At 70.1% G+C, this 43,460-nt stretch carries 47 protein-coding genes, 2 tRNA genes and 2 pseudogenes; 22 read left to right on the forward strand and 29 right to left on the reverse strand.

All coding sequences use genetic code 11. From position 1 onward, the window contains the following. From ACS5PV_RS30340 to ACS5PV_RS30375, 8 genes and pseudogenes are all read right to left on the reverse strand, one after another. Positions 1-978 (reverse strand): annotated as a pseudogene (locus tag ACS5PV_RS30340) (hypothetical protein); the annotation flags it as partial. Next, on the reverse strand, positions 978-1,451 hold the full coding sequence (locus tag ACS5PV_RS30345; protein WP_455399053.1) for a hypothetical protein: 474 nt from the start codon (positions 1,449-1,451) through the stop codon (positions 978-980). The gene ACS5PV_RS30345 and the pseudogene ACS5PV_RS30340, both read right to left, overlap by 1 nt. Beyond that, positions 1,448-2,161: a hypothetical protein gene (locus ACS5PV_RS30350; protein WP_455399054.1), complete on the reverse strand. Its 714-nt coding sequence runs from the start codon at positions 2,159-2,161 to the stop codon at positions 1,448-1,450. The genes ACS5PV_RS30345 and ACS5PV_RS30350 overlap by 4 nt, the downstream gene beginning before the upstream one ends. A 7-nt stretch (positions 2,162-2,168) precedes the next feature. Further along, the gene (locus ACS5PV_RS30355; protein WP_455399055.1) at positions 2,169-2,834 is read right to left on the reverse strand and encodes a hypothetical protein; all 666 of its coding nucleotides are present in this window, start codon (positions 2,832-2,834) and stop codon (positions 2,169-2,171) included. A gap of 3 nt (positions 2,835-2,837) precedes the next feature. Continuing rightward, positions 2,838-3,257 (reverse strand): hypothetical protein, encoded by a 420-nt coding sequence (locus tag ACS5PV_RS30360; RefSeq protein ID WP_455399056.1) that lies wholly within the window; start codon positions 3,255-3,257, stop codon positions 2,838-2,840. Positions 3,258-3,269: 12 nt separating this feature from the next. Continuing rightward, positions 3,270-4,676, reverse strand: a complete 1,407-nt coding sequence (locus tag ACS5PV_RS30365; RefSeq protein ID WP_455399057.1) for a glycine-rich domain-containing protein — start codon at positions 4,674-4,676, stop codon at positions 3,270-3,272. Between the two features lie 4 nt (positions 4,677-4,680). After that, positions 4,681-5,688 (reverse strand): DUF2612 domain-containing protein, encoded by a 1,008-nt coding sequence (locus tag ACS5PV_RS30370; protein WP_455399058.1) that lies wholly within the window; start codon positions 5,686-5,688, stop codon positions 4,681-4,683. Further along, positions 5,685-5,996 carry a hypothetical protein gene (locus ACS5PV_RS30375; RefSeq protein ID WP_455399059.1) on the reverse strand — a complete coding sequence of 104 codons (312 nt, stop codon included), beginning with the start codon at positions 5,994-5,996 and terminating at the stop codon, positions 5,685-5,687. The genes ACS5PV_RS30370 and ACS5PV_RS30375 overlap by 4 nt, the downstream gene beginning before the upstream one ends. A 266-nt stretch (positions 5,997-6,262) precedes the next feature. On the opposite strand from ACS5PV_RS30375, the gene ACS5PV_RS30380 reads away from it, so the two are divergent. From ACS5PV_RS30380 to ACS5PV_RS30450, 15 genes are all read left to right on the forward strand, one after another. Continuing rightward, a complete protein-coding gene (locus tag ACS5PV_RS30380; RefSeq protein WP_455399060.1) occupies positions 6,263-6,448 on the forward strand; it encodes a hypothetical protein in 186 nt (61 codons plus the stop codon). Next, on the forward strand, positions 6,448-6,972 hold the full coding sequence (locus ACS5PV_RS30385) for an HNH endonuclease (protein ID WP_455399061.1): 525 nt from the start codon (positions 6,448-6,450) through the stop codon (positions 6,970-6,972). The genes ACS5PV_RS30380 and ACS5PV_RS30385 overlap by 1 nt, the downstream gene beginning before the upstream one ends. Continuing rightward, complete coding sequence (locus ACS5PV_RS30390; RefSeq protein WP_455399062.1) at positions 6,969-7,286, forward strand: hypothetical protein; 318 nt, start codon at positions 6,969-6,971, stop codon at positions 7,284-7,286. Before ACS5PV_RS30385 ends, ACS5PV_RS30390 begins: the two co-directional genes overlap by 4 nt. Further along, positions 7,283-8,248, forward strand: coding sequence for a PD-(D/E)XK nuclease-like domain-containing protein (locus ACS5PV_RS30395; protein WP_455399063.1), 966 nt, complete (start codon positions 7,283-7,285; stop codon positions 8,246-8,248). Before ACS5PV_RS30390 ends, ACS5PV_RS30395 begins: the two co-directional genes overlap by 4 nt. Further along, on the forward strand, positions 8,245-9,354 hold the full coding sequence (locus ACS5PV_RS30400) for an AAA family ATPase (protein WP_455399064.1): 1,110 nt from the start codon (positions 8,245-8,247) through the stop codon (positions 9,352-9,354). Before ACS5PV_RS30395 ends, ACS5PV_RS30400 begins: the two co-directional genes overlap by 4 nt. A 3-nt stretch (positions 9,355-9,357) precedes the next feature. Then, positions 9,358-9,606 (forward strand): hypothetical protein, encoded by a 249-nt coding sequence (locus ACS5PV_RS30405; RefSeq protein ID WP_455399065.1) that lies wholly within the window; start codon positions 9,358-9,360, stop codon positions 9,604-9,606. Positions 9,607-9,730: 124 nt separating this feature from the next. Next, positions 9,731-10,099, forward strand: coding sequence for a helix-turn-helix domain-containing protein (locus ACS5PV_RS30410; protein WP_455399066.1), 369 nt, complete (start codon positions 9,731-9,733; stop codon positions 10,097-10,099). Continuing rightward, positions 10,053-10,586, forward strand: a complete 534-nt coding sequence (locus ACS5PV_RS30415) for a hypothetical protein (RefSeq protein ID WP_455399067.1) — start codon at positions 10,053-10,055, stop codon at positions 10,584-10,586. The genes ACS5PV_RS30410 and ACS5PV_RS30415 overlap by 47 nt, the downstream gene beginning before the upstream one ends. A gap of 52 nt (positions 10,587-10,638) precedes the next feature. Next, on the forward strand, positions 10,639-10,842 hold the full coding sequence (locus tag ACS5PV_RS30420; RefSeq protein ID WP_455399068.1) for a hypothetical protein: 204 nt from the start codon (positions 10,639-10,641) through the stop codon (positions 10,840-10,842). Beyond that, complete coding sequence (locus ACS5PV_RS30425; RefSeq protein ID WP_455399069.1) at positions 10,839-11,426, forward strand: hypothetical protein; 588 nt, start codon at positions 10,839-10,841, stop codon at positions 11,424-11,426. Before ACS5PV_RS30420 ends, ACS5PV_RS30425 begins: the two co-directional genes overlap by 4 nt. After that, on the forward strand, positions 11,416-11,790 hold the full coding sequence (locus tag ACS5PV_RS30430; protein ID WP_455399070.1) for a hypothetical protein: 375 nt from the start codon (positions 11,416-11,418) through the stop codon (positions 11,788-11,790). Before ACS5PV_RS30425 ends, ACS5PV_RS30430 begins: the two co-directional genes overlap by 11 nt. Next, complete coding sequence (locus tag ACS5PV_RS30435) at positions 11,787-12,281, forward strand: hypothetical protein (protein ID WP_455399071.1); 495 nt, start codon at positions 11,787-11,789, stop codon at positions 12,279-12,281. Before ACS5PV_RS30430 ends, ACS5PV_RS30435 begins: the two co-directional genes overlap by 4 nt. Before the next feature lie 402 nt (positions 12,282-12,683). Continuing rightward, complete coding sequence (locus tag ACS5PV_RS30440) at positions 12,684-13,130, forward strand: excisionase (RefSeq protein ID WP_455399072.1); 447 nt, start codon at positions 12,684-12,686, stop codon at positions 13,128-13,130. Between the two features lie 179 nt (positions 13,131-13,309). After that, positions 13,310-14,080, forward strand: a complete 771-nt coding sequence (locus ACS5PV_RS30445) for a tyrosine-type recombinase/integrase (RefSeq protein WP_455399073.1) — start codon at positions 13,310-13,312, stop codon at positions 14,078-14,080. 120 nt (positions 14,081-14,200) lie between these two features. Then, positions 14,201-14,276: transfer RNA gene (locus tag ACS5PV_RS30450), tRNA-Ile, on the forward strand. Positions 14,277-14,706: 430 nt separating this feature from the next. Here the strand turns inward: ACS5PV_RS30450 and ACS5PV_RS30455 are convergent. The 9 genes from ACS5PV_RS30455 to ACS5PV_RS30495 form a co-directional block, all read right to left on the reverse strand. Beyond that, on the reverse strand, positions 14,707-15,168 hold the full coding sequence (locus ACS5PV_RS30455; RefSeq protein ID WP_455399074.1) for a response regulator: 462 nt from the start codon (positions 15,166-15,168) through the stop codon (positions 14,707-14,709). A gap of 3 nt (positions 15,169-15,171) precedes the next feature. Next, the gene (locus ACS5PV_RS30460; RefSeq protein WP_455399075.1) at positions 15,172-17,067 is read right to left on the reverse strand and encodes an ATP-binding protein; all 1,896 of its coding nucleotides are present in this window, start codon (positions 17,065-17,067) and stop codon (positions 15,172-15,174) included. A gap of 11 nt (positions 17,068-17,078) precedes the next feature. Next, positions 17,079-17,942 (reverse strand): alpha/beta fold hydrolase, encoded by an 864-nt coding sequence (locus ACS5PV_RS30465; RefSeq protein ID WP_455399076.1) that lies wholly within the window; start codon positions 17,940-17,942, stop codon positions 17,079-17,081. 176 nt (positions 17,943-18,118) lie between these two features. After that, on the reverse strand, positions 18,119-20,113 hold the full coding sequence (locus ACS5PV_RS30470) for an acyl CoA:acetate/3-ketoacid CoA transferase (protein ID WP_455399096.1): 1,995 nt from the start codon (positions 20,111-20,113) through the stop codon (positions 18,119-18,121). Between the two features lie 34 nt (positions 20,114-20,147). Next, on the reverse strand, positions 20,148-21,260 hold the full coding sequence (gene phaC / locus ACS5PV_RS30475) for a class III poly(R)-hydroxyalkanoic acid synthase subunit PhaC (RefSeq protein WP_455399097.1): 1,113 nt from the start codon (positions 21,258-21,260) through the stop codon (positions 20,148-20,150). Between the two features lie 19 nt (positions 21,261-21,279). After that, entirely contained in the window at positions 21,280-22,113 is an 834-nt protein-coding gene (locus tag ACS5PV_RS30480) for a poly(R)-hydroxyalkanoic acid synthase subunit PhaE (protein ID WP_455399077.1), read from the reverse strand. A 47-nt stretch (positions 22,114-22,160) separates the two neighbouring features. Next, complete coding sequence (locus ACS5PV_RS30485; protein WP_455399078.1) at positions 22,161-23,336, reverse strand: iron-containing alcohol dehydrogenase; 1,176 nt, start codon at positions 23,334-23,336, stop codon at positions 22,161-22,163. A 231-nt stretch (positions 23,337-23,567) separates the two neighbouring features. Beyond that, positions 23,568-25,220 carry an acetolactate synthase large subunit gene (locus ACS5PV_RS30490; protein WP_455399079.1) on the reverse strand — a complete coding sequence of 551 codons (1,653 nt, stop codon included), beginning with the start codon at positions 25,218-25,220 and terminating at the stop codon, positions 23,568-23,570. A gap of 263 nt (positions 25,221-25,483) precedes the next feature. Further along, positions 25,484-26,815, reverse strand: a complete 1,332-nt coding sequence (locus ACS5PV_RS30495) for an MFS family transporter (RefSeq protein ID WP_455399080.1) — start codon at positions 26,813-26,815, stop codon at positions 25,484-25,486. 196 nt (positions 26,816-27,011) lie between these two features. Here ACS5PV_RS30495 and ACS5PV_RS30500 point away from each other — a divergent pair, with 196 nt between their 5' ends. Further along, complete coding sequence (locus tag ACS5PV_RS30500) at positions 27,012-27,155, forward strand: transposase (protein ID WP_455399081.1); 144 nt, start codon at positions 27,012-27,014, stop codon at positions 27,153-27,155. A gap of 370 nt (positions 27,156-27,525) precedes the next feature. Here the strand turns inward: ACS5PV_RS30500 and ACS5PV_RS30505 are convergent, their stop codons facing one another. From ACS5PV_RS30505 to ACS5PV_RS30520, 4 genes are all read right to left on the reverse strand, one after another. Beyond that, positions 27,526-28,407, reverse strand: a complete 882-nt coding sequence (locus ACS5PV_RS30505; RefSeq protein WP_455399082.1) for a tetratricopeptide repeat protein — start codon at positions 28,405-28,407, stop codon at positions 27,526-27,528. A gap of 253 nt (positions 28,408-28,660) precedes the next feature. Further along, positions 28,661-29,764, reverse strand: a complete 1,104-nt coding sequence (locus ACS5PV_RS30510) for a 5-(carboxyamino)imidazole ribonucleotide synthase (RefSeq protein ID WP_455399083.1) — start codon at positions 29,762-29,764, stop codon at positions 28,661-28,663. Further along, positions 29,761-30,258 (reverse strand): 5-(carboxyamino)imidazole ribonucleotide mutase, encoded by a 498-nt coding sequence (gene purE / locus ACS5PV_RS30515; protein ID WP_093566919.1) that lies wholly within the window; start codon positions 30,256-30,258, stop codon positions 29,761-29,763. The genes ACS5PV_RS30510 and purE overlap by 4 nt, the downstream gene beginning before the upstream one ends. Before the next feature lie 144 nt (positions 30,259-30,402). Further along, entirely contained in the window at positions 30,403-30,621 is a 219-nt protein-coding gene (locus tag ACS5PV_RS30520; protein WP_455399084.1) for a YdcH family protein, read from the reverse strand. A gap of 199 nt (positions 30,622-30,820) precedes the next feature. On the opposite strand from ACS5PV_RS30520, the gene ACS5PV_RS30525 reads away from it, so the two are divergent. Further along, complete coding sequence (locus tag ACS5PV_RS30525; protein ID WP_093566921.1) at positions 30,821-31,006, forward strand: YdcH family protein; 186 nt, start codon at positions 30,821-30,823, stop codon at positions 31,004-31,006. 172 nt (positions 31,007-31,178) lie between these two features. Here ACS5PV_RS30525 and ACS5PV_RS30530 read toward each other — a convergent pair whose 3' ends face one another. Continuing rightward, positions 31,179-32,813 carry an acyl-CoA synthetase gene (locus tag ACS5PV_RS30530; protein ID WP_455399085.1) on the reverse strand — a complete coding sequence of 545 codons (1,635 nt, stop codon included), beginning with the start codon at positions 32,811-32,813 and terminating at the stop codon, positions 31,179-31,181. 132 nt (positions 32,814-32,945) lie between these two features. Further along, positions 32,946-33,959, reverse strand: a complete 1,014-nt coding sequence (locus ACS5PV_RS30535) for a substrate-binding domain-containing protein (RefSeq protein ID WP_455399086.1) — start codon at positions 33,957-33,959, stop codon at positions 32,946-32,948. A gap of 244 nt (positions 33,960-34,203) precedes the next feature. Between ACS5PV_RS30535 and ACS5PV_RS30540 the strand changes: the two genes are divergently transcribed. Then, complete coding sequence (locus ACS5PV_RS30540) at positions 34,204-34,917, forward strand: hypothetical protein (RefSeq protein WP_455399087.1); 714 nt, start codon at positions 34,204-34,206, stop codon at positions 34,915-34,917. Positions 34,918-34,986: 69 nt separating this feature from the next. Continuing rightward, positions 34,987-35,063 (forward strand) — tRNA-Arg (locus tag ACS5PV_RS30545). Positions 35,064-35,146: 83 nt separating this feature from the next. Here ACS5PV_RS30545 and ACS5PV_RS30550 read toward each other — a convergent pair. After that, complete coding sequence (locus ACS5PV_RS30550; protein WP_455399088.1) at positions 35,147-35,446, reverse strand: hypothetical protein; 300 nt, start codon at positions 35,444-35,446, stop codon at positions 35,147-35,149. A gap of 95 nt (positions 35,447-35,541) precedes the next feature. Beyond that, entirely contained in the window at positions 35,542-35,931 is a 390-nt protein-coding gene (locus tag ACS5PV_RS30555; protein WP_455399089.1) for a hypothetical protein, read from the reverse strand. Here ACS5PV_RS30555 and ACS5PV_RS30560 point away from each other — a divergent pair. Together ACS5PV_RS30560 and ACS5PV_RS30565 are read left to right on the forward strand one after the other, a co-directional pair. After that, positions 35,903-38,065, forward strand: a complete 2,163-nt coding sequence (locus ACS5PV_RS30560) for a hypothetical protein (RefSeq protein ID WP_455399090.1) — start codon at positions 35,903-35,905, stop codon at positions 38,063-38,065. The two genes, ACS5PV_RS30555 and ACS5PV_RS30560, sit on opposite strands and share 29 nt — an antisense overlap. A gap of 137 nt (positions 38,066-38,202) precedes the next feature. Continuing rightward, the gene (locus ACS5PV_RS30565) at positions 38,203-39,159 is read left to right on the forward strand and encodes a ketopantoate reductase family protein (protein WP_455399091.1); all 957 of its coding nucleotides are present in this window, start codon (positions 38,203-38,205) and stop codon (positions 39,157-39,159) included. Here ACS5PV_RS30565 and ACS5PV_RS30570 read toward each other — a convergent pair whose 3' ends face one another. Genes ACS5PV_RS30570 through ACS5PV_RS30585 form a run of 4 tightly spaced genes read right to left on the reverse strand, consistent with a single transcriptional unit; the run spans position 39,160 to position 43,160 of the window. Beyond that, the gene (locus ACS5PV_RS30570; protein WP_455399092.1) at positions 39,160-40,044 is read right to left on the reverse strand and encodes a ribokinase; all 885 of its coding nucleotides are present in this window, start codon (positions 40,042-40,044) and stop codon (positions 39,160-39,162) included. A gap of 12 nt (positions 40,045-40,056) precedes the next feature. Further along, positions 40,057-41,463 (reverse strand): FAD-binding oxidoreductase, encoded by a 1,407-nt coding sequence (locus ACS5PV_RS30575; protein WP_455399093.1) that lies wholly within the window; start codon positions 41,461-41,463, stop codon positions 40,057-40,059. A gap of 60 nt (positions 41,464-41,523) precedes the next feature. Beyond that, positions 41,524-42,408 carry a dihydrodipicolinate synthase family protein gene (locus tag ACS5PV_RS30580; protein WP_455399094.1) on the reverse strand — a complete coding sequence of 295 codons (885 nt, stop codon included), beginning with the start codon at positions 42,406-42,408 and terminating at the stop codon, positions 41,524-41,526. Further along, positions 42,405-43,160, reverse strand: coding sequence for a GntR family transcriptional regulator (locus ACS5PV_RS30585; protein WP_455399095.1), 756 nt, complete (start codon positions 43,158-43,160; stop codon positions 42,405-42,407). Before ACS5PV_RS30585 ends, ACS5PV_RS30580 begins: the two co-directional genes overlap by 4 nt. Before the next feature lie 216 nt (positions 43,161-43,376). Here ACS5PV_RS30585 and ACS5PV_RS30590 point away from each other — a divergent pair. Next, positions 43,377-43,460 (forward strand): annotated as a pseudogene (locus ACS5PV_RS30590) (IS5/IS1182 family transposase); the annotation flags it as partial.

The following is a 43,460-nucleotide window of genomic DNA, read 5'->3' on the forward strand; positions in this document are numbered from 1 at the left end:
CTTCGTCGCGTTGACGGTCATCACGCGGGTGATGCGGAGATCGTCCTGCGCGAGGTAGACGTCGAAGTCGTAAGACCCGGGCGACCACGACCCGCCTGCGGTGCCGTTGGCGGCGTTGGCCGGCGGGGTCGGCTGGTCGCGCCAGGTGCAGAAGTCCTCCAGCACCACCCCCTCCACTGGAAGTGGGTTCTGGCCGCCGATGACGATACCGCGGCCGGGGTGGTCGAAGAACAGGTAGCTGCCGGCACCGGGGCTGAAGCTGTTCCCGGTCGTGTACGGGGCGCAGTAGTCGCCCGTGAGCTTGGCGTGCCCGTCGATTGCTAGGGGGGACGCCGCACGGCGCATCTTGCCCGCGGCCGAAGCCGGCATGGTCACGGCCCGGCCGGTCGCGACGGACCAGTTGAGCGCGAACTGAAGACGCGGAGCGACATCGGTGCCGACCCCGGTCTTGCCGGGGCTGTCGGCGATGGCGCCCCACAGGAGGACCGAGACCGGCCCCTGGCTGTCGAGATCGGCCAGCCAGCAGCCGCCAACCGTGCGCGGAACCTGCGAGCCGCCGTCGCCCGCGCCGCTGTTGAGGGAGCACGGGCTGGACGAAAATGTGTAGCTGGCTTGCCCACCATCGCCGGGCGTGGCGTAGCCGTCGCGCAAGACCCGCTTGAACGGCAGGACGACGCCGCTCAGTTCCGTCGTGCTCGCTACGCGGAACTGAGCGGCCCCGAACAGGACACTACCGGTCGCACTGATGCCGCCGAACCCGTTCGGGGCGAAGGTGTTCGCAGACAGGTCGTCCGTCGGCCGCAGCACCTTGGTCCAGATCTGCCCCTGGAGCACGCACGGCACGCGGGGGCCGCTCGTGCCGGAGGCGTAACAGAGACCCTGTGAGAGCGGGCCGGCGGGCGAGAGGCCGTCGGCGTGGGCCGCTGCCACGCCGAAAAGCGCGGCCAGGACGGACAGGATCAGGGAGAGGCGGCGCATCAGACGACGCTCCAGATATTGTCAAGGAGCCCACGGCGAAGGCGCACGAACGGGATGGATCCGTCGAACAGAATTCGGTTGTCGCCATAGGGCGGGATCGTGTCACCTGATCCTGCAAGCGGGATCAGGGACAGCGTCAGGCTGGGGCTGGTAATGCGCTTCTCGTCGATGATCACGAGATCCTGGCCGTAGGGGTAGCCGTCCACGTCCGGTAGTGACCAAGTCCGCGAGGCGGTGATTTGCGGGATCACGACGTGCACCGCGCCCTGGGGGATCGGGAAGTCGGCATCGGGGCCAACGATGCCGCCAAGCGAGGCTTTCGCCGCGAGATGGTCGGGCAGGATCTTCTCTTCCGTATCGCCCGTCTGTGCGAAGGCGACGAAGGGCACAGCAGCCGATAGTGCATTTTCGATTGGCGTGGCATGCTGGCTGCCGTCGGCCTGCTTGATCGAAATAGTCGATCCCGAACTCATGGCGAAACCTGCGGGGGATAGAGTTTCACCATCCGCTCGCCGACCGCGTCGACATCGCGATACCATTGCCCGCCCACGGGCACTTGGGATGTATCGGTCGGAAGAGGCGGCAGAGCGTTGAGCGCAGCGTTCATGAATGCCCGCAACGCGGCGTTATTGTCCACGGGTATCAGCACCAGCGGGGAGCTCGGATCGTAAAACTCGGCGTCTCCGGGCTGGTAGACGATCGAACCGCCCGTGGTTGACTGGCCGATTAGCTGCCGCCAACCACTCGTCGGCGGGTTGGCCGTGCAGATGCCGCCCGGGCCTATCCAGAGGCGCTGACCGTCGCCGAACACGCCCACAACGCCTGTGATCGGCCCCAGCAAGGTGATCGACGCGAGGGAGCCCGCAGGCGTCGGCAGCAGCACGAGTCCGGCGAGCTTGCCGCAGTGGGCAGGGTTCGAGGGGTCGGCCGGCGACACGGTCCCGTTCCCGTTGTCGACTACGTTGATGCTCGCGCCGATGTCTGTGGCAGCGAGCAGCTGCAGGACCGTTCCGGCGCCATCGGCGCCATCGCGACCCTTGAGAGAGGCGAGGAAGGTGGCCCGGTCGCCGGAATTCCCGGCCGCGAGCCACACCTGATAGGCATCCTGGCCGGTCAGCCCCGGCTGTCCCGCGGTCGGTAGAACGAATGGTGCGCCAGTCGACGTACTCGAGGCATAAGCCATGCGGACCTCAGGGCAGATAGGCCACGCCGTCGACATGCTCGAGATTGCCGAAAAGGCAGCTCTTGCGGCGGCCGTCGGCGAGGGCGAGCAGTTCGTAGACGTAGGCGCCAGGCGGAAACCGCGTTGGCGCCATCATGGGGGCGAGGACAAGGAGGGTCGGCAGGCCGCTGCCGCGGCCCGGAATCAACGTCTGCAGGGTGCCGCCCGGCGGGAGCGATGTGGCCTCAAGGGTCACCACCGGCGACGTCTGGTTCTGGCGGACCTGCAGGACGTAGTCGATCCCGGTGTCATCGAGCAGCTGCGGCGTGGGCTGGACACCCCAGGAGTCGCCGGCCACGAACGGCACGTTGTCCGGTGTGAGCGTGAGGGTCAGGCCGCCAACCGTCACTGGTGCGCCCGCCATCCCACGCCCGATCAATGCGCCGTTGCCACCCGTGACGCTGAACAGGGCGACGCCGCCGGTGGTGCTCGTCACGGTGACGAGATGCGGGTCGAGGCTGGCGTATGCCGCGACGTCCGAGACCACGAGTGTTCCGGTGCCGACGTTCGTCACGCCGGCGACGATGGCAGCCGGCCCGGCTCGGACGATCGGCAGCGGATCAGTCCAGTCCTCGCTCGCCGACGTGCGCAGGTCGAGCCTGCGCGGTTGGATCAGGAGGATGTTCGTCGGCACGGATCAGGCCTGGATCTGCGAGGCCGTGACGAACAGGGCGTCAATTGCCGCTGCGTCGAGGCCGAGGGCGGTCCCGATTTCGGCGACATAGGAGTTCGCCCGCTGCCAGGTGCGCGCGTCGGTGAACCAGATCTCGACCTCGCCGCCCGCTTGCTCGACGGCGGCCTTGACGGCCGCCAGGTGTCCGGCGCGGCTCAATGCGATCTTGGCCTGCGCGGACGTGACCTCGGTCACGGCGGCCGGGGCGGGCGGCGGCGGCGGCTGGAAGTCCCCATGGTCGACCAGCCAGCCCTCCGCCACGTCGGGGTGGGCGGAGACGCTGAGCAGCGCCCAGCCTGCCGGTAGCGGGTCAGGCAGGTTCGGGCGGGCCTCGAAGAGCTGGTGGACGCGGTCATCCACGCAGAGGGCGTAGGCGTAGGGCATGAGACGATCCGATCAGTAGCGGGCGATGACGAGGCCGGAGGCGCCTGGACCACCGATCGAGCCGTTGCCGGTGACGTTGTTGCCGGCCGAGCCAGCGCCGCCGCCGGCCGGGAATGAGCCGCCGTTGCCGGCCGCACCGAAATTCGGCGGAGTCGTCGAGGAGTTGTAGGCGGACCCGCCGGAGCCACCGATGAAGGTGTTGGTGCTGCCGACGTTGTACGGCAGCCCCCCGATGTAGCCGGGACGGGAGACCAGCCCCCCGGATCCGGTGCCCCCCGGGCCGTTCGCGGCCGGCCCGCCCGTGGAGCCGCCGCCACCGGTGCCGCCCCCGGCCACGATCGTGGCGCTGCTGCCATCGGGCTTGATGTAGGTGACCGACGACAAGGCGCCGTTGCCGCCGTTGCTGCCGGCCGCCGAGCCCCCAGAGCCACCACCCCCGACGACGATCGTGAGCGCGGACCCGGCGCGACAGGCATACGAGCCGGCCTCGTAGTCCCCGCCGCCGCCGCCAGCTGCGGCAGCTGTCGTACCGTTCCCCGTGGCTCCGCCGCCGCCCCCGCCGCCGCCCCAGGTCTCGACAGCGAACGTGGACACATCGGCCGGCAGCGTCAGGGTGTAGGTCCCCGGGCTGTTGTAGACCGCGGTGCGGCCGCCGACGACGAGACGGCTGCCGAAAATGTTGGTGATGACGGTCGAGGAGACCTCGGACGACGATTGACCCAAACGGCGCAGAACGCCGTTCAGGAACACGGCGAGGAACGGCCGGCCAGCCGGCCCGTCACCCGACGACGGATCCGCGCCGTCGTTTCGTTTGAGGGGAATCGCCCCGAAGCTCTGGATGCTGACGGTGGTCGGGCCGGTGATGTCGGCCGCCGGCACGATCTCGAACACCTGATAGTTGGCGAGCGCGCTGATGGGAGGGCTTAACGCGGGGATCGTGATGACGTTCGGGGTGCTGCTGGTATCGGCTCCGGCGTGGACCAGCGACGTCTGAGGTACTGCGGCGCCGGTCATGACCGACAGCCAGCCCGCCGCCGTCCCGCCGTCTGGATTGGTCAGGTTGCCGTCGACCATGTTGAGCCAGGCGAGGCCAGCTGTGGTCGAGGAGAGCAGCGCGCCGCGCGGGTAACCACCGATCTTGCTGGCGAATGTGCCGTCCCAGAGGTTCAGGCCGCCGGCCGCCTGCCAACGCGCCCACAGGGTCAGCAGCTTGAGGATGCCGTTGATGTCCTGCCCGAACGGTGGAACGCCGCCGGAATCGACCGGCAGGAAGCACAGCGGGGGAAAGCCGTCCTGCAAGCTGGCTGCGCCGTTAACGATGCCGATCTGCGAGCCTTCCGGGATGTCACGGATGTAGCTCGGCCCGGCCCCGTTGGCGAACGGGATCGGGAACTTGGCAGGAACCTGCGACTGCTGCATCTCGCTACCTCGGGATGATGGCGACGGAGGCTGCCACGCCGGTAGGCGTCGGCAGGACGCCGCTCTGCTGGACGATCGCGAGCTCGACCGGGGTCAGGGCGAACTCGAAGGTGTAGATGATGGCCATGTGCGGATTGGGCTGGCCGGCGTAGAAGGGAGCACACTTGGCGCTCAGAGAGGGCGCCGAGGTGCCGACGCCGCCGCCGTAGAGGGGCGCGGTGTTCAGGGCCTCGTCGCCTGGCCTGGCTTCGGCGAAGCCCAGGTACGGGCCCGGGTAGTCAACGAGGGTGTTCAGCCCGCGGATGTAGTTCGGCCGGACCGATGCCGCCTCGGCGAACCCGAAATAGCTGTCCGGCACCCGCTCCTTGACATAGGCGTTGCCGCGCCCCGGAAAGATCCGCCGAAGGATCGCGTTGATGGCCGGGATCGACCCGCCGCAGATGTTCGCCGCGGCCTTGGCGTAGATCAGCCGGCGGTAGGCCTCCGTGCCGAGCCGAAAATTCTGGGTCGTGACCGCTCCGTCGTAGAACGGGCCGTATTCCGCCGACGTCTCATCCGTGGCCTGCTGGATCGGGCTCGCCGGCATGAACGTGCCGTAGCCGTAGGGCTCCGACCCGGGCTGCGCCTCGGCGAACCCGAGACAGGCGCCGTAGGTCAGCAGGGCGTCGTTGAAAGTCGTGATCGTGCCGTCGCCCTGGACCGCCGCCTCGGCAAAGCCGAAGAACCGGCTCGTGACGACCTGCAGCACCCGGTTGACGCCGACGATCCGACCCCAGATGTCGAGCCCATAACCCTCTGCGGTGTCGAGATCGCGGACGCGCTGGAAAAAATCGTCGAGGTTGGGCCGCTGGTCGAGCGCGGCCGCCTCGCTCTCAAGGATCCCAGTCAGGATCGGGCTGTTCGCGAACTGGCTGAGGATCGTCGTCCAGACGTCGAGCTGTTCGGTGACGGGTAGCTGACCGCCCGGGGCGCTGCTCCGGTCGTGCTGTGGGGGGTAGGCGGGCCCGGTCATACCAGCGCGACGACGATGTTCGCGGCTGAGAGCGAGGGCACCTGGTCGATCCCGACCGGGACACGGAACTGGTCAGGACGTGCGGCGTAGAGCCGGCGCGAGGTGATGGCGCTGTTGGGTGCGGATAGCGTGTAGGTGCCCGTGCCGCCGGTGCCGGTGGCGAACGACGCGACCATGGTGCCTGGCAGCACCACGCCGTTGTCGTCGAGGATCGTCTGGCCGACCTCGAGCGCGCCCGAGCCCGAGCCGACGGCCGTAACCTGCAACGCCGTTCCGTCGAGCGCGCCCATGAAGGTCGCGTCGGGCACGGTCGAAGCGCCGATGCGCAGCGAGACGATGCGCGCCCACGGCCCGAGGGCCTGAACCGGATCGTAGTAGCGGCTCGCCAGGATCTCGGCGCCGATGCGCGCGCGCGGCCCGCCACCTTCCGCATCCGCGGCGCGGCACCAGCCTTCCGCGAGTGGGTCGCGATCCTCGGCGGCACGATCGAGAAATTGCCGGACAACGCCTTCGCCGAGTCGGGCACGAACGTCAGTACGGTGCTGGTGGTGGTCGACATGCCGGGAGGCGGAGCGTGAAGCGCCGCGAGCCCGCGCCGCCGGCGGACTTGCCGGACGATCCGGTCATCCTCGCCGGGATGATCGAGCGCAGCCTGAAGGTCGCGCTCCGGACCATCGCCGACCTGCGCGCCGAACTCGCGCCGCCGCCGCGGCCTGCCGCCGCGCAGCAGCAACTCAGCCTCCTGGAGCCCCGCCCGTGATGACCGACGCCGCCACGCCGACGAAGCGGCGCGCCAAGCGCCCCGACGAGATGTCCCGGTTCCGGGAGTGGCTGACTCGCAACGGCGCAGAAGTGCTAGCGCCGACGAACCCCTACGAGATCGTCCGCTTCCGCGGCGATCAGGGCGTGTCGATCGTCTACCGGAGCGACACGAAGCCGATCTCCCGGATGACAGGGCAGGCCGCTGAGGCGCTGGCGACCTTCCGGGCGCACGGCACCATGCGGTTTGTCGACCGCGGCCGGACCGTCATCGCCCGGGCCGAGCCCCTGGTGCGCGCCCTCGTCGAGCGTGACGGCGCCACCTGCTTCTACTGCGACGAGATGTTCACCGACGCGCTGCCGCCGACCCGTGAGCACCTGCTGAGCCGCACCCACGGCGGCCCGGACCACATCGCGAACCAGGCACTCGCCTGCGAACCCTGCAACCGCCTCGCCGGCCACCTCTCGCTCGTCGAGAAGATTCGGCTGCGTGACCGCCTTCGTGCCGAGAGGAGCGCATCATGAGCCGCACCGACCGCCAGGCCGCGACCGCGGCCGTCATGATGGGGCTCGGTGCCCCGATGCCCTGGTGGCCCCAGACCAGCAGCGGCCACCTCATCTCCGACGCGCAGGGCCAGCCCCTGTTCCTCGTTCTCCCGGCCGCCGGGCGGGATCAGGCGGCGCTCGCCCGGACGATCTCGCGCATCCTTAACGAGGCTGCGGGCGAGCCCGAGGCCGGCGTCGCCGCGCCCCTCGACCCGGATCACCTCGACGCGGTGCGCGAGGAGAGTGCGCGGTGCGGGCGGCAGATGGGGCGGCGGGTTGGGGGTGGGCGGTGAAGATTGTCCCGCACATCTCCGGCTTGGTCTCGGGCGCCGGCCTCTACACCATGCCGGCCGCGACCTACCACGCGGACCCGAGCCCGGCGCCAAGCCTGTCGTCGGGAATCGCCCGCACGCTGCTCGACGAGACGCCGCGACACGCCTTCCAGAAGCATCCCCGGCTCGGCGGGACTGCAGAGGATGCCCGCAGCCGCAAGCTCGACCTCGGATCGGTCGCGCATGCCATCCTCACAGGCGAGGGCCGCGACGTGGTCGTGGTCGAAGCCGACGCCTACACCAACAAGGCCGCACGCGAGGCGCGTGACGAGGCGATTGAGGCCGGACACACGCCGGTCCTGCGCAACGATCTGCGGAAGGCCAAGCGTATGGTCTCCGCCGTCCAGGCGCGGCTCGCCGAGACGCAGGGTGCGGAGCGAGCCTTTGTCCAAGGCTACGCCGAGACGGCGCTGGTCTGGCGCGACCGGATCGGCATCTGGGGCCGGGCGATGCTGGACTGGTGGGGCCCTGACTCCACCGAGATCTGGGACCTGAAGACCACCTCCGGCGGCCTGTCCGATCGCGCCATCGCCGCGCGCATCGCCGACGGCCTCGACATCCAGGAGCACTGGTACCGGCGCGGCCTCGCACGCCTCAACCCCGATCTCGCCGGCCGCCTGCGTTTCCGCTTCGTCTTCGTCGAGACGGCCGAGCCGTTCGAGTGCCGCGTCATCGAGCTCACGGGGCACCAGCGCTGGCTCGGCGAGCGCAAGGCGGTGACCGCGGCCGTCCTGTTCCGTCGCGGCCTGACCACCGGCCAGTGGCCCGGCTACCCGGCGGAGATCGCTCGCGTCGAGAGCCCCGACTGGGTCGCCCGGCAGTGGGAAGCCCGCGAACTGAGCGACCCGCTGCTGCGTGACCTCGGCGCCGAGCTGACCCTCGCCCATTCCCCCGACCAGCCCGACACGGAGATCGCCGCGTGACCGAGAAGTTCACACGCACGTTCGAGGACCGCGAAGCCGTGCGCCAGCAGGTACCGCTTCTCGTCGGCCTGTTCGGGCCGTCGGGATCAGGCAAGACTTTCTCAGCCCTTCGGCTCGCCCAGGGCATCCAGCAGGTTGCCGGCGGCGACATCTTCGTGATCGACACGGAGAGCAAGCGGGCGCTGCACTACGCCGACCGGTTCAAGTTCCGGCACGTCGAGTTCGGCGCCCCGTTCGGCTCCCTCGATTACCTCGCTGCGCTGAAATACTGCGTCGGCCGCGGCGCCAAGACGATCATCGTGGACTCAATGAGCCACGAGCACGAGGGCGTCGGCGGTTACCTGATGACACAGGAAGCCGAGCTCGACCGAATCGCCGGCAGCGACGAGGGCAAGCGGCAGCGCGCGACCTACTCGGCCTGGATCGTGCCCGCGAAGCAGCGGCGCCAGTTCATCAACGGCGTGCTGCAGCTCAACGCCAACTTCGTCTTTTGCTTCCGCGCGAAGGACAAGCTGAAGGTGAAGGGCGGGCGCCCGGAAGAGCTCGGCTACATGCCGATCGCCGGCGAGGAGTTCCTGTTCGAGATGACCGTCAACGCCCTACTGCTGCCGGGCGCGGGCGGGGTGCCAACCTGGCAGACCAACATGCCGGGCGAGCGCAAGATGCTGAAGCTGCCCGAGCAGTTCCGCGACCTGCTGCTGCGCAACCGCCGGCCGCTCGACGAGGAGATCGGCCGCAACCTCGCGCAGTGGGCTCGGGGCGGGTCGATCGACCAGCAGGTCGGCGACAGCGACCGGCCAGAGACGGGCGGCGATCAACCTGCCGAGCCGAAGCTGTTCGCTGTTGCGCGTGAGAAGGCGCGGGCCGGCCGCGACACGTTCGAGGTGTGGCGGCAGCGGCTGAGCGAGAAGCAGGATGCCTCGCTCGCCGAGATCCGGGACGAGCTCTACCGCCTGATCTTCGAGGCGGACGGCGAGGAGACCGACGCCGAGTTCGTCGACGAGGCTGCCGACGAAGCGCCCCCGCCCGCCGACGACTTCCCCGGCAACGACGCCATCCAGGAGACCACGCGCCGCGGCCGTGGGCGCTCTGGCGGAGAGGGCTGACCGATGCGCCGCCTCCGCCGCGAGAAGCCCGGCAGCCCCGCCTACCGCCAGATCTGGCGCATCGTCGACGGCGCCGTAGCCCAGGCCCTCGACGCCCACCCCGAATACCTCGCCCCCGGCGCTCGCGTCAGGACGGTGCGCAACAGCATCGTCAAGCGCGTCACGGGGGCGATCACCGGCCACGCCGCCCAGGCGGCGCGGGTCCGCTCCGAGGCAAGCAACCCGGCGGACGTCATGAGGCGGGGCTGCTGACTAACAGCCCGCCAGGGCGCCCTTCAGTCGGCGCCCTCGGTCCTCGTTTCCGCGAGGACTCCTGCGGGAGGGGCGAGCCACCGACCCTCCCGCGCACCATTCCCGCCAGCCAGAGGAGCCCATCGTGAGCAGCACCGTGCGCAACCGCATGATCGGAGCCAGGATCAGGCTGGCCCGCAAAAAACGCGGGATCACGATCCGCGAGTTGGCGAACGTCCTCGACGTGTCTCCGATCACCGTCTCGCAATACGAGCTCGGCGAGCAAGCCGTGTCGAGGCCTCGCCTTGAGCAGATCGCTAAGGCGGTCGCCGTGCCGGTCCGCGATCTCACTGCCCGACTGCCCCTCACCGACATGTCCGACGACGAGGTGGAGATGGTGCAGCTGCTCCGCGCTCTGCCGGCCAATGGTCGAGCACACTTCTGCAGCCTCGTGGGGGGTGGGTGGCATGAGCCTCTTCCATCCCCTCGTCAGCTTCGATGCAATCAGCCTTGAGGAACTGAACCGCTGCCTTGTCGCCTGGGAGCACAAGATGGGCCCCTGGCGGCGGCCGGCATACGGTGTCGAGTGGTTCCACGGCTTGCGCTTCAACGGCGAGCTCGTGGCGGTCCTCGCCGCCGCCCGTCTTATCGGGGCCACCGCCGGTGGCTTCACCCGGTCTGAGGCATTCGAGCTCGGGCGTGTGTGCGCGGGGCGTCCGAACACCAACACCGCAGCGCTGAGGCTGTGGCGAGAGACGGTGTTCCCCGCCCTGTGCGCCGCGCACGGTTTCCGGTGGGCGATCTCCTACCAGGATCGGCGACTACACACGGGCGGCCTCTACAAGTGGGACGGCTGGGTGTGGCTCGGCCAATCCAGCAGTGGAACCGACGCGCGCAGCGGCGTCGTCGGCCGGCCGAAAAACATCTGGGGCTGGTGCATCAACCCCGCCGAAATGTCCGCCGTTGCGACTGAACGCGCCAAGCTGAGGGTCGCAGCATGACCCTCCGCGCCCAGACCCTCCACGACCCGTATTTGGTCGGAAATGGCCGCTGGTGCTCGTCCTGCTGCACGCTGGCGTCCGCGAACTCCTCTATTCGGCCGACAGCATGGCGTGGTCATTCGCAGCCCGACGGCAGGGCCGGAACGGCAACGACCCCGCCGAGGCCCACCGCTTCGTGGAGCGTGTCATGGCCGCTGCCAACCGCGCCTTTGAGCCCTGGCAGATCCCCCTTCCGCTTCTCAGGAGCGCCGCATGATCCCGCGCACCGCCGCCGAGGCGGCAGACCTTCGGCGCTGTCGCGAGCGGCAGGCCGTCGTCGCGCGCCAGCAAGTCGAGCATCACGTTGCCATGCAACGGATCTGGTTCGAGCGGGCCGCGGCTTTTGAAGCCGAGGCCCTGGCCGCGCCATGCGACGAGCCCGCGAAGCGTGAAGACGCGATAGCGGCTGAGGGACGTAGTCCGGCCGGCGCGGTCGGCGAAGCCGAGGCGCACGACCTGAAAGCGCTACAGGCTGAGAACGAGAGGCTGAAGGCCAACCTGCGTGACGCCATCGCTGCTCAGCTGCAAGCCAGCGAGAACGCGGCTGATCGTGAAGCGCACATCGAAGAACTCACCACCGCCCTAGCGGAGAGCGAGCGCAAGCGGGGGGAGGCTATTGAGGCGCTGAAGCCGTTCGCTGACTTCGCGCAGGATCTCACGGACACGCACCCGGGCTGGGATCACGATGCCTTCCCGCTGTTCGTGGCGGAGGACGTGGAACTGACGCTGGCGCCGTTCCGGGCGGCGCACTTGTTTCTCTCCGCCCTGATCGCCCGAGAGGAGGCCGAGCATGGCCGGTGACACTCGCCAAGAGATCCTTGACACATTCTACCACCAGCAAGGACCATGCTGCGCCGGCTGCGATTGGTGGCACTCCATCAGCGCGCTTGTCGGAGAATGTCACCGGAGTGCAATGGTTTCCGGTCACGACCGGATGATCGCGCTCGGCATTGATTATTCGTCGCTGGCTTTCGGCGCCGGCCATGTAGTTACCAAGCGCGAACACGTCTGCGGCGACTTCAAGGACGAGTTCGACTGGACCAGCCTGCCGCTGCCATATCGGAAACGGGTCGGCGCACTCGCTGAGCGAACCGCTATTCGTGCGCTCATTGACACCCTGAAGCTCGCCCCCACCCCGAGCCAATCAAGAGGGGAGCGGCCGTGAGGCGCTTGATCTTCCCGGCGCTGCTGCTCGCCATCGTCATCGCAGCCTTCGTTGGCGAGCGGCTGTATCGCGCGGATCCGATCGTCATGCTGCGGGAGACCATCGGCGACCCTTGCGACGGGTATCGCCTCGCGTCTGAGAGCGCATACAAACGAATTGCGCTGGATCTTGTCTTCCCGACATTACAGGCCAACAGCGTTTTTTTCTTAGATGCTACACAAGAAAGGGTCGATCGACAGCTAGAACGTATCGCAGATCTGCGCTCTAATTATCTGCCGCATATTAAGGATAAATGCGTCGCCTTACATGCCGCTGGCTATATTAATTACTACGAATACGAAGCGAAATCGGCGATGGCAAAAAGGGCCGACTTCATTGCCAGGAGTGAGCGCCTTCAAAAAAAGTCAAAACAAGAAGATGAGGAGGCTAGATCGCTACGGTCAGCAATCGCAGCAAAAACAGGCGAAATGGAGGCCCCTCGTGACCGATAGCACCAAGGCAGGGCTGCGCGAGGACGCGGCCGACCTTCCATCGCCGTGCCAATGGGGCGGCGGCAACGACGTGATCTGGTGCTCAACGTGCCTCGCCGAATACGCCTATGCAAAGGGCGAGAAGCGACCTGAGTGCCCCCGCGCCCGCGCCTCCGGTATCCCTGTCGAGGGAGGTGGCGAGCGATGAGCGGCCTCCCCGACTACGACCGCGGCTATCGCGATGGCCTCCGGGCAGCTGTGACTTGGCTCGCCGAGAGAGCCGGCACCATGGCCGATCCGCACGCGCGAGCCGTGCTCAACAGCGCGTCAACCAACCTGGGCTGGGCCGCCAATCGGGATGAGATCCCGAGCAAGGCCCGAGCCCGCCCCACACCGCCGGTCAGAACAGAAGGGGAGGGGTAGATGCCGCGTGCCGCGCAGACCGCGGAGCCCGAGATCACGAAGACCACGCCGCTGCGGCTGGCCGACGCGGCGCGCCTTGCGTTCCCGGCGGGCGGTATGACCGCGGCAGGGCTTCGCCGCGAGGCCGCCCGAGGACGCCTTGCCATCGAGCGGATGGCGGGGAAGGATTTCACCACGCTCGCCGCCATCGAGCGGATGAGGTCGCTATGCCACGTCCCGCCAAAGGCCCCCGTCTCTACCTCGTCCCCGCGCGTCGCGACGCCGCCGGCCGCATCACCCGCGCCGCTCGATGGGTCATCCGAGACGGCGCCAAGATGCACCCCACAGGATGCGGCGAGAGCGACATTGCAGGCGCTCATCAAGCCCTCGCCGATTACCTCCGTGCGGCCCACAGGCCGGCGCGCAGCCAACGTGGTCTCGATGAAATCTCCCTCTCGGACATCATAAGCATCTACGCGGTCGACCACGTCGCGCACCATCCGGACAAGGTGCGGATCGCCAAGCGCCTCGATCGGGTGCTGGCTTGGTGGGGCGGCAAGACACTGGCCCAGGTCACGGGTGCTACCTGCCGAGCCTACGTGGCGTCCCGGCCATCCCCGGGCGGCGCACGCCGGGACCTGCAAGACTTGTCGGCCGCGATCGGCCACCACCACCGCGAGGGCTACCACCGCGAGCTCGTGAAGGTGGCGCTGCCGAAGAAGGGCGAGGCGCGCGAGCGCTGGTTGTCGCGCTCGGAGGTCGCCCGGCTGGTCTGGACCGCGTGGCGGGCTCGAGAAGGCGATCGTCCGGCGGCAGAGGGCGGCAAGGCCGGCAACACGACGGTCGGCCGCTACACGATGCGCCACCTCGCCCGGTTCATCCTGCTCGCCTACTCGACGGCGAGCCGGCCCGGCGCGGTGCTGACGGCAAGCTGGGAGGTCGCCGCCGGCCGGTCCTACCTCGACCTCGAGCGTGGCGTCTTCTATCGGCTGCGCGAAGGCGCCCAGCAGACCAATAAGCGCCAGCCGCCGGTGAGGCTGGCCCCGTCGATCCTGGCGCACCTCCGCCGCTGGCGCCGGATGGCCGAGGAGGCGCGAGCCGAGGCCGAGCGCTCCGGGCTGCCGGCGGAGGGCGGCCACTACGTCGTCGAGTGGCGCGGCCAGCCGGTAGCGCGGATCAAGGTCGGGTTCGCGAACGCCGTCGCGCTCGCCGGCCTGGGGGAGGGGGTCTCGCCGCACACGCTTCGGCACTCGGCTGTGACACACCTGATGCAGCAGGGCGTGCCGGCCTGGGAGGTCGCAGGGTTCGCCGGCATGGGCGAGGCGGTGCTACGGCGGCACTACGCGCATCACCACCCCGATCACATGGGCGAAGCTGTCGCCGCGATGCGGGGCACACGCTCCCGTCCGGGCCGCTGAAGGGGCTTGCCGGAAGCGCTCGGCCCGGCTACCACGAGTGAGGTTTCTGTCGCCGTTTCTGTCGCCGCCACCGCAGTCAAGACACGGATGTCGCGCTAAGGGATTGAAGACAAAAGCCGAGGGCCTGTAGCTCAATGGTTAGAGCCGACCGCTCATAACGGTCTGGTTGTAGGTTCGAGTCCTACCGGGCCCACCACGATTTCCCCTCTGGCAGCGTCTGTCTCGACGAGAGACGCCGCTGGCGCACTGGTACCGAAACCGGATCGATTACCGCGAGAACCTCCGCTCGGGAGCCTCCCGGCGGGGTCGTCGGCGATGCGTGTACCGGCGCGCGACCAAGCCTTCGCATCGCGAAACGATCAGTCGGGAACCGTATGATCGCGCGCACCATCGTGGTGTCCTCGTGACCGCCGCAGATCGCCGGAGGATGAAACATCGAGATGTGGCCGGTTCAAGGCTGAATGCGCACCACAGGCGAATATAGCATCAGGCAATTCTGTAATATTTACTAGTTGTTGAGTAAACGTTCGCGATTTGGAAATACATTACCCCGATGATAGTTTAAATTCGACGATCGATCGGAAGCGGCCGCTGGAACGAGATGCCGGCGGATCCGGCCGGTGATTCTATCGCGCGTGCAGGGCTTCGATCGACCGATTCTCGACCTCCGGCGCGTCCAGCTCGGCGCGGAGCCCGCGGAGGCGCAGGGTCAGGTGACGTTTCTCGCAGGCGCGTCCGACGGCGTCGGCGAGGCGCTCGGGGGCGAAGGGCTTCTCGATGAAGTCGTAGGCGCCGCGCCGCATCGCCTCGACCGCCATCGGCCCGTCGCCGTGGCCGGTGACGAGCAGGACCGGCAACTCGGGATCGCAGGCCAGCGCCCGCTCCAGCACGGTAAAGCCGTCCATCCGCGGCACGCGCATGTCGGTGACGAGGATGCCGGGGAAGCGGTCGTCGAGGGCGGCGAGGGCCGTCTCCGGATCCGCGAAGGTCGAGACGGCGTAGCCGGCGAGCGTCAGCCACTGGTCCAGCGCCTCGCGCACCATCTCCTCGTCGTCGAGGAACAGGACCCGTTCCGTCTTGTCCGCCATCGCTCAGGCCTCCGCCGCCGGCAGGACGAGGGTCATGACGGCGCCCTGCTCGCCGTTCTCGGCCGTGAGGCTGCCTCCGAGGTCGCGCATGATGAGCGAGGAGAGCGACAGGCCGAGCCCGAGCCCCTCGCCGGCGCCCTTGGTGGTGAAGAAGGGATCGAAGATGTGCGGCATGTGCTCCGGTGCGATGCCGCCGCCGCGATCCGCGACCGCGAGCCGCCAGGACCCGACCGGATCGTCGGCGCAGGCCGGCTCGCGCGAGGCGGTCACGTCGAGCCGGCGTTCGGGCGCGTCGCGCATCGCGTCGAGGGCGTTGACCATCAGGTTGAGGAGCACCTGCTCGAGGCGCACCGGCTCGGCCCGCACCATCGCGTCGGGCGGGATCCGGCACTCGACCGTGACGTTCTCCGCGCGCAGCCGGACCCGCAGGAGGTCGAGGGCGGCCTCGGCGGTCGCGGCGAGGCGTACCGCCTCGCGGTGCTCGGGGCCGGTCTTGCGGGCGAAGTCCTTGAGGTGGCGGATGATCTCGGCGATGCGCTGCGTCACCTCGGTCATGCGCTGAAGGTTGCGGCGCACCGTTGTCTCGTCGCCGCGCTCCAGGAAGACCGCGGTGCTGGCGAGGAAGGTCCGCAAAGCCGCGAGCGGCTGGTTGATCTCGTGGTTGATCGCCGTCGAGATCTGGCCGAGCGCGGCGAGCCGGCCGGCATGGATCAACTCGTCCTGGGTCGCCCGCAGAGCGGCGGTGGCGCGCTCGCGCTCGGCGATCTCGGCGCGCAGGCGCGCATTGGCGTCGCTCAGATCGTGGGTCCGCTCCGCCACCCGCCGCTCCAGGGCGAGCCGCATCGCCTGCTCGCTGCGGAGCCGCTGCCGCTTCTGGCTCGCCGCGGCGAGCGCGAAGGCGAGCGCCAGGAAGGCGATGCCGGTGGCCGCCGCCACCAGGAGCGCCTGGCGAAAGGACGCCGCGGTCGGCGCGACGTACCACAGCGTCCAGCCGAGATCCGGCATCGCGACGTGCTCGACGATGCCGCCCACGCTCCGGCCGCCGGACGGGAGCCGGATCGTCCCGCCGGGATCGCCCCGGCCATCCTCCAGCAGGGGCCCCAGGCTGCTGTCGCCGTATTGCCGGGCCGCCCGGATTCGGTCTGTCTCGGCCGCCACCAGGGGCCGGAACGGCCGGTACTTCCACTCGGGCTCGCTTGCCAGGAAGACGACGCCGGCGGCGTCCGACACCAGGATCTGCTCGCCGGCCCGCCGCCACTCGCCCTGCACCCCTTCGAGGTCGACCTTGATCACCACGACGCCCGAAACCCAGCCGCCCTCCCGGTCGCCGATCCCGCTGCCTTCCCCGGCGACCGCCTTGCCGATGAACAGGCCCGGCTGCCCGGTGGTCGTGCCGACCCCGAAGTAGCGCGAGGTGCCGGTCGCAAGGGCGTCGAGGAAGTAGGGCCGGTAGGCGTAGGAGGAGCCGACGAAGCTGAGGGGCTGGTTCCAGTTGCTCGCGCTCACCGTGAGCCCGTGCGAATCCAGGAGGTAGATCGCGGCGGCATCCGAGATCTGCGCGATGGCCTCGAACTTGGCGTTGACGGTGGCGGCCGCGCCGGGCGCGGCGGTGTCGGCGAGCAGGTCGTGCACCTGGGTGTCGAGGGCGAGCACGCTCGGCAGGTACCGGTAGCGGTCGACCGTCGCGCGCAGGACCGCTTCGGCGATCACGAGGCGCTGGCGCGCCGCGCGCCGGACCTGGTCGTGCCCCGCGGCGAGGGCGAGGAGGAAGACCGCCAGGGTGAGCGCCAGGATCGCCCCCGCCAGCGCCCATCGCCAGGCCCCGGGACCGCCGAGGAGCGCACGCATCCGCGAGCGCGGCGGCGCTGCGGCCCGGGTGGCGGGATCGACCTGGCTCATGGCGGACGCCTTCACCTCACTCGGTAGCTTCTCTCGACCCAATCGGCGACCAGCGCGGTCTGACCGGAGTCGAGCAGCGCCGGGGCGTGCCCGCAATCGGGGAATTCGATGAGGTCCGCCCGGGGGCCCCTCCGCATCATCTGCTGCGCGGTATCGGGCCGCAGCAGGTCGGAGCGCTGGCCGCGCAGCACCAGCGTCGGGCAGCGGATGCGGTCCCAGAACTGCCAGAAGCTGTTGTTGAAGATGCGGCCGGGCCTGAACGCCTCGCCGATGCCGGGATCGAAGTGCGACACCCAGGTGCCCTGTTCGGTCTCGAAGAAGCTGTGCCGTGCCAGATGCTCCCACTGGCCGTCCGTGAGCCGGCCGAACGGCGCGTACACCTCCCGGACGTGGCGCACGGCCGAGGCGAAGTCGGGGTAGCTGCGCGGCGCGGCGCGGACGTCCTCTCCGATCCGGCGCAGGGCCAACCAGGGCAGGTGCGGCCCGATATCGTTGATCACCAGGCTTCGCACCGGCGTCTGCTCCTTGGAGGCCATCAGGACGCCGATGAGCCCGCCGAGCGACGTGCCGATCCAGTCGACCTCGTCGACGCCGAGATGCGCGACGAGCATCGTCATGTCGACGACGTACTGGGGCAGCCCGTAATCGTCGGGGTCCTTCAGGCGGCCGCTGAGGCCGCGTCCTACGAGGTCCGGGCAGACGACCCGCCAGCCCCGGCGCACCAGGCTCTCGGCCAGCACGTCGAAATCGCGGCCCTGCCGGGTCAGCCCGTGGACGCAGACGGCGACCCGCACGGCGTCCAGCGGCCCCCAATCGACGTAGGAGACGGCGTGGAACTCTCCGCGCGCCACACTCAGAAAGCGGCCGGTTCGCATGTCAGATCATCCCGCAGACGCCGTCGCACCGGCCGGTGCGACGGATGCCGGGCCGGCCCGTGAGCGGTCCCCGTGAGCGATCCCCGTGCGGTGCGACCACCGCGATGGGCGCCCCCGCGAGAACGATCCGCCGGCACGCTCGCACGGCGCCGGCGGCGCATGGTTCGGCCGATGCGTCAGGCATCCATGCTTTCCTTCGACGAGGAGAGGACCGGACGCTGCCGATCCGGCGCCTGGAGAGCCGCGTTGTGGGCCTGGGCTTCGGCCCGCGTCTCGAACACGTGGGGGGCGACGTCGCGCGACTGCAGGCTCGTCCCGAGCTTCAGGCGCATGAACGCGCTCGTCGTGTAGCGCGACGCCGTCGCGTAGTAGCGGCCCTCGAGATAGGCGATGGTCGAGAAATACGCGTCCGACACGGCGGGTTCGAGGTCGAAGCCGTCGTAGTTGGCGATCAGCTGGACGCGCCGGCCGATCTGCCGGCAGGTGCGCTCGAACTCCCGCCGGACGAGCTCGACGTCGTCGATCGTGCGGACGTGGAAGCCCTCGAAATTGACGAAGAGGGTGTTGCGCTGGGCATCGTAGCTGATGCGGTCGGCGAGGCTCAGCCCGAGCAGCCACGGCTCGAGCCCCATCACGCCGGCCTGGAAGATCCGGGGATCCATCGGTGCCGGATCGTCGACGATCGGCACGAAGTCCATCTGGGCGAGGATGTCCCGTTCCAGATCGATGCCGGGCGCGATCTCGACCAGCTCCATGCCGGCGCGGGTGCGCCGCAGGACGCAGCGCTCGGTGACGTAGAGAACCGGCTGGCCCCGCTCGGCCGCGAAATCGCCCGAGAACGTGATATGCTCCACCGCCGCCATGAACTTCTTCGACCGGCCCTCCTTGAGGATGCGGACCTCGCCCTCCTCGATCGCGACCTCGAGGCCATCGGCCGTGAAGGTCCCGGCGAAGACGAGGCGTTTGGCGTTCTGGGAGATGTTGATGAAGCCGCCCGCGCCCGCGAGCCGCTTGCCGAACCGGCTGACATTGACGTTGCCGGCCGCGTCGGCCTGGGCGAGGCCGAGCACCGCGAGGTCGAGGCCGCCGCCGTCGTAGAAGTCGAACTGCTGGTTCTGGTGCAGGACGGCGGACGGGTTGAGCGCCGCCCCGAAATCGAGCCCGCCCTGGGGCAGGCCGCCGATCACCCCCGGCTCGGCGGTGAGCGTCAGGTACTTCAGCACCCGCTCCTCCGCCGCCACGGCCGCGACCCCCTCGGGCATGCCGATGCCGAGATTGACCACGCCTCCCGGCGGCAGCTCGACGGCGCAGCGCCGGGCGATCACCTTGCGGGCGTCGAGCGGCAGCGGGGCGATCCGGTCGAGCGGGACCCGCTGGCGGCCCGAGAAGGCGTGGTTGTAGGGCGTGGCGTAGGTCTGCCGGTGGTTCTCCGGCTGGCTCATCACGACGCAGTCGACGAGCACGCCGGGCACCTGCACCTCGCGCGGGGCGAGCGAGCCCGCTTCGGCGATGCGCTCGACCTGCGCGATCACGAAGCCGCCCGAGTTCTTGGCCGCCATCGCCGCCGACAGGGTGTCGAGCGTCAGGGCCTCGCGCTCCATCGTGATGTTGCCGGCGGGATCGGCGGTGGTGCCGCGGATGAACGCGACGTTCACCGGGAACGTCCTGTAGTGCAGCCAGGATTCGCCGTTCAGTTCGATCAGGCTGACGAGATCCTCGGTGGTCGCGGCGCTGAGCTTGCCTCCGCCCTGGCGCGGGTCGACGAAGGTGTGCAGCCCGACCTTGGTGACGTGACCGAAGGTCTTGGCGGCGATGTCGCGGTAGAGGTGGCTGATCACGCCGAGGGGCAGGTTGTAGGCCTCGATCGCGCCGGCGAGCGCCATCGCCCCGAGCTTCGGCACCAGCGCCCAGTGGCCGCCGACGACCCGGCGCACGAGGCCGGGCTTCGCCAGGCGGTTGAGGCCCCGCTCCTTGCCGTCGCCGGGGGCGGCGGCGAACATCAGCCCGAGGCCGCCCGGCGCGCCGCTCTCGTCGAAGCGGCGGGCGAGGGCCAGGATCAGCTCGTCGGGCGTGCCGATGCCGACGAAGCCGGAGACGGCGATCATGTCGCCGTCCTGCACGATCGCCACCGCCTCGTCGGCGCTGACGATCTTGTTCTTGAGGCCGGGCATGAGGCGCCCCTCGGCGGCGTGGCGGCCGGCGGGCTCAGCCATGGGCGGCCATCCAGTCGACGATGCCGCGCCCCAGGAGCGCCTGCGCCTTGCCGCCGACGAAGACCCCGACATGCCCGCCGGGCAGGCCCAGCTCGGTGTAGTCCTCGGTGCCGAGCTTGCCCCTCAGCGCCTGGGAGGTCGCCGGGGGGATGATGTGGTCGTCCTTGGCGAACACGTTCAGCACCGGGCAGGTGATGTTCTTGAGGTCCACCGCGCGGCCGCCGAGCTCGAACCGGCTCTGGACCAGCTTGTTGTCCTGGTAGAGGTCCTTCAGCCACTGCTTGGCCGCCTCGCCGGGGTGGTCGGGCCGGTCGGCGATCCACTTCTCCATCCGGAGGAAGTTCAGGAACTTTTTCTCGTCGTCGAGGGCATTGAGCAGGTCGAGGTTGTACTTGGTCAGGGTGCGCATCGGCGTCATCATCGAGAAGATCGACCCCATGAACGCGCCGGGCAGCGTGCCCTCCGCGTCTATGAGACGGTCGATGTCCTGGGGATCGAGCGAGCGCGTCCAGATGTTGATGAAGCCGTGGCCGACGCGGTTGTGCACGGTGTCGGCATGGAAGTCGATCGGCGTGATGGTGAGCACCATTGCGTTGACCGTCTCGGGATAGAGCGCGCTGTAGCAGGTGGTGAACACCCCGCCCTCGCAGATGCCGAGAAGGTTGACCGTCTCGCGCCGCGCGGCCTCCCGGATGAAGGCGACGCACTCAGCCAGGTACCCGTCGACGTAGTCGTCGATCGAGACGTAGCGGTCGGCGCGGCTGGGATTGCCCCAGTCGACCACGTAGAGGTCGAGGCCGGCCTTGAGGAGGTTGCGCACGAGCGAGCGGTCCTCCTGGAGATCGGCCATCGTGTAGCGCCCGATCAGCCCGTAGACGATCAGCACCGGCGGCAGGCCGCGGCTCTCGGCCAGCGGCCGGTAGCGATAGAGGCGGACCTTGTCCTGGCTCCAGACGAGGTCCTTCGGCGTCGTGGCGATCTCCACGTCGGCGTCGCGCACGTCCGAGAACAGCTTGGCGGCATCCGCCATCCTGCGCCCCAGGGTCGCGACCTCGGCCAGCATCTCGGCGGTCGTCTGCTTGAGCGGTGGGGGAGGAACCGACATGCCCGTGCGCCCCGAATCCTCAGCCATGTCCGACCTCCCGCCGCTCGTCGTCGCCCGTCCGCGTCCGGCCCGCGCGGCTGGCCCTGTGCAGGGCGCGGATCTCGCGCCGCAACTCGGTGAGGCTCTTGTGCACCTCGTCGACCTCGGCCCGCGTCGGCTGGCCGTAGAACCCGCTCATCAGGGCGGCCATGTCCTGCTGGGCGAGCTTCAGGTCCGTCGAGGCCTTGAGGATGTCCCGCTGCGCGGCGAGGAACGCGTCCGAGCGCTGCACCTCGAGGAGCACCGCGTTGGCGGTCTCGACCCAGCCCTGCATCATCTCCCGGGCCGAGGCGAAGCTCTCGCCGCGATCGGCCCGGGCATTGGCCTCCCGGGCGAAGGTCCCGGCGGCCTTCGTCCAGGCGTCGAGCATCACGGCCCGATGCCTGGCCCGGGCGCGCTGCAGGGCGATCCAGGCCGTGTAGAGGGTGCCGAAGCGCTGCTCCGACTGCCGCAGGTCGGCGAGCTGGGGGCCCTCGGCCATCCGGCCAAGGGCCGCGTCGAACTCCCCCGCGCCGCCGAGCCAGGCTTGCGGATCGAAGAGCCGGGCCAGCACCGCGCCGGCCGGCGTGTCCGAGGCCCCCGCCTCGCCGCGCATCGCGGCGGTCAGCGTCTGCGACAGGGCGCTCGCCGAGTTCCAGGACTGCGCCAGCGCGGTCTGCGCCTCGACCAGCGCCGCGAGGTCGGCCGCTGCGAGGGTGGGCCAGGGCGCGGGGGCCTGGCCGGCCGTCCGGCAGAGCCCGCCGGGATCGAACAGGGCGGTTCCGGCGCGCGCCCAGAACTCGCCCATCGCCCTGTACGCGTCGAACTGATCCATCGTGTCGTTCCTCCCGCTCGTTGTTGGGTTCGCGGCCGGCGCCGGCGTCACGCCGCCGGGCGGGCCTCGCCCAGGGCCTCGCGGTAGATCGCGTAGGCGTCGTCGTAGGTGACCTCGCGCGGATTGTTCACGAGGAGCCGGGTCTGCTTCATCGCGTCGGTCGCCATCCGCTCGAGGTCGGAGGGCGTCACGCCGACCTCGGCGAGGGAGGCCGGAACCTTGCAGTCGCGGCAGATCTCCTCCAGGCACGCGACGAAGCGTGCGGCGGCCTCGGCCTCGGGCAGCCCGGCCGCGGCGGGATCGAGGATCGGCGCCAGCTCCGCGTAGAGCGCCTCGGCGTGGCCGAGGTTGAAGCGCATCACGCCCGTCAGCACGAGCGCGTTCGACAGCCCGTGCGGCACGTGGAAGATCGCCCCGATCGGGTAGGCCAGGGCGTGGACGGCGGCGACCGGCGCGTTGGCGAAGGCCATGCCGGCGAGCATCGAGCCGAGCAGCATGCCGGAGCGGGCCTCGACGTCGCTCCCGTCCGTGCAGGCGACGCGGATATGGGCCGAGAGCAGCGCCAGCGCCTGCTTGGCGAGCTGGTCCGAGATCGGGTTCTTCCTGTTCCTGCTCGTGAACGCCTCGATGGCGTGGACCATGGCGTCGATGCCGGTGGCCGCGGTGACGTGCGACGGCAGCCCGAGCGTCAGCGCCGGATCGAGCACCGCCCAGTCCGGCAGAAGGCGTGCGGCGACGACGCCCTTCTTCTCGGTGCTCGGCGTCGTGACGATCGAGATCGGCGTCACCTCCGAGCCGGTGCCGGCGGTCGTGGGTACCAGGATCAGCGGCAGGCGCTCGCCCTTGGCGAGGCCGACGCCGTAGATCTCCTCGATGCGGTCGTCGGACTTCGCCAGGTAGGCGACGAGCTTGGCGGTGTCGAGCGCCGAGCCGCCGCCGATCGACAGGACAAGGTCGGCGCCGAACGCGCGCGCATGCCCGGCCGCCGCCTCGATCACCGTGGAGGGCGGATCGGCGACGACGTCCTCGTAGACGCAGATCTCGACGCCGGCTTGCCCGAGCCCGTCCTCGGCCGGCTTCGTCAGCCCGGCGGCGCGGACGCCCCTGTCGGTCACGAGCATCACGCGCCGGGCCCCGAACCCCGCGACGATCTCGGGCAGCTTCGCGGAGGCGCCGACCTCGAACAGGACGTTGGGCGTCGTCTGGAAGGTGAAGGGGTTCATGCGGCAATCCCTGTGCGTAGGACCGCCCGGCCGCCGGTCGGGGCGTCCTGGCACGCGGCGCGAGTGGGGGAGCCCCGCGGAGGCAGGATCCGCGGCGAAAAGAGGCTTTCGGGGGCTCGGACGTTCTCGCGCACGCGTCGTGGGCGGGCGCGAGGGCGACGCGGCAGAACCGAAGACGGGGAGCACGGGCCCGGTGACGAGGCGACCGGGCCGTGCTCCGGCGCCGGTCGCCTATTCGGCCGCGTCGTAGTTCTTCACCTTGGCGCGGAGCTCGTCGACGAGCACGCGGATGTTCTCCGAGTAGTCGATCGGCACCGCGACGAGGTGCACGCCGCCGGCCCCGAAGGCCCGCTCCAGGGTCGGCACGAGATCGCCGACCGCCTCGATGCGGTGGCCGGTGGCGCCGTAGGACTCGGCGTACTTCACGAAGTCCGGGTTCTTGAACGTCATGCCGTAATCCGGGAACTCGTCCACCGCCTGCTTCCAGCGGATCATGCCGTAGGCCGAGTCGTCGAGCACCAGCACGACGAGGTTGAGACCGAGCCGGACGGCCGTCTCCATCTCCTGGCTGTTCATCATGAAGCCGCCGTCGCCGCACACCGCCATGACGCGGCGCTCGGGGTAGAGGATCGCCGCCATCATCGCCGAGGGCAGGCCCGCGCCCATGGTGGCCAGCGCGTTGTCGAGCAACAGCGTGTTGGCGACCGTGGTCCGGTAGTTCCGGGCAAACCAGATCTTGTACATCCCGTTGTCGAGGCAGACGATGCCGTCCTCCGGGATCACGCTGCGCACGTCGCGCACGAGGCGCTGGGGCGTCACGGGGAAGCGGTCCTCGTCGTTGCGGTCGGCGAGGCGCGACAGGATGATGTCGCGCAGCGGCAGCAACGCGCCCGCGTTCGGCAGCTTGCCCTCGATCCGGTCGGCGAGCAGCTTCAGGGTGGGGCCGAGGTCGCCCACCACCTCGGCGTCGGGATAGTAGACCTCCTCGACGTTGGCCGGGATGTAGCCGACGTGCAGCACCTTCTGGTCCTTCTGGCCCATGAAGAAGGGCGGCTTCTCGACCGTGTCGTGGCCGATGGCGATGATGAGGTCGGCCGCGTCGATCGCCTCGTGGACGTAGTCGCGCTCGGACAAAGCGGCGGTGCCCATGTAGAGGGAGGTGCCGTGGGCGACCGTGCCCTTGCCCATCTGGGTGGTGAAGAACGGGATGCCGGTGCGCTGCACGAAGCCGCCGAGGTCGCCCGTGGCGCGTGGCCGGGAGGCGGCGGCGCCGAGCATGATCAGCGGACGCTCGGCGGCCACGATCATCTCTGCGGCGCGCGCGATCGCCTGGGGATGGGCGACCGGGATGTCGGTGGGATGCCTCGGCACCGTGTAGGCCTCGGCCTCCTCGGCGGCGATGTCCTCCGGCAGCTCCAGCAGGACGGGACCGGGCCGCTCCTCGGCGGCGACCCGGAAGGCGTCGCGCACGATGGTGGGGATCGAGGAGGCGGAGACGATCTGGCGGGCCATCTTGGTGATCGGCTTCATCGAGGCGATCACGTCGACGATCTGGAATCGGGCCTGGCGGGCCTTCAGGATGCCCTTCTGGCCCGTGATGATGATCATCGGCATGGCGCCGAGATGGGCGTAGGCCGCGCCGGTGGAGAAGTTGAGGGCGCCGGGGCCGAGCGTCGAGAGGCAGACGCCGGGCCTGCCGGTGAGGCGGCCGTAGGTGGCGGCCATGAAGGCGGCGGCCTGCTCGTGGCGGGTCAGGACCAGCTCGATCTTCGAGTTGCGCAGGGACTCGACGACGTCGAGGTTCTCCTCGCCCGGGATGCCGAAGATGCGATCGACGCCTTCGTTCTCGAGTGCCTGGACGAGTAGATCGGAGCCCTTCGGCATGACGTGTTCCTCCTTCGTAAGATTTGGTCGAGGACGGATGGAGAGGGCTGAGCGGGGTCGTGCGCGTCGATGATCGCGGCGTCCGCGGCCCGGGATCCCACCCGCTGGCGAATGGGATGGCCGTCGTCTCGGCGGAGTTGGATGCTAGAGCATTCTCCGGCGACGGGGATACCGGTTCGTCGGAGAATGTATTGAAACAAAGACTTAGAGAGCTTCGCGATGGCGGCGCGATCGCGAAGTGCTCTAGGGACGCTCGCCTGTGGTCAGCCGCTCATGCGGCCGTTGCCGTCGAGGTACCCGTTCCTGCGGGTGTCGGGCATCCACAGCGAGGCCGCGAAGGCGACTGCGGCCATGGCGGCCACGTACCAGAAGAACAGGCTCTCGTTGCCGTAGGTCTTGAACGAGAGCGCGACGTACTCCGCCGTGCCGCCAAACAGGGCGTTGGCGATGGCGTAGGGCAGGCCGACGCCGAGCGCGCGGACCTCGGCGGGGAACAGCTCGGCCTTCACCACGCCGCTGATCGAGGTGTAGAACGAGCCGATCACCAGGCCCGTGAGGATCAGCGCGAAGGCGGTCCAGGGGCTCGTCACCAGCGACAGCGAGGAGAGCAGCGGCACCGCGCCGAGCATCGCCAGCCCGCTGAAGGCGATCATGTTGTTGCGCCGCCCGATCCTGTCCGACAGCGCGCCGAAGACCGGCTGGAGCAGCATGAACACCACGAGCGCCAGGGTCATCACGGTCGAGACCGTCTTGAGGTCGAGCTTGACGGTGTTGACCAGGAACTTCTGCATGTAGGTGGTCATGGTGTAGAAGTAGAGCGAGCCGCCCATGGTGAAGGCGAGCGTGATCAGGAGCGCCCGCTTGTGCTGCATCAGGGCGCGGACGGAGCCGGCCTCCTTGCTCGTCATGGCGGCGTGCGAGGCCGATTCCTTGAGCGAGCCGCGCAGCATCATGGCGACGATGGCGGCGGCGGCGCCGATGAGGAAGGGGATGCGCCAGCCCCAGGCGCGCATCTCCTCGCCGGTGAGCATGTGCTGGAGGGCGAACACGATGAGCACGGCGAGCAGCTGGCCGCCGATGAGGGTGACGTACTGGAACGAGGAGAGGAAGCCGCGGCGGCCCTTGCCGGCGATCTCGCTCATGTAGGTGGCGGCGGTGCCGTACTCGCCGCCGACCGAGAGGCCTTGCGCGAGGCGGGCGACGAGGAGGAGGACGGGGGCGAGCACGCCGATGGTCTCGTAGGTCGGCAGGAGGCCGATCATCAGGGAGCCGGCGCACATCAGGAGGACGGAGAAGACCATGGAGGACTTGCGGCCGCGCCGGTCGGCGATGCGGCCGAAGATCCATCCGCCGAGGGGTCGCATGAAGAAGCCGACGGCGAAGATGCCGGCGGTGGCCAGCAGCTGGCCTGTGGGGCTGCTGCTCGGGAAGAAGGCGGAGGCGAAGTAGATCGACGTGAAGGCGTAGGCGTAGAAGTCGTACCACTCGACGAGGTTGCCGGACGAGGCGGCGACGATGGCCTTGATCTTCTGGCGATCGGTCGTCTCGGCGACGGGCGGAATACCTTCGAGCACTGCAGATGCAGTCGTGTTCATGAGCGTTCTCCCAACGGCGACTTCGTGCTCGCAGTATCGCCCAAGGGCCTTTGGCCTTCTCGGGACAACGTCGGCGGGACGAGCCGGGGAGACGATGGCAATCGGGATGCCAACGGGAAAAATTAATAATTCGTTGAAATATCAATGATTTAGAAAAGCTCTCGGAGAAGCCGTGAGCGGATGCTTGCGAATCCTCGTGAGCCATCGGCGGAAGTTCGCCGGCATCCTCCGGATCCTGCGCACGGGCGCGGCCTGGCAGGATCGGCCGGCGCGCCTCGGAACCAACGGGACCGTGTCGAGCCGGTTCCAGCGCTGGCGCAGGCAAGCGTCACACGCCTGAGCGAACCCGAGATCCGCATTGCGAACGCGATCCGGCAGGATTGCGCGAAGCAATCAGCCGGATGTCGTATGACACCGCACGGACGGTCACCGGTCTGGCTCGCCGCTTCCCGGTCCTGGTGCGCGCCGCAGGGAAGGGCAAGACCGTGGCCGATGATCGGGAGGCGGAACACCCTGGCCCCGCTGGCTCGCGGCGAACCCGACGAGGGGTTCGCAGCCCTCTCCCCGCCTACGGGGAGAGGGGGTTCTCCGAACCACTCTTCTCCCGGATAGCCCCGCCCGCCGTGGGGGGACACGCGCAACGGCGACCGTCGACACGAAAAAGGCCCCCGACATCGCCGGGAGCCTCGGAAACCATTGAAATTACAGCTCTACCGGAACAGCGAGGCCATCCCGCCCTGCATCCGCCCCAGGCCCTGCTTCGCCACTTGGTTGCCCTGGTCGATGGCGATGGCGCGCTGGTAGCTCTCCGTCGCCTCCTGGCGGCGGTTGGACTTCTCGTAGGCGAGACCCCGGTAGGCCCAGGAATCCGCGTCCTTGTTGTTGACGTTCAAGGCCGCGTTGTAGTCCTCGATCGCCTTGTCGTACTGGTTCGTCGCGATCAGGCTCTGGCCGCGGGCGGCGTAGGGAGCGGCCACGAAGGGGTTGCGGTCGATGGCGGCGTCGAAGTCGCCGATCGCCGAGCGGTGCTGGCCTTGCGCCTGCCGCACCAGGCCGCGGGCGTGATAGGCCTCGGCCGATTCCGGCGTCAGGCGGATCGCCTGGCTGAGGTCGCTGTAGGCGGCCTCGAAGTTGCCTTGCGCCCGCTGGAGGTTGGCCCGGCCGATATAGGCGGCGGTGTAGTTCGGGTCGGCGTTGATCGCCTTGGAGAAGTCCTGGAGCGCGGCGTCGTTGCGGCCCGACTGGCGGTAGGCCAGCGCCCGGTTGCCGTAGGCCGAGGCCGAGTTCGGGTCGAGCTGGATCGCCTTGGTGAAGTCGGCGATCGCCGAATCGAAGTTGCCCGCCCGGGCATAGGCCGCGCCGCGGGTGTTGTAGGCCGCCGCGTCGCTCGGGTTGCGCTGGATCACGTCCGACAGCGAGGCGATGTTGACCTCGGTTGCACCGGACTTGTCGGCCTCGACCACCGCGAATTGCCGCGTCGCGGTGGCGCGGCTGACGGTGTCGCAGCCGGCGAGCGCCAGCGCGGTCAGCACGGTCGCCCCCAGCACCCGGGCCGCCGGTGTCACGCGGCTCAAGCCGATCACGTTGTTCATCGCCCGCTCCCCCGGGGCGGCGCATCCACGTCGCGCCGCGCACCTTCGCCATTCGTACGCACGCGCCGCTCGACAAGCCGCGGTCCCGGTGCCGGAACGACCATTCCGGATCGGGGTGAACGCCGGCTTAAAGCGATGCGCCCCCGACGCTTGTGCGGGCCGATGTGGCGAAGGTGTGGCCTCGCGCCGCCCCAAGGGCAGGGGAGGGGCCTGCGCAGGCCCGGGTGTGGCCCCGGAGCCGCACCGCAGGCGCTCAGGGGCCGGTCGTCACCCGGGTGACGTGGCCCATCTTGCGGCCGGGCCGGGCCTCGCCCTTGCCGTAGAGGTGGAGGTGGCTGCCGGCCTCGGCGAGGATCCGGGTCCAGTCGTCGGCCTGATCGCCGATCAGGTTCAGCATCTCGACCGAGGTGCCGGTGAGGGCGGCACTCCCGAGCGGCCAGCCGCAGACCGCCCGGACGTGCTGGGCGAATTGCGAGGTCTCGGCCCCCTCGATGGTCCAGTGGCCGGAATTGTGCACCCGCGGGGCGATCTCGTTGACCACCACGCTCGCGCGCCCGTCCGCCCCGCGCACCAGGAACATCTCGACCGCGAGCACGCCGACATAGCCGAGGGCGTCCGCGATGGTACGGGCGATCGCGATCGCCTCCGCGGCGGTCTCCGGCGCCATGCCGGGGGCCGGCACGACCGTGCGGGCGAGGATGTGGTGGCGGTGCTCGTTGGCGCAAGGGCTGAAGGCCGAGAAGCCGCCTTCCGCGTTGCGGGCGGCCACCACCGACACCTCGGCCTCGAAGGCGACGAAGCCCTCCAGGATGCAGGGCTGGTCGCGCAAGCTGGCCATCACGGCGGCGGGGTCGGCGACGGTGTCGCGCAGCATGACCTGCCCCTTGCCGTCATAGCCGAAGCGCCGGGTCTTCAGCACCGCCGGCAGGCCGATCTCGCGGACGGCCTCCGCGAGGCCCGCCGCGTCGTCCACCGCCCGGAACGGCGCCACCGGGATGCCGAGGCCGGCGACGAAGCTTTTTTCCGTCAGCCGGTCCTGCGTGGTGGCGAGCGCCGAGGCGCTGGGATGCAGCGGCCGGCGCGCGGCCAGGATCTCGGCCGTCGCGCTCGGGATGTTCTCGAACTCGTAGGTCACCACGTCGACGGCGTCGGCGAAGGCCTGGAGCGCCGCCGCGTCGTCGTAGGGCGCGACCGTGCGCCGGCCCGCCACCTCGAAGGCCGGGCTGTCGGGATCGGGGCAGTAGACGTGGACCTTCAGCCCGTACTGCGCCGCCGCGACCGCGATCATGCGGCCGAGCTGGCCGCCGCCGATGATTCCGATGGTCGCGCCGGGCGCGATGGAGGGCGTGCGGCTCACGGGGCGCTCGTGTCCGGGTGCTCGGCCACCGCCGCGCTCTGGCGGGCGCGCCAGGCGTCGAGGCGCTGGGCGAGGTCGTCGTCGGTGAGCGCCAGGACGGCGGCGGCGAGCAGAGCCGCGTTGACGGCGCCGGCCCGGCCGATGGCGAGCGTGCCGACCGGGATGCCGGCCGGCATCTGCACGATCGACAGCAGGCTGTCCTGGCCCGAGAGCGCCTTCGACTCGACCGGCACGCCGAAGACCGGCAGCGGCGTCATCGCGGCGGCCATGCCGGGCAGGTGGGCGGCACCCCCGGCGCCGGCGATCACCACCCGGAACCCGGCGGCCTTGGCGCCCTTGGCGAAGGCGACCAGTCGGTCCGGGGTGCGGTGGGCCGAGACGATGCGGGCCTCGTAAGGAATGCCGAGCGCGTCGAGGGTCTCGGCGGCGTGGCGCATCGTGGCCCAGTCGGACTGGCTGCCCATGATCACCGCGACGGGGGGCGCTGCCGCCATCGTCAAGCGCATCCTCTAGAAAGCGCTGCTAAGCCGCGAGCGGGCCGCAGCCGATCGTTTTGCAGTAGCGGTGCGTTTGCATTCGCGCAAGCCGAGGCGCCTTCGTGCAAATGCCCGGCGGCCGGCCCGGCCCAGACGCCGTCGTCAGGCGATGATGTCCGGGGTGAGCTGGTCCTCCAGGAAGGAGATGCGGTCGCGCAGCGCCAGCTTGCGCTTCTTGAGACGCTGGAGCTGGAGGCGGTCGCCGGCCATGACCCCCGACAGGGCCTCGATCGCGTCGTCGAGGTCGCGATGCTCCTCCTTCAGACGCGCCAGCTCGGTCTCGTACTCCGCCGTCGATTCCGCACTCAACTCGAACGCCATCGCCGCCCCAAGCCCTGGAGATAGGCCCCGAGCATGAACCACGCCCCGCCCTGCGGCAAGGGCGCGGCCGGGGTTGTGCAGCCCCTCTGCGGGCCGGCCCGGCGGCCGATTACGCAGGTGCAGCATCAAATACCTTCGACATCGGCCGCGGGCTGTGGCAGGCTGCGTATGTCACCTACATGACAGGAGGCAATGGCTGATGTCGCTGCACACGCATCTCACCGAGCTCGAGCGTAAGCACGAAGCCCTGGAGCGCGAAATTCAGGACGCAATCACCCACCTCTCCACCGACGACTTGCGAATTGTAGAGCTGAAGCGGCGAAAGCTTCACCTGAAGGATGAGATCAGTCGTCTGAGGACGACGTCCACCCGCGTGATGCACTAGCCCAGAAAAAGCCCTTCGTGCCGCCGCGCCAGCGTTCGACGCGGCGGCCCCTGCCTCTGAGGCATGACCTCGAAGGCGCCCATGACCTCAAGGCGCGACAGAGCGAGCGGCGGGGCCCCCCGAGGGCGAGCCCCCGGCCGGCCAGGCCCCGCGGCCCCTCACGGGGCGCCCGTCACAACGCCTTCGCCATCTCCCGCAGCACGAACTTCTGCACCTTGCCGGTCGAGGTCTTCGGCAGCTCCGTGAAGACCACGTGCCGGGGCACCTTGAACCCGGCGAGCGACTGGCGGCACCAGCCGATCAGCTCCTCGGCCGAGACCATCTCGGAGCCCTTGAGCTCGACGAAGGCGCACGGCGTCTCGCCCCATTTCTCGTCGGGCTTGGCCACCACCGCGGCGGCCGCCACCGCCGGATGCTTGAACAGGGCCTCCTCGACCTCGATCGACGAGATGTTCTCGCCGCCGGAGATGATGATGTCCTTCGAGCGGTCCTTGAGCTGGATGTAGCCGTCCGGGTGCTTCACCCCGAGATCGCCCGAGTGGAACCAGCCGCCGCGGAAGGCGGCCTCGGTGGCGCCCGGGTTCTTGAGGTAGCCGCGCATCACCACGTTGCCGCGGAACATCACCTCGCCCAGCGTCTCGCCGTCGGCCGGGACCGGCCGCATCGTCTCGGGGTCGAGAACGTCCAGCGCCTCGAGCGGCGGATAGCGCACGCCCTGGCGCGCCTTGCGGGCGGCCCGCTCGTCCTTGCCCAAGGCGTCCCAGTCGGCGTGCCACTCGTTCACCACCGCCGGGCCGTAGGTCTCGGTCAGCCCGTAGACGTGGGTGACGTCGAACCCGGCCTCGGCCATGCCGGCGAGCACCGCCTCGGGCGGGGGCGCCGCCGCGGTGAGGAACGAGACCCGGCGCGGCAGCGCCCGCCGCTCGGCCTCCGGGGCGTTGATGAGGAGCGACATCACGATCGGCGCGCCGCATAGATGCGTGACCCCGTGATCCGCGATGGCGTCGTACATGGCCTTGGCCCGCACCTGCCGCAGGCAGACATGGGTGCCGGCCACCACCGACAGGGTCCAGGGAAAGCACCAGCCGTTGCAGTGGAACATCGGCAGGGTCCACAGATAGACCGGGTGCCGGCCGAGATTGCCCGCCACCACGTTGCCGACGGCGAGCAGCGAGGCGCCGCGGTGGTGGTAGACCACGCCCTTCGGGTCGCCGGTGGTGCCCGAGGTGTAGTTGAGGGTGATCGCGTCCCACTCGTCGCCCGGCATCGCCCAAGGATGGGCGGGATCGCCCTCGGCGAGGAAGGCCTCGTACTCGATGGTGCCGAGGCGTTCGCCCGGGCCGTCGTATTCGGGATCGTCGTAGTCGATGACGAGCGGCGTCACCCCGGCCTGCCGCAAGGCCGGGCCCATGATGCGGGCGAATTCCCGGTCGGTGATCACCACCTTGGCCTCGCCATGGTCGAGGCAGAAGGCGATGATCGCGGCGTCGAGCCGGGTGTTGAGGGTGTTGAGCACCGCGCCGGCCATCGGCACCCCGTAATGGCACTCGATCATCGCCGGGGTGTTGGCGAGCATCACCGCCACCGTGTCGCCCCGCCCGATCCCGCGGGCCTTCAAGGCCGCAGCGAGGCGCCGGGAGCGGGCGTAGAGGTCGCGGTAGCTGCGCCGCAGGGCCCCGTGGATCACCGCCGTGTGGTCGGGAAACACCGTCGCTGCCCGCTCCAGGAAGGTGAGGGGGGTGAGCGGCTGGTGGTTGGCCGGGTTCCGGTCGAGGCCGTGGTCGTAGATCGACGAGGCGGTGGTCATGGCGGCACGCTCCGGGTTGGCGCTTCGAGGGGCGGTGTCGCACGCTCCCGGCGGGATGATGATCGGGTCATTGGTCGAATCAAGTCCCGCGGCGGGCCGAATTCCGTCGGACGATCGCGCGGGGACCGTGCGTCACCCCGGCAGGCGATACCCCGGGATACCGTCGATCCGCTCGGCCAGCAGGGCCTGCACGCGGTCGAGCCCGTCCCCCGGCAGCGACGCACCGGCAGCGAGGCCGTAGACCTCCCAGCCGACCGGGACGAAGCCGAGGCCGAAGCGCTCCGCCGCGGCGCGTGCCCCCAGGCCCGAATCGGCCGCCCCCGACGCGATCACCGCCGCCACCGCCTGATGGGTGAACTCCTCCAGCCCGTAGCCGACGATCTCGTCGGGCCGGATCCCGGCCTCGGCCAGCAGCCGGTCGAACCAGTCCCGGGTGCCCGAGCCCTTCTGGCGATTGACGAAGCGCGCCCGCGTGGCGCGCAGGTCCCCGGGACCGCCGAGCCCGAGCGGGTTGCCGGCGGCCACCAGCAGGCCCTGCTCGCGCTCGAACAGCGGGCGGACCCGGAAGGCCGGGTCGGCGACGAGGTCGGAAAAGGGCGGCCCGGCCGCGGCCGGGCCGATCGCCCCGCAATGGAAGCCCGCCGCGTCGGCGCGTCCGTCCATGAGCCGCATCACCGCGTCGCGGCTGCCCATCACGGCGACCTCGGCCCCGCCCCAGAGCGCCAGCACCTCCATCAGCAGGGGGTCGTGGCTCGCCGCGACGGTCAGGCGCCGCGGGGCGCCGCCCAGGGCGGCGAGGCGGGCCTGCACCGACCTTCCCTCGCGGGCGAGCGGCAGGGCCAGGGCCTCGGCCGCGCCCGCCAGCGCCTCGTGCAGGACCGTGCCGGCCTCGGTCAGCGTGGTGCCGTGGCCGCGGGTCTTGCGCACCAGCGGATGGCCGACCTCGGCCTCGAGGGTCCTGACCCGCTCCCAGGCGGCGCGGTAGGACAGGCCGATCGCGCTCGCCGCCCCCTGCACCGAGCCGGTGCGGGCGATCGCGCGCAGGAGCGCCAGGGTGTCGGCGACGGCGATGCGCGCCCGCCCGACCCGCAGCGAGCCGCCGAGCCCGAGCTCGACCGTGGGAGCGTCGTCGTCCGGTATCGTCATGAACAGCCCATCGCCGTGCCTGTCCGCCCGCCGCGCAACGAAGCCTCGGGGCCGACCGGCTTGTAGCACGGCACGAAGCGCGGTCAGGTCCGCCCCTGCCAGGCGCGGCCACGGCCAAAACGGAAGCTTGCATCATATTGAACGCATCATAGCGGCATCGTACCGCCGATACCTCAACGCAGCCAGCGGCGTGCCCCAGGGCACCTGCCCCGGTCGCGAGGATCGCAGGGACGCCGACCACCGCATGCTGCATCCGGAGCCGTCCCATCCGACCCTGCCTCCGGCCCGCGCCCGGCCTGTCGTGCCGTCCGAGGGCGTGGCAAGGACCTGCGGGGGCCGGGCGTCGCCCCTGCCGGTGGACTGGATCCACGACGGGGGCCTGCGCGCCTTCCGGGCCGATGCCGGCTATCTCGGCCGCTCGATCGCGGCGCTCAAGCTCTACCTCACCCTGGTCGTCAGCCAGGACGCGGCCGGGGGCGAGCCGGCGCCGATCCTCCTGTCGTACTGGCGGATCGCCGCCCTGTCCGGCCTCTCCGACCCGCTGATCTGCGCCGGCAAGAAGGCGCTCCTCGACCAGGGCCTCGTCACCACCGGCGGCGAGCGGCCGGGCGGCACCATCGCCTACCGGCTGACCGGCCTGCGCCCGTCGGCCGCCCTGGCTTCCCTCGTTCACGAGTCCCGGCCCGACGCCCCGGTCGCCGCGCTGCACGGCCTCACCTGCCGGAAGGCGCCGGACCTCGCCGCAGTGAAGACCTACCTACTGCTCTGCGCCTGCGGCCCCGGTCCCGACGGCGTCGTGTCCCTCGACGTCGATGCCGCGTCGGATCTCACCCGGACCAGCCACGTCCGGATCATCGCCGCGCTCGATGCCCTCCAGCGGCTCGGGCTCGTGGACGCCAAGGGGAGCCCGTCGCGGCTCGCCGAGCACCGCCGGGTCCGCCTGCTGCCGCTGCGGTGATCCCGCCTGCGGAGCCGGGACTCCCTTGTGGACGGGCGGCGAGGGGCCTGCTACCACCCAGACCGGCCAGACTCCGTAGCTCAGCTGGATAGAGCAGCCGCCTTCTAAGCGGCAGGTCGTAGGTTCGAGCCCTACCGGGGTCGCCACTCCCGTCAAGCTCCTGGCTTGCACGCTTGTTTCAGCCGGCGATTCGTCCGCAGTCCTCCCCGGACGGCCGGCCTGTACGATATCAGCCGTTGCCGACGACCCATCCACCGCCCGAACCGCTGCCGGATGCCACCTGGGGGAACGAGGGGCCGGACGCTGCATGGGGGCCGTACGGTCCCAGGACGAGCAGAGTGCGTGAGACCATGTCTACCCCGTGAGGAACGATCGCATGAACGACTTCCTCGATCGTATAGCGCTTTCCATTGAATTCAAAAGAATGTCCTGGCGAGAAACTTCCATAAGGCTGCGCCAGAGGAAGAAGTGCGCCGTTGGGAACAGTCGAGCCTTTTAGCTGAACTGTAAGATCGTAATAAATTTGCATATTAATCTCCCCGTTTTAGGAACAATTATATTTCTGTTATGATCTTGATGCGCTGCGCCATGCTGCCACGCGCCGGTCACCGTGCAAGTATTTCATCAAAAATCCTGCGCTGCAATGAGGCTGGCGGGTCTTTTCGGTATGCTGCAGCGCAATGACTCCAGCAATACCGGCTTGCTCGCGGGTGCATCTTGACACCGGGCTGCCTGGCTGATGTCACTGACGGACCGCGTCAAGATCAGGTCATAGGGCTGATAGGCTCGGATCACCGGGGGAGGCGCTGGAACACTTGCCGGTCGCACTGAAATCGGGACATGCTTTGGTTGCTCGATCTTGCCGAATTTTCGTTCGACGAAACGATACGTATTTCGTCGGGTAATGCCCTGATTATTCGAGGATGCCATGGTGGATAGCAATTTGCCAAAGCCGGCGAATTCACTCTTGCCCTGCGATATCGTCATGGCCGGCGGAGTGACCAGCGGGATCATCTATCCCGGCGCAGTCGTTGAGATTGCGAAGCGTTACAGCTTTCACGCGATCGGCGGCACCTCCGTCGGCGCAATCGCCGCCGCGGTCACCGCTGCCGCGGAACTGGGCCGCCGGACCGGGAACCCCGATGCGTTCCGGGTCGTGGGCGACATACCGGTCGCACTGGGTGAGAAGGCGCCGGACGGGCGCTCCCGTCTGTTCCATCTCTTCGCCCCCGAACCCGAGACGCGCGGGCTCATGGGCCTGCTCACGGCCGTCTTCGCGGCGCGCGGCAGCCTGGACCGGGTTCGGTCGGTGCTCGAGGCCGCCCTTCGCACACCGGCCATCGGCCTGCCGACCGCCGTGGCGTTCTTCGTCGGCAGCTGGCTGGCCCTGCAACTGGGGCGGGATGGACACCTCTTCGGTGCGCTGTCGGCCGTCGTCGCGGATCTGGCCCTGACGATCGTGACTTTAATCGCCGCGTTCGGCCTGGTGGTTTGGCGCCGCTGGCTGCCGGCATGGCGCACCAACGGCTACGGTGTCTGTACGGGGAAGGCGTCGCCGAATGCCGGCACGAAGGCCTGGCGAGACTTCGAGGGCCTCACGCCCTGGCTTCATGCTTCCGTGCAGGCGGCGGCGGGTCGGGCACCGGACGAGCGGCCCGTGACGTTCGGAGATCTCTGGAACGCGCCGCTCCCCGACGGAAGTCGACCGAATGACACGGTGACCGCGTTCACCCCCCGCTCGATCGAACTCGCGATGATCGCCAGCGACATCAGCCGAAATCGGACCGTGCAGCTGCCCTTCATCGAAACACCCTCGCCACTCTACATCGAGAGCGAGACGCTCCGACGCTACTTCCCGGATGCGATCGCGAACTGGATCATCGAGCATCCCGGCGCTCCCGATGCGAAGGTCGAGCCGCGCGACGGATGCGTGAGGCTGCCCGTCCCCCAGAACATCCCGATCGCCTTCGCGGCCCGGCTCTCGCTCAGCTTCCCGGTCCTGCTCTGTGCCGTCCCGCTCCTGACGCCCGACTACGATGCACCGCGGACCGCAGATAAACGGGTTCCCCTGCGGCGGGTCTGGTTCTCCGATGGCGGCCTGACATCCAACTTTCCGGTCCATTTCTTCGATCGGCCGATGCCGGCGCATCCGACCTTCTGCCTCAACCTCGTCGACTTCGATACGCGCGTCGATCGGGAACCGGAGACCGCCGGCGGGGAGCCCGTCGCGGAGGTCGCAGCCGGTGCGCCCGAAAGGGGACATGGCAAGCCGATCGCCGAGGCCCGTGCCGAGGCGCGTCGCGCCAGCAGCCGGCCGGCGGCGAGCGAGCCGCGGGACCCCTCTCCGGGGGCCGATGTCTGGAAGTTCGTCACCATGGCACAGGGCAACCGGGCGCGGCCGGTCCCCTTCACCGCCTTCGATGAAGCGCCCGGAACGGGGCTGGGTCCTTTCCTCAAGACGCTCGTCAACACCGCGCGCTTCTGGAGCGACAACCAGCTCCTCGTGGCGCCGGGCATCCGTGACCGTGTCGTTCATATCGCGTTGCGCGAGGACGAGGGCGGCCTGAACCTCGACATGGACGCCAAGGTCATCGCGGATCTCGACCGGCGCGGGCGGGCCGCAGGCGCCAAGATCGCGGCCCGTTTCGATCCGACGGCGACCGCGGATCCCGAAACCGGAGATCCGGTCGACCGCGCTTTCCCGCGGCATCGCTGGGTCCGTTTCCGGACGTTCATGGCGGCCGTCGAGGATTTGTCGCGGCGCTTCTCCGTCTCGCTGCGTATGTCGGCACAAGCCGCCGCGGGCAGGAACGAGCCGAGCCTGGACGACATGATCATGGGCAAGGTGACCGGAGTGGGCTATGATCCGTACGATCGAGCCAGGGATTACTATAGCCGGGCGACTGATCTGTTCGACCGGTTCGCACGCGACCTTGCCGCCGAGACCGGGCAGGATCCCCACCGGACCTTCGACGAGCCGAGGCGCCCGGACATGTCTCTGCCCCGGCGCGGACCCGCGCCGCGGCCGAAGATGAGCTTGAAGCTGCGGCCTCACGTCGACGCCGACCCGCGCGCCGAGACCGCCGATCTGCCGGCGGTTTCCGGAAACCCCGTCGCCGCGGCAGCTCCGCCCGGTCCGTCCGCCTGAACGATGCTCCGACGACGATCGGGCCGTGCTCTGGACGGTTCTGCCGCAGCGGCGATACGATCGTGTAACGATGGCCGGATCGCCGGAGCGCCGGGGGCGGTTGCACCGGCGAACGCCGGGGCAGGGGAGGCGCCAGGATGGCGAAGGTCGGAATCGTCGGATGCGGGGCGATGGGTTCGGTCTACGCGGCGCTGATGGCCTCGGCGGGCCACGCGGTGCACGCCGTCACGCTCTGGGCCGACCACGCGGCGGCGATGCGCGAGCGCGGCCTGCGCGTCGAGGGCGCGAGCGGCGACCGGACGGTGCGGCTGGCGAGCGCCAGCACGACCACCGGGGGAATCGGTGCTTGCGACCTCGTCATCATCGCCACCAAGGCCTTCGACGTCGCGGCCGCCGCCGCGAGCTGCGCACCCCTGATCGGCCCGGGGACCGTGGTGCAGACGATCCAGAACGGGCTCGGCTCGCCGGAGGCGGCGGCCACCGCGATCGATCCGGAGCGGATCGCCGTCGGGGTGGTCGGCGGCTTCGGCGCCTCGATGCGCGGGCCCGGCCACGCGCACCATAACGGGCTCGAGATGATCCGCTTCGGCGCCTTCGCGGGGCTGCCGCGGGAGCGCCTGGAGGCCTCGGCGGCGATCTGGGAGTCGGCCGGGTTCACCGTCAGCCTGTTCGACGATATCGGCCGGATGGTGTGGGAGAAGCTGATCATGAACGTCACCTTCTCGGGCACCACCACCCTCACAGGTCTCACCATCGGCGAGGTGATGGCCGATCCGGAGGCGTGGCGCGTGGCGAAGGCCTGCGCCGAGGAGGCGATCGCGGTGGCCGCCGCCCTCGGCGTGACCCTCCAGGTGGGCGATCCGGTCGAGCATATCCGCCGGCTCGGCGGCAAGATCCCGCAGGCGCGGCCCTCGATGCTGCTCGACCACCGCGCCGGGCGCCGCGGCGAGGTCGAGGCGATCAACGGGTCGATCCCGCGGCTCGGCCGGCGGTGCGGCGTGCCGACCCCGGTCAACGACACGGTGGTCGCCCTCATCAAGGCGCGCGAGGCCGCCTTCCCGGCGTCCGCGAACCCCGAGACCTGCCCGGCCTGATCAGGCTTCGAGCGCCCGATCGGTCTCCGTCCGCCAGGGCAGGCTCGCCTGGCTGCCGCGCCGGCCGCAGGCGAGGGCCGCCGCTGCGCTTCCCCGTTCCATCGCCGCGCGCAAACTGGCGCCGCGGTCGAGCGCGGCGGCGAGCACGCCGACGAAGCAGTCGCCCGCCGCGGTGGTGTCGACTGGATCGACCGCCCGGGCCGGGACGTGCCAGGCGCCGTCCGCCGTCGCCGCCTCCGAGCCGGCCTCGCCGAGGGTGCGCACCACGTCGATGCCGAGGGCCGTCCGCAAAGCTGTGGCGTGCGGCGCGCAGCCGAGGCGTGCGGCGGTCGCCTCCGCCTCGTCCTCGTTGACGACGAGGAGGGCGGCGAGGCGCAGCGCGTCGAGGTCGAGCGGCAGCGCCGGGGCGAGGTTGAGGATGCTGCGCACGCCGAGCCCTCGGGCCCGGCGCAGCAGGGCGGTCGTCTCGGCCGGATCGACCTCCATTTGCAGCAGCAGCGAGGTCGCCCGGGCGAGGTCGGCGTCGGTGACCTGGTCGGCCCGCGTGTGCCCGTTGGCACCGAGCGCCACCACGATGCGGTTGCGCCCGGCCGCGTCGATCCAGATCGAGGCGCAGCCCGTCGCCGCCGCCATGGTGCGGACCCGGGCCGTGTCGGCCCCGGCCTCGCGCAGGCCCGACAGCGCCACCTCGGCCAGCGCGTCGGTCCCGACCGCGCCGACCATCGCGACCTCGGCCCCGTCCCGGGCGGCGGCGACCGCCTGATTCGCCCCCTTGCCGCCGGCCTGCACCGCGAGGTCGTCGGCGAGAAGCGTCTGGCCCGAGCGCGGGACCTCGGGCAGGCGGAAGATCAGGTCGGCGTTGAGCGAGCCGAAGCAGACGATCACGGGGTGTCTCCCTCACACGACCTTGCCGGGATTCAGCACCCCGTCCGGGTCCAGAGCCGCCTTGAGGCGTCGCATCAGGGCGATCTCGGGCTCGGAGCGGACGTGGCCGAGCCAGGGCTTCTTCGTCAAGCCGATGCCGTGCTCGGCCGAGACCGTGCCGCCGAAGTCGCGCACCAGGCCGTAGACGACCTCCTGGATCGCGTCCTTCGGCTGCGGGCTCGCGCCCTTCACCCCGGCGACGATGTGCAGGTTGCCGTCGCCGATATGGCCGTAGAACAGGGCGGTGATGCCGGGCAGGCGGTCGTGGAGCGCCGCCTTGCAGGCCCGGACATACGCGTCCATCGCCGCCACCGGCAGGCCAATGTCGAAGGACTCGTGGGGGCCGAGCACCTGCGGGAATTCCGAGCAGGCGTCGCGCACGCCCCAGAACGCCTTCACGTCGGCGACCGAGCGGGACAGGACCGCGTCGGCGAGGAGCCCCGCCTCCGCTTGCGCCTCGAGCCAGGCCTCGAAACGCGGTCCGTCGAAGGTCTCGTCGGTGCCTTGCGCCTCGATCAGGCAGTAGGCGGCATGTCCTGTCGCCAACGGCACCCGCACGCCCGGCATGGCACCGACCGTCTCCCAGTAATCCGGCCACATCACCTCGAAGGCCGAGAGCATCGGCCCGAGGCCCCGGCGGGCCGCCGCGAGGAGCCCGACGACGGAGGCGTAGTCCGGCAGGGCGCAGAGCGCCGCGAAGGTGCAGGCGGGCTTCGGGAACAGCCGCAGCACCAGCCGGGTGATGATGCCGAGCGTGCCCTCCGAGCCGATGAACAGGTGCTTGAGGTCGTAGCCGGCGTTGTTCTTGATCATCCGGTTGAGGTTGGTGACGATGCTGCCGTCGGGCAGCACCACCTCGAGGCCGAGGATCATCTCCCGGGTCATGCCGTAGCGGATGACGCGGTTGCCGCCGGCATTGGTCGAGGCGTTGCCGCCGATGGCGCAGGAGCCCCGGGCGCCGAGATCGAGCGGCACCAGGAAGCCGGCCGCGTCGGCGGCCTCCTGCACCACCTGGAGCGGCGTCCCGGCCCGGACCGTCATCGTGGCGGAGGCCTCGTCGACCGCCTCGATCCCGGTCATCCGCTCCAGCGACAGGGCGACCGAGCCGGGCACGGGGCGCGCGCCCCCGCACAGGCCGGTAAGGCCGCCCTGCGGCACCACCGGCACGCCGTGCCGGGCGCAGATCCGCATGGCGGTGGCGACCGCCTCGGTGGTCGTGGGCCGCACGACCGCGAGCGGGGGCTGCGGCCCGAGGGTGCTCCAGTCGGATGTATTGCGCTCCGGCAGCCCGGCGCCGGTGAGCACCGTCTTCTCGCCCAGCTCCGCCACGAGGGCGGCCACCACCGCCTCGTCGCGGGACGCGTCCGGCTTCGCCGTCATGCAGGTCTCTCCTCCCAGGGGCGGCGTGGATCGCCGCTCGTTCTCGCGGTCTAACAGACTTTACGCCGCCGCGGCGCGCGACAGGCCGGCGAGCTCGGCGGCGATGCGCTGCCCGATTCCCGCCTCCACTGCCACGAGCGGCGCGCGCACCCGGCCGAAGGCGGGCTCGCCCGTCATCGCCGCCAGCGCCGACTTCAGCACCGGCACGAACGGCCCGCGGATCAGGCCGATCGCCGCCCGCATCGGCTCGGCGGCGGCGGGATCGGTGAACATCGCCCGCACCAGGTCGGGGACGAGGTTGGCCATGCCGCAGATCGTCCCGACCCCGCCTTCGGCGAGCGCCCGGCCGATATCCGCCTCGTTGCCGACGCAGACCGCGACCTCGGGGGCGGCCGCCCGGAAGGCCCGGAACTGGGCGAAGTCGCCCGAGCTGTCCTTCACCCCGGCGACGACCGCGCCGTAGCGCGCCCGCAGGGTCGCCACAGCCGCAGGCGGCAGGCCGACGCCGGAGGTCTGCGGGATATGGTAGAGCGTCGCCCGCAGGCGGTCGTCGCCGACACCGTCGATGATCGCCGCGAACGCGTCGACGATCCCCGCCTCGGTCACGTCGCGGTAGAAGTAGGGCGGCAGCACCAGGGCGTGGACGAGGCCGAGGCCGAGCGCCGCCTTGGTGAGCGCGATGCTGTCGGGAATCGCCGGAGTGCCGGTGCCGAGCCCGATCCGCGCGGCCGGGATGCCGGCGGCGAGCAGCGCCTCGACCGCGGCGAGGCGCTCGCCTGCGGAGAACGAGGTGCCCTCGCCGGTGGTGCCGAACGGCACCACGCCGTCGCAGCCTCGCTCCATCAGGAACCGGACGTGGCGCACGAGCGCGCCGTGATCGACCGCGCCGCTCGCGTCGAGCGGCGTGGCGAGGGCGACCCACAGGCCGGTGATGGCGTTGCTCATGCGGTCCTCCGTGAGGGCGCCTCGCGCCCTTTTTCTTCAAAAGAAGCGGGCGCCTCGCGCCCTTTTTCTGTGAAAGAAGCGGGCGTCTCGCGTCGGTCGGCCTCCCGGCCGGTATCGAGGCCGAGGGCCCGGCGGCGCGAGGTGTCGAGGTGGCGGCGCAGGGCCGCGACCGCCCCTTCCGCGTCGCGCTCCTCCACCGCCGCCAGGATCGCGGCGTGCTCGGCGAAGGCGGGGGGCAGCACCTCGGGCGAGAGCGCGACGCGGCTCTGCATGATGACCCGGATGCGGATGAGGTTCACCCGGTGGATCTCCGAGACGAGGCCGTTGCCGAGATGGGCGACGACCGCATCGTGAAACCCCCAGTCGGTCGCCTGCGCCTCGGCGATCAGCGCCTCGGTGACGCCCTCGGCGGCCTGCGCGCTGATCCGCGCGTGGGCGGCCCGCAGGGAGGCCACCAGGGCGGCCGGCGCGGTGCGGGCGAAATGCGCCACCGCCGCGGTCTCGATGATCTCGCGCAGCCCGAACGCCTCGTGGACGAGCCGCAGGTCGACCGCCGCGACCTGGAGCCCGCGCTGCGGCAGGGTCGAGATCAGCCCGTCGGCCTCCAGCCGCGGGATCATCTCGCGCACGGCGCCGAGCGGCAGGCCGGTGAGCGCCACCAGCTCGCGCTGCGTCACGAACGATCCCGGTGCCAGGCGCCCGTCCAGCAGCTGCTGGACGAAGGCGTCGTAGGCTTGGTCGCGCTGTTTCATGTCACTCGTGTCTCACTGACATGTCAGTCTGTCAATCGCTGAAGGTTCAGCTGGCGCACAGGCGGCCGACCTTGGCGCTGGCGCCGCTCGACCGAGGCTTGCCCGGCGAGCCAGGATCAGGCGCGACATCGGACGAAAGGGGCGGACTTGTCAGGTAGGGCAACTAAGAGCGCCTATCAGAACGGCACGATTGGGTCGGTTGGGCGTTGGGGTGGTATGGCTCGCCCGCTTCTCCCTGACGATCTCTGGGCTGCGATCGCCCCCCTTCTGCCGCCGCACCCGCCTCGCCCGAAGGGCGGG

It is taken from the genome of Methylobacterium sp. Gmos1 (assembly GCF_053764715.1).

Coding starts and splice junctions, on each gene's coding strand:
- ACS5PV_RS30550 (WP_455399088.1), bottom strand. CDS start 35,446: ATGCAAATTTATTACGATCTTACAGTTCAGCTAAAAGGCTCGACTGTT.
- ACS5PV_RS30350 (WP_455399054.1), bottom strand. CDS start 2,161: ATGGCTTATGCCTCGAGTACGTCGACTGGCGCACCATTCGTTCTACCG.
- ACS5PV_RS30540 (WP_455399087.1), top strand. CDS start 34,204: ATGCTGCATCCGGAGCCGTCCCATCCGACCCTGCCTCCGGCCCGCGCC.
- ACS5PV_RS30530 (WP_455399085.1), bottom strand. CDS start 32,813: ATGACCACCGCCTCGTCGATCTACGACCACGGCCTCGACCGGAACCCG.
- ACS5PV_RS30495 (WP_455399080.1), bottom strand. CDS start 26,815: ATGAACACGACTGCATCTGCAGTGCTCGAAGGTATTCCGCCCGTCGCC.
- ACS5PV_RS30505 (WP_455399082.1), bottom strand. CDS start 28,407: ATGAACAACGTGATCGGCTTGAGCCGCGTGACACCGGCGGCCCGGGTG.
- ACS5PV_RS30490 (WP_455399079.1), bottom strand. CDS start 25,220: ATGCCGAAGGGCTCCGATCTACTCGTCCAGGCACTCGAGAACGAAGGC.
- ACS5PV_RS30430 (WP_455399070.1), top strand. CDS start 11,416: ATGGCCGGTGACACTCGCCAAGAGATCCTTGACACATTCTACCACCAG.
- ACS5PV_RS30345 (WP_455399053.1), bottom strand. CDS start 1,451: ATGAGTTCGGGATCGACTATTTCGATCAAGCAGGCCGACGGCAGCCAG.
- ACS5PV_RS30520 (WP_455399084.1), bottom strand. CDS start 30,621: ATGGCGTTCGAGTTGAGTGCGGAATCGACGGCGGAGTACGAGACCGAG.
- ACS5PV_RS30465 (WP_455399076.1), bottom strand. CDS start 17,942: ATGCGAACCGGCCGCTTTCTGAGTGTGGCGCGCGGAGAGTTCCACGCC.
- ACS5PV_RS30555 (WP_455399089.1), bottom strand. CDS start 35,931: ATGATCCCGCTGGTCACTCCGCCGGCCATGACGATATCGCAGGGCAAG.
- ACS5PV_RS30385 (WP_455399061.1), top strand. CDS start 6,448: ATGACCGACGCCGCCACGCCGACGAAGCGGCGCGCCAAGCGCCCCGAC.
- ACS5PV_RS30485 (WP_455399078.1), bottom strand. CDS start 23,336: ATGAACCCCTTCACCTTCCAGACGACGCCCAACGTCCTGTTCGAGGTC.
- ACS5PV_RS30560 (WP_455399090.1), top strand. CDS start 35,903: ATGGCCGGCGGAGTGACCAGCGGGATCATCTATCCCGGCGCAGTCGTT.
- ACS5PV_RS30480 (WP_455399077.1), bottom strand. CDS start 22,113: ATGGATCAGTTCGACGCGTACAGGGCGATGGGCGAGTTCTGGGCGCGC.
- ACS5PV_RS30440 (WP_455399072.1), top strand. CDS start 12,684: ATGCCGCGTGCCGCGCAGACCGCGGAGCCCGAGATCACGAAGACCACG.
- ACS5PV_RS30365 (WP_455399057.1), bottom strand. CDS start 4,676: ATGCAGCAGTCGCAGGTTCCTGCCAAGTTCCCGATCCCGTTCGCCAAC.
- ACS5PV_RS30580 (WP_455399094.1), bottom strand. CDS start 42,408: ATGAGCAACGCCATCACCGGCCTGTGGGTCGCCCTCGCCACGCCGCTC.
- phaC (WP_455399097.1), bottom strand. CDS start 21,260: ATGTCGGTTCCTCCCCCACCGCTCAAGCAGACGACCGCCGAGATGCTG.
- ACS5PV_RS30455 (WP_455399074.1), bottom strand. CDS start 15,168: ATGGCGGACAAGACGGAACGGGTCCTGTTCCTCGACGACGAGGAGATG.
- ACS5PV_RS30575 (WP_455399093.1), bottom strand. CDS start 41,463: ATGACGGCGAAGCCGGACGCGTCCCGCGACGAGGCGGTGGTGGCCGCC.
- ACS5PV_RS30370 (WP_455399058.1), bottom strand. CDS start 5,688: ATGACCGGGCCCGCCTACCCCCCACAGCACGACCGGAGCAGCGCCCCG.
- ACS5PV_RS30390 (WP_455399062.1), top strand. CDS start 6,969: ATGAGCCGCACCGACCGCCAGGCCGCGACCGCGGCCGTCATGATGGGG.
- ACS5PV_RS30470 (WP_455399096.1), bottom strand. CDS start 20,113: ATGCCCGGCCTCAAGAACAAGATCGTCAGCGCCGACGAGGCGGTGGCG.
- ACS5PV_RS30405 (WP_455399065.1), top strand. CDS start 9,358: ATGCGCCGCCTCCGCCGCGAGAAGCCCGGCAGCCCCGCCTACCGCCAG.
- ACS5PV_RS30425 (WP_455399069.1), top strand. CDS start 10,839: ATGATCCCGCGCACCGCCGCCGAGGCGGCAGACCTTCGGCGCTGTCGC.
- ACS5PV_RS30415 (WP_455399067.1), top strand. CDS start 10,053: ATGAGCCTCTTCCATCCCCTCGTCAGCTTCGATGCAATCAGCCTTGAG.
- ACS5PV_RS30535 (WP_455399086.1), bottom strand. CDS start 33,959: ATGACGATACCGGACGACGACGCTCCCACGGTCGAGCTCGGGCTCGGC.
- ACS5PV_RS30460 (WP_455399075.1), bottom strand. CDS start 17,067: ATGAGCCAGGTCGATCCCGCCACCCGGGCCGCAGCGCCGCCGCGCTCG.
- ACS5PV_RS30525 (WP_093566921.1), top strand. CDS start 30,821: ATGTCGCTGCACACGCATCTCACCGAGCTCGAGCGTAAGCACGAAGCC.
- ACS5PV_RS30585 (WP_455399095.1), bottom strand. CDS start 43,160: ATGAAACAGCGCGACCAAGCCTACGACGCCTTCGTCCAGCAGCTGCTG.
- ACS5PV_RS30565 (WP_455399091.1), top strand. CDS start 38,203: ATGGCGAAGGTCGGAATCGTCGGATGCGGGGCGATGGGTTCGGTCTAC.
- ACS5PV_RS30360 (WP_455399056.1), bottom strand. CDS start 3,257: ATGCCCTACGCCTACGCCCTCTGCGTGGATGACCGCGTCCACCAGCTC.
- purE (WP_093566919.1), bottom strand. CDS start 30,258: ATGGCGGCAGCGCCCCCCGTCGCGGTGATCATGGGCAGCCAGTCCGAC.